Annotated in this window: 59 protein-coding genes and 1 pseudogene (1 of these 60 running past the window's edge); 51 read left to right on the forward strand and 9 right to left on the reverse strand. The window is 35.9% G+C overall.

Going from position 1 to position 57,671, the window contains the following annotated elements:
- The first annotated feature begins 158 nt into the window (after nt 1-158).
- The 6 genes from RUH74_RS10310 to RUH74_RS10335 all read left to right on the forward strand — a co-directional run bounded on the left by RUH74_RS10310 (nt 159) and on the right by RUH74_RS10335 (nt 5,507).
- The gene (locus RUH74_RS10310) at nt 159-944 is read left to right on the forward strand and encodes a class I SAM-dependent methyltransferase (protein ID WP_313800221.1); all 786 of its coding nucleotides are present in this window, start codon (nt 159-161) and stop codon (nt 942-944) included.
- Nucleotides 945-1,208: 264 nt separating this feature from the next.
- Entirely contained in the window at nt 1,209-1,394 is a 186-nt protein-coding gene (locus tag RUH74_RS10315) for a hypothetical protein (protein ID WP_313800222.1), read from the forward strand.
- A gap of 13 nt (nt 1,395-1,407) precedes the next feature.
- Complete coding sequence (locus RUH74_RS10320; protein WP_313800223.1) at nt 1,408-1,662, forward strand: spore coat protein; 255 nt, start codon at nt 1,408-1,410, stop codon at nt 1,660-1,662.
- A gap of 152 nt (nt 1,663-1,814) precedes the next feature.
- Nucleotides 1,815-2,813, forward strand: coding sequence for a glycosyltransferase (locus tag RUH74_RS10325; protein ID WP_313800224.1), 999 nt, complete (start codon nt 1,815-1,817; stop codon nt 2,811-2,813).
- 74 nt (nt 2,814-2,887) lie between these two features.
- Nucleotides 2,888-4,138 (forward strand): CYP152 family fatty-acid peroxygenase CypC, encoded by a 1,251-nt coding sequence (cypC, locus tag RUH74_RS10330; RefSeq protein ID WP_313800225.1) that lies wholly within the window; start codon nt 2,888-2,890, stop codon nt 4,136-4,138.
- Between the two features lie 349 nt (nt 4,139-4,487).
- A complete protein-coding gene (locus tag RUH74_RS10335; protein WP_313800226.1) occupies nt 4,488-5,507 on the forward strand; it encodes a DUF3231 family protein in 1,020 nt (339 codons plus the stop codon).
- A 159-nt stretch (nt 5,508-5,666) separates the two neighbouring features.
- On the opposite strand, the gene RUH74_RS10340 is transcribed toward RUH74_RS10335, so the two are convergent.
- From RUH74_RS10340 to RUH74_RS10350, 3 genes are read right to left on the reverse strand one after another with little or no spacing between them, the layout of a single operon-like run.
- Entirely contained in the window at nt 5,667-6,995 is a 1,329-nt protein-coding gene (locus tag RUH74_RS10340) for an FtsW/RodA/SpoVE family cell cycle protein (RefSeq protein ID WP_313800227.1), read from the reverse strand.
- Nucleotides 6,992-7,426 carry a PadR family transcriptional regulator gene (locus tag RUH74_RS10345; RefSeq protein ID WP_313800228.1) on the reverse strand — a complete coding sequence of 145 codons (435 nt, stop codon included), beginning with the start codon at nt 7,424-7,426 and terminating at the stop codon, nt 6,992-6,994. The genes RUH74_RS10340 and RUH74_RS10345 overlap by 4 nt, the downstream gene beginning before the upstream one ends.
- 3 nt (nt 7,427-7,429) lie before the next feature.
- Nucleotides 7,430-7,978, reverse strand: coding sequence for a sigma-70 family RNA polymerase sigma factor (locus RUH74_RS10350; protein ID WP_313800230.1), 549 nt, complete (start codon nt 7,976-7,978; stop codon nt 7,430-7,432).
- A gap of 168 nt (nt 7,979-8,146) precedes the next feature.
- Here RUH74_RS10350 and RUH74_RS10355 point away from each other — a divergent pair, with 168 nt between their 5' ends.
- Entirely contained in the window at nt 8,147-8,278 is a 132-nt protein-coding gene (locus RUH74_RS10355) for a hypothetical protein (protein WP_313800231.1), read from the forward strand.
- A 52-nt stretch (nt 8,279-8,330) separates the two neighbouring features.
- Nucleotides 8,331-9,122, forward strand: a complete 792-nt coding sequence (locus RUH74_RS10360) for a hypothetical protein (protein ID WP_313800232.1) — start codon at nt 8,331-8,333, stop codon at nt 9,120-9,122.
- A gap of 201 nt (nt 9,123-9,323) precedes the next feature.
- Here RUH74_RS10360 and RUH74_RS10365 read toward each other — a convergent pair whose 3' ends face one another.
- The gene (locus RUH74_RS10365; RefSeq protein ID WP_313800343.1) at nt 9,324-10,064 is read right to left on the reverse strand and encodes a cytochrome c oxidase assembly protein; all 741 of its coding nucleotides are present in this window, start codon (nt 10,062-10,064) and stop codon (nt 9,324-9,326) included.
- Nucleotides 10,065-10,128: 64 nt separating this feature from the next.
- Nucleotides 10,129-10,647 carry a DUF2243 domain-containing protein gene (locus tag RUH74_RS10370; RefSeq protein WP_396229993.1) on the reverse strand — a complete coding sequence of 173 codons (519 nt, stop codon included), beginning with the start codon at nt 10,645-10,647 and terminating at the stop codon, nt 10,129-10,131.
- A gap of 178 nt (nt 10,648-10,825) precedes the next feature.
- Between RUH74_RS10370 and RUH74_RS10375 the strand changes: the two genes are divergently transcribed.
- The 5 genes from RUH74_RS10375 (at nt 10,826) to RUH74_RS10395 (ending at nt 13,947) form a co-directional block, all read left to right on the forward strand.
- Nucleotides 10,826-11,038 carry a DUF6366 family protein gene (locus tag RUH74_RS10375; protein ID WP_313800234.1) on the forward strand — a complete coding sequence of 71 codons (213 nt, stop codon included), beginning with the start codon at nt 10,826-10,828 and terminating at the stop codon, nt 11,036-11,038.
- Between the two features lie 221 nt (nt 11,039-11,259).
- On the forward strand, nt 11,260-11,634 hold the full coding sequence (locus RUH74_RS10380) for a GntR family transcriptional regulator (RefSeq protein ID WP_313800235.1): 375 nt from the start codon (nt 11,260-11,262) through the stop codon (nt 11,632-11,634).
- Between the two features lie 11 nt (nt 11,635-11,645).
- Nucleotides 11,646-12,515, forward strand: coding sequence for an ABC transporter ATP-binding protein (locus tag RUH74_RS10385; RefSeq protein WP_313800344.1), 870 nt, complete (start codon nt 11,646-11,648; stop codon nt 12,513-12,515).
- Nucleotides 12,499-13,155, forward strand: coding sequence for an ABC-2 transporter permease (locus RUH74_RS10390; RefSeq protein ID WP_313800236.1), 657 nt, complete (start codon nt 12,499-12,501; stop codon nt 13,153-13,155). The genes RUH74_RS10385 and RUH74_RS10390 overlap by 17 nt, the downstream gene beginning before the upstream one ends.
- 210 nt (nt 13,156-13,365) lie before the next feature.
- Nucleotides 13,366-13,947, forward strand: coding sequence for a DUF4256 domain-containing protein (locus RUH74_RS10395; RefSeq protein ID WP_313800237.1), 582 nt, complete (start codon nt 13,366-13,368; stop codon nt 13,945-13,947).
- A 147-nt stretch (nt 13,948-14,094) separates the two neighbouring features.
- Here the strand turns inward: RUH74_RS10395 and RUH74_RS10400 are convergent, their stop codons facing one another.
- Nucleotides 14,095-14,529 (reverse strand): Rrf2 family transcriptional regulator, encoded by a 435-nt coding sequence (locus RUH74_RS10400; protein ID WP_313800238.1) that lies wholly within the window; start codon nt 14,527-14,529, stop codon nt 14,095-14,097.
- A 205-nt stretch (nt 14,530-14,734) separates the two neighbouring features.
- Here RUH74_RS10400 and RUH74_RS10405 point away from each other — a divergent pair, with 205 nt between their 5' ends.
- The 30 genes and pseudogenes from RUH74_RS10405 (at nt 14,735) to RUH74_RS10550 (ending at nt 48,031) form a co-directional block, all read left to right on the forward strand.
- On the forward strand, nt 14,735-15,373 hold the full coding sequence (locus RUH74_RS10405; protein WP_313800239.1) for an NAD(P)-dependent oxidoreductase: 639 nt from the start codon (nt 14,735-14,737) through the stop codon (nt 15,371-15,373).
- A 288-nt stretch (nt 15,374-15,661) separates the two neighbouring features.
- Nucleotides 15,662-16,187 (forward strand): annotated as a pseudogene (locus tag RUH74_RS10410) (YceI family protein).
- Between the two features lie 72 nt (nt 16,188-16,259).
- Nucleotides 16,260-16,691 (forward strand): MarR family winged helix-turn-helix transcriptional regulator, encoded by a 432-nt coding sequence (locus tag RUH74_RS10415; protein ID WP_313800240.1) that lies wholly within the window; start codon nt 16,260-16,262, stop codon nt 16,689-16,691.
- A 169-nt stretch (nt 16,692-16,860) separates the two neighbouring features.
- The gene (locus RUH74_RS10420; protein ID WP_313800241.1) at nt 16,861-17,454 is read left to right on the forward strand and encodes an NADPH-dependent FMN reductase; all 594 of its coding nucleotides are present in this window, start codon (nt 16,861-16,863) and stop codon (nt 17,452-17,454) included.
- 293 nt (nt 17,455-17,747) lie between these two features.
- Nucleotides 17,748-18,686, forward strand: coding sequence for a ring-cleaving dioxygenase (locus RUH74_RS10425; RefSeq protein WP_313800242.1), 939 nt, complete (start codon nt 17,748-17,750; stop codon nt 18,684-18,686).
- A gap of 27 nt (nt 18,687-18,713) precedes the next feature.
- On the forward strand, nt 18,714-19,322 hold the full coding sequence (locus tag RUH74_RS10430) for a flavin reductase family protein (RefSeq protein ID WP_313800243.1): 609 nt from the start codon (nt 18,714-18,716) through the stop codon (nt 19,320-19,322).
- A 35-nt stretch (nt 19,323-19,357) separates the two neighbouring features.
- Nucleotides 19,358-20,302: a ring-cleaving dioxygenase gene (locus tag RUH74_RS10435; protein WP_313800345.1), complete on the forward strand. Its 945-nt coding sequence runs from the start codon at nt 19,358-19,360 to the stop codon at nt 20,300-20,302.
- Nucleotides 20,302-20,907 (forward strand): alpha/beta hydrolase, encoded by a 606-nt coding sequence (locus RUH74_RS10440; protein WP_313800244.1) that lies wholly within the window; start codon nt 20,302-20,304, stop codon nt 20,905-20,907. The genes RUH74_RS10435 and RUH74_RS10440 overlap by 1 nt, the downstream gene beginning before the upstream one ends.
- A 222-nt stretch (nt 20,908-21,129) precedes the next feature.
- Nucleotides 21,130-21,453, forward strand: a complete 324-nt coding sequence (locus RUH74_RS10445) for a 2Fe-2S iron-sulfur cluster-binding protein (protein WP_313800245.1) — start codon at nt 21,130-21,132, stop codon at nt 21,451-21,453.
- A gap of 381 nt (nt 21,454-21,834) precedes the next feature.
- Nucleotides 21,835-22,461: a sporulation-specific diadenylate cyclase CdaS gene (gene cdaS, locus RUH74_RS10450; RefSeq protein ID WP_313800246.1), complete on the forward strand. Its 627-nt coding sequence runs from the start codon at nt 21,835-21,837 to the stop codon at nt 22,459-22,461.
- 175 nt (nt 22,462-22,636) lie between these two features.
- Entirely contained in the window at nt 22,637-23,125 is a 489-nt protein-coding gene (locus RUH74_RS10455; protein WP_313800247.1) for a CBO0543 family protein, read from the forward strand.
- An 863-nt stretch (nt 23,126-23,988) separates the two neighbouring features.
- Nucleotides 23,989-25,506 carry an NADH dehydrogenase subunit 5 gene (locus RUH74_RS10460; RefSeq protein WP_313800248.1) on the forward strand — a complete coding sequence of 506 codons (1,518 nt, stop codon included), beginning with the start codon at nt 23,989-23,991 and terminating at the stop codon, nt 25,504-25,506.
- Nucleotides 25,507-25,520: 14 nt separating this feature from the next.
- On the forward strand, nt 25,521-28,145 hold the full coding sequence (locus tag RUH74_RS10465) for a DUF2309 domain-containing protein (RefSeq protein ID WP_313800249.1): 2,625 nt from the start codon (nt 25,521-25,523) through the stop codon (nt 28,143-28,145).
- A gap of 60 nt (nt 28,146-28,205) precedes the next feature.
- Complete coding sequence (locus RUH74_RS10470; protein WP_313800250.1) at nt 28,206-28,718, forward strand: carbonic anhydrase; 513 nt, start codon at nt 28,206-28,208, stop codon at nt 28,716-28,718.
- Nucleotides 28,719-28,879: 161 nt separating this feature from the next.
- On the forward strand, nt 28,880-29,251 hold the full coding sequence (locus RUH74_RS10475; RefSeq protein WP_313800251.1) for a Na-translocating system protein MpsC family protein: 372 nt from the start codon (nt 28,880-28,882) through the stop codon (nt 29,249-29,251).
- Between the two features lie 235 nt (nt 29,252-29,486).
- Entirely contained in the window at nt 29,487-30,296 is an 810-nt protein-coding gene (locus RUH74_RS10480; RefSeq protein ID WP_313800252.1) for a hypothetical protein, read from the forward strand.
- A 240-nt stretch (nt 30,297-30,536) separates the two neighbouring features.
- Nucleotides 30,537-30,875: an ArsR/SmtB family transcription factor gene (locus tag RUH74_RS10485; protein ID WP_313800253.1), complete on the forward strand. Its 339-nt coding sequence runs from the start codon at nt 30,537-30,539 to the stop codon at nt 30,873-30,875.
- A 269-nt stretch (nt 30,876-31,144) separates the two neighbouring features.
- Nucleotides 31,145-33,499 carry a heavy metal translocating P-type ATPase gene (locus RUH74_RS10490; protein WP_313800346.1) on the forward strand — a complete coding sequence of 785 codons (2,355 nt, stop codon included), beginning with the start codon at nt 31,145-31,147 and terminating at the stop codon, nt 33,497-33,499.
- Between the two features lie 177 nt (nt 33,500-33,676).
- Nucleotides 33,677-34,411 carry a polysaccharide deacetylase family protein gene (locus tag RUH74_RS10495; protein WP_313800254.1) on the forward strand — a complete coding sequence of 245 codons (735 nt, stop codon included), beginning with the start codon at nt 33,677-33,679 and terminating at the stop codon, nt 34,409-34,411.
- Nucleotides 34,412-34,661: 250 nt separating this feature from the next.
- Nucleotides 34,662-34,991: a PadR family transcriptional regulator gene (locus RUH74_RS10500; protein ID WP_313800255.1), complete on the forward strand. Its 330-nt coding sequence runs from the start codon at nt 34,662-34,664 to the stop codon at nt 34,989-34,991.
- Nucleotides 34,988-36,181: a chromate transporter gene (locus tag RUH74_RS10505; protein WP_313800256.1), complete on the forward strand. Its 1,194-nt coding sequence runs from the start codon at nt 34,988-34,990 to the stop codon at nt 36,179-36,181. Before RUH74_RS10500 ends, RUH74_RS10505 begins: the two co-directional genes overlap by 4 nt.
- A gap of 342 nt (nt 36,182-36,523) precedes the next feature.
- Nucleotides 36,524-37,546 (forward strand): Gfo/Idh/MocA family protein, encoded by a 1,023-nt coding sequence (locus RUH74_RS10510; protein WP_313800257.1) that lies wholly within the window; start codon nt 36,524-36,526, stop codon nt 37,544-37,546.
- 382 nt (nt 37,547-37,928) lie between these two features.
- Nucleotides 37,929-38,819, forward strand: coding sequence for an alpha/beta hydrolase (locus RUH74_RS10515; RefSeq protein ID WP_313800258.1), 891 nt, complete (start codon nt 37,929-37,931; stop codon nt 38,817-38,819).
- A 344-nt stretch (nt 38,820-39,163) separates the two neighbouring features.
- The gene (locus RUH74_RS10520) at nt 39,164-39,973 is read left to right on the forward strand and encodes a CPBP family intramembrane glutamic endopeptidase (protein ID WP_313800259.1); all 810 of its coding nucleotides are present in this window, start codon (nt 39,164-39,166) and stop codon (nt 39,971-39,973) included.
- Between the two features lie 422 nt (nt 39,974-40,395).
- Nucleotides 40,396-42,312, forward strand: coding sequence for a sensor histidine kinase (locus tag RUH74_RS10525; RefSeq protein WP_313800260.1), 1,917 nt, complete (start codon nt 40,396-40,398; stop codon nt 42,310-42,312).
- The gene (locus RUH74_RS10530) at nt 42,278-42,901 is read left to right on the forward strand and encodes a response regulator transcription factor (RefSeq protein ID WP_313800261.1); all 624 of its coding nucleotides are present in this window, start codon (nt 42,278-42,280) and stop codon (nt 42,899-42,901) included. Before RUH74_RS10525 ends, RUH74_RS10530 begins: the two co-directional genes overlap by 35 nt.
- Nucleotides 42,902-43,173: 272 nt before the next feature.
- On the forward strand, nt 43,174-43,887 hold the full coding sequence (locus RUH74_RS10535; RefSeq protein WP_313800262.1) for a response regulator transcription factor: 714 nt from the start codon (nt 43,174-43,176) through the stop codon (nt 43,885-43,887).
- Nucleotides 43,884-45,041 (forward strand): sensor histidine kinase, encoded by a 1,158-nt coding sequence (locus tag RUH74_RS10540; RefSeq protein ID WP_313800263.1) that lies wholly within the window; start codon nt 43,884-43,886, stop codon nt 45,039-45,041. The genes RUH74_RS10535 and RUH74_RS10540 overlap by 4 nt, the downstream gene beginning before the upstream one ends.
- A 129-nt stretch (nt 45,042-45,170) precedes the next feature.
- Nucleotides 45,171-47,414, forward strand: a complete 2,244-nt coding sequence (locus tag RUH74_RS10545; protein WP_313800264.1) for a poly(ethylene terephthalate) hydrolase family protein — start codon at nt 45,171-45,173, stop codon at nt 47,412-47,414.
- A gap of 179 nt (nt 47,415-47,593) precedes the next feature.
- A complete protein-coding gene (locus RUH74_RS10550) occupies nt 47,594-48,031 on the forward strand; it encodes a GNAT family N-acetyltransferase (protein WP_313800265.1) in 438 nt (145 codons plus the stop codon).
- 129 nt (nt 48,032-48,160) lie between these two features.
- Here the strand turns inward: RUH74_RS10550 and RUH74_RS10555 are convergent, their stop codons facing one another.
- Nucleotides 48,161-48,589: a disulfide oxidoreductase gene (locus tag RUH74_RS10555; RefSeq protein ID WP_313800266.1), complete on the reverse strand. Its 429-nt coding sequence runs from the start codon at nt 48,587-48,589 to the stop codon at nt 48,161-48,163.
- Nucleotides 48,586-49,272: a DsbA family protein gene (locus RUH74_RS10560; protein ID WP_313800267.1), complete on the reverse strand. Its 687-nt coding sequence runs from the start codon at nt 49,270-49,272 to the stop codon at nt 48,586-48,588. The genes RUH74_RS10555 and RUH74_RS10560 overlap by 4 nt, the downstream gene beginning before the upstream one ends.
- Before the next feature lie 1,226 nt (nt 49,273-50,498).
- Here RUH74_RS10560 and RUH74_RS10570 point away from each other — a divergent pair.
- From RUH74_RS10570 to arsC, 8 genes are all read left to right on the forward strand, one after another.
- Nucleotides 50,499-50,990: an arsinothricin resistance N-acetyltransferase ArsN1 family A gene (locus RUH74_RS10570; protein ID WP_313800269.1), complete on the forward strand. Its 492-nt coding sequence runs from the start codon at nt 50,499-50,501 to the stop codon at nt 50,988-50,990.
- 428 nt (nt 50,991-51,418) lie between these two features.
- Entirely contained in the window at nt 51,419-51,868 is a 450-nt protein-coding gene (locus RUH74_RS10575) for a MarR family winged helix-turn-helix transcriptional regulator (RefSeq protein WP_313800270.1), read from the forward strand.
- Nucleotides 51,869-51,921: 53 nt separating this feature from the next.
- Entirely contained in the window at nt 51,922-52,095 is a 174-nt protein-coding gene (locus RUH74_RS10580) for a hypothetical protein (protein ID WP_313800271.1), read from the forward strand.
- Between the two features lie 136 nt (nt 52,096-52,231).
- On the forward strand, nt 52,232-53,617 hold the full coding sequence (locus RUH74_RS10585; RefSeq protein ID WP_313800272.1) for an NAD(P)-binding domain-containing protein: 1,386 nt from the start codon (nt 52,232-52,234) through the stop codon (nt 53,615-53,617).
- Between the two features lie 34 nt (nt 53,618-53,651).
- Entirely contained in the window at nt 53,652-53,849 is a 198-nt protein-coding gene (locus RUH74_RS10590; RefSeq protein WP_313800273.1) for a hypothetical protein, read from the forward strand.
- 229 nt (nt 53,850-54,078) lie between these two features.
- Nucleotides 54,079-54,423: an ArsR/SmtB family transcription factor gene (locus tag RUH74_RS10595; RefSeq protein WP_313800274.1), complete on the forward strand. Its 345-nt coding sequence runs from the start codon at nt 54,079-54,081 to the stop codon at nt 54,421-54,423.
- A gap of 15 nt (nt 54,424-54,438) precedes the next feature.
- Nucleotides 54,439-55,737 (forward strand): arsenic transporter, encoded by a 1,299-nt coding sequence (locus RUH74_RS10600; protein WP_313800275.1) that lies wholly within the window; start codon nt 54,439-54,441, stop codon nt 55,735-55,737.
- Nucleotides 55,738-55,758: 21 nt separating this feature from the next.
- A complete protein-coding gene (gene arsC / locus RUH74_RS10605) occupies nt 55,759-56,178 on the forward strand; it encodes an arsenate reductase (thioredoxin) (RefSeq protein ID WP_313800276.1) in 420 nt (139 codons plus the stop codon).
- A 1,099-nt stretch (nt 56,179-57,277) separates the two neighbouring features.
- Here arsC and RUH74_RS10610 read toward each other — a convergent pair.
- A protein-coding gene (locus tag RUH74_RS10610) for a redoxin domain-containing protein (protein ID WP_313800347.1) crosses the window boundary here: on the reverse strand, nt 57,278-57,671 show its 3' end. It continues 458 nt past the right edge of the window; only the last 394 of its 852 coding nucleotides appear in the window; its start codon lies beyond the right edge, outside the window; the stop codon is at nt 57,278-57,280.

Genomic DNA, 57,671 nt, shown 5'->3' on the forward strand with positions numbered 1-57,671 from the left:
TAAAATTTCAAAGGCTTTTTCATTTCAGAGGTGGGTTTTGTCCCAGCCTCTTTTTTAACAAAAACTACCGCAAGATTCACTTGACATAAAGTTTAGGATATACATATAATATTAATTGATAACAATTATCATTATCAATAAGTGAAGGGAGTGTTTTTTTGACTTCAATTATACAAACGGATTTTTCCAAAATGCCTGGTCATTGGGTACTCGCAAAAATGGGTAAACGCGTCCTGCGTCCTGGTGGGATTGAACTAACAAAAAAGATGCTCGAGCACTTACATATAACAGAAGAAGATGATGTAGCGGAATTTGCTCCTGGTTTGGGAGTAACTGCAAAAATCGTCCTAGAGAAAAAGCCAAAATCTTATATTGCCATTGAACAAAATGATGATGCTGCTAAACAGGTAATTAAGTACCTGCCTCCAAAAAATGCTACTTGTATTATTGGTGATGCTCAATATACAAAACTGCCGAGTCAATCGGTTGATGTCTTATACGGAGAAGCAATGCTGACAATGCAATCAACTAAGCAAAAAGAGGAGATTATCGAAGAAGCAAATCGAATCTTACGAAAGGGTGGAAGGTATGGGATTCATGAGCTCTGTTTAAATCCAAATCACATTGATGAAAAATTAAAATCGACGCTTCGCCGTGATTTAGCAAATGCTATTCGTGTAAATGCTAAACCGCTGACTGTATTTGAATGGAAATCTCTTTTTGAAAATAAAGGCTTTAATGTCATCATCATCGAAATGCGGCCCATGCATTTATTAGAAAAGAAGCGGATGATTCAGGATGAAGGACTAAGGGGATTTGCAACGATCGTAAAAAATATTGCGGTGAATCCTGATGCTAGAAAAAGAATAGAAGATATGCATGGTACTTTTAAGAAATATGAGAAGTACCTGGGAGCGATTAGTATGATCATGGAGAAGCAATAATCAGCAGATAGAAAAAGAGACTGGGACAAAACTTAATTATCCACTTCTAAATCCGAATAATATACTTTACTAAACACGTGAAAAATAACAAAAACCGAACTACTCTGAAGCTCTAAAAGAGAGTCTCAAATAATAGTTCGGTTTTTTCATTTACTGAAAACCTTTTGTCTCAGCCTCTTTTTCATTTATTAATTAAATGAAGAATTACATTTATTTACATGGAGAAACTAAATTTGAATACTTTCGAAAGGGGAGTAAAACATAATGCAATCGTTAACTCAAACAGAAGTGGAAAATTTGCGCAAAATGATTGGCGAACATGGGATGATCGCTAACAAATTAGAAGCATATGCTCAATCAGCTATGGATCCAGAGTTAAAAACGATCCTGCAAAGAGATGCTCAGGCAGCAAAAACAGCACAGCAGCAGCTTTTAACATTTTTACAATAAGGAGGAATTTAATGTGCTTCAGGATAAAGATATCGTAAATGATTATTTAAATGGATTAAATGCGAGTTTAAAAAGCTATGCAGGTTATATTAGTGATGCCAATAATGCAGAGTTAAGACAAACATTGGTTCAATTAAGAAATGCCGATGAGTCTAGGCAGCGAACTGTTTATAATTATGCTCTGCAAAAAGGAGATTATAAGCCACCACAGACAGCCACGCAAGAGGAAATTCAACAAGTACTAACAGAGTTAACTTCTGGTCAATAATAGTAAAAACAGCAAAAATCCACTTGTTTCCTATTTCAAGCAAGTGGATTTTTGCTGTTAATGAAGAAGGTAAATATAATCTATTTATTATTATGGTAAAATAACACTATTCAATGACAACATATGTTTAATAACTGATAAGGGGTAAAGCAATGACAAAAGTAGGGTTAGTAATGAGGAAAATACAATTTACGGAGGCACAAGGTCCACGAATCTTTGCTGAACGTCTCAAAGCGATTGGAGAAGAGCTTGGTATTGAAATTATTTTTATTTCGCCGGAACGGCATGTGAGTGGCTATGACTGGCTTCCAGGATACGAGCATGAAAAAGGAGATCTCGTTAACTATGACATCGTACTAGATCAAATATATTCACAAAAAATTGAGCATGTAATTTACACTGTATCGGGTTTTACCTATTTAAAAATGTTTTTAAAAAATAGCGTGCTTTTTCCACATAGTTTTCCGGATCCCGCTTTAACAGGGTATGAGATGATGAAGCCATTTTATCAAATTGTTGACAAAGCAATCGTTCAAACGGAATTTTTGAAAAGGGAAATGGCACGTCATTTTGGTATACATGATGTGACAGTTATTCCGATTGGATTCAATGAAACACTTGCCAATAAGTACTATGATCCATCTCAAGTTGTAGATAACCGAATCCTTTGGATTGGCAGGGATGAAGAAAACAGAAGACCAGATATAGTGATTGAGTACGCTCGGAGAAACCCTGATAAAGAAGTATTTATGGTTTTTGGCGGCGAGCGCTATCGAGAAAGCATGAAAAAATATCACATTCCAAGCAATGTCAAACTACAATTTGCACTATCTCAAGATGAAATTTTCACCTTGATGAATTCTGCCAAGGTATATTGGAGCTGCTCAAAGTTTGACACATTTGCAATGCCATTAACTGAAAGCTTGGCTATGGGAAAAATTGTCGTTAAACCCGAGCATCCCTGCTATGATCATATCAGTGCACAGCATTCCTTCTCCGGCAACGAAAAGAACTGGTTTGAGCTAGTAAATATGGCTGCTTCAGTTCCAATTAAAGCATCTAAGCAAAATCGTGATTATGCATTTGATGCCTTTTCAAATACGGTGATGAAAGACGGCTACCGCAAATTCTTTAATGAGTGGATTAAGTAGTTCTTTTTGTGAGTAAACGAGTAAGAATGACAAAGAATAATCGTATTACTCAAAACAAAATGGAGTTGAATTCTATGTCAAATAGGAATTACATCCCTCGTGAAGAGGGGATAGATCATAGCTTGAGCCTTATGAGAGAAGGATATATGTATATTTTGAACAGGCGGCGCAGCTTTCATTCTGATATATTTGAGACCCGTTTATTTGGAAAAAAAGTAATTTGTATGGGAGGGAAGGAAGCTGCAGAGATTTTTTATGACTCTGAAAAGTTCAAAAGAAAAAATGCAGCACCTAATCGGGCAGTACAAACATTGTTTGGAAAAAATGGGGTTCAAAGTTTAGATGATAAAGAGCATAAGCTGCGTAAGGAAATGTTTATGTCAATCATGACTCATGATCAATTAAAAAAACTGATTAACGTCACAAAGGAACAATGGCAGTTTGCGGTAAATAAATGGAGGCAAATGGATGCAGTAATCCTTTATGATGAAGTACAAGAAATTTTGAGCCGAACAGCCTGCCAATGGGCAGGCGTACCTCTTCCAGAAGAAGAAGTAACTGAGTTATCCAAAGATTTAGGAGCAATGTTCGAGTCGGTTACTAAAGTTGGACCCAATCATTGGAAAGGGAGAAACGCACGAAATCAAGTAGAAAAGTGGGTTGGAGAGCTCGTTGATAAGGTTCGTAGCGGAAAAGTGCATCCTCCGAAAAATTCTGTACTAGATAAATTTATATGGCACCGTAATCTCGATGGAACTCTTCTTGACACAGAGACTGTAGCTGTTGAGATTATCAATATTTTGCGGCCGATAGTGGCGATCGCCATTTACATTAATTTTCTAGCATTGGCCTTGCATCATTATCCGGAAGAGAGAAAAAAACTGAAATCCGATAATGAAAATTATCCTGAATTGTTTATACAAGAAGTACGGCGATATTATCCTTTTTTTCCTTTTGTATCTGCTTTAGTAAAAAAGGATTTTACATGGAAGGGCTATACATTTGAAGAAGACACATTAACCTTGCTAGATCTCTACGGTACAAATCATGATCCAAGCACTTGGGATAACCCTGATCAATTTAATCCTGAACGATTCGCAAACAAGGAACTAACTCTTTATGATTTTATTCCCCAAGGGGGCGGTGATTACTTTATGGGTCATCGCTGTGCCGGCGAATGGCTAACTATTGAAGTCATGAAAGTCAGTCTTGACTATTTGGTAAACCAAATGGATTATGAGCTTCCTGAACAAGACTTAAGCTACAGTTTGGTCAGCATGCCAAGTATTCCGCATAGTAGAATAGTGATTAATCATGTCATATAATCATTATTAGCAAACGTTTAGTTTTCGATTTTATTCTAACAGATTGCTCAAATGAATCAGTAACATTATCGATTATCAGGGTGAACCGCCTTACTTTTTTGTATGGCGGTTTTTTTACCTCGCACTCGATTTTTTTGATACAAAATAATATTGGCCCTGAACTTTAGTGACGAAATTGGTAATTTCATTGATTGAAATCGCACAGATCATTCATGTTTTGCACATGACAAAACACAGAAACTATGGGTGAAACGTGGCTTTTTGTATAAACAAAATCTTAAAGGGAAATTTATATATATTAAGAAGAGAAAAGGCGGATATTAAAGATGGAGGAGGGAGGATTAACCCAATGGAATCTAAAAAAAAGAAAGTAAATATAGAACTGTCTTGTACAGAAATTGGTGGTCTTTGGGGTGTTTATTTACAAGAAAGCATGAGTTCCTGTTTTCTCAAATATTTTTTACATCACCTTCAAGACGAGGAAATTATTCCATTAGCAAAAGAGGCACTACAAATTTCACAAGTCCGATTAGAGGAAATAAAAAAAATATTCCTTGCAGAAAATTTTCCATTGCCTGCTGCTTTTTCAGAAAGCGATGTGAATTTATCTGCCCCTCCTTTATTTAATGATGTGTTTACTCTAAGTTATATTTATATGATGAATCGGTTGGGTATGATTAATTATAGCTATACTGCATCAAACAATGTTCGGCTTGATGTGCTTGATTTTTTTACCGAGTGTATTCATACGTCTACTGAAATGTTCGGTAAAGCAGTCAAGATGATGTTGTCCAAAGGCATTTATGATCGACCACCTAAAATGAACTATCCTAAAGAAATAGAATTTGTCCAGAAGGATTCCTTTATATCTGGAATAATAGGCAGAAAACGTCCCTTAAATGCCATTGAATTATCCGAAATTTTTTTTAATATTGAACGAAATTACTTTTCAATACTTATTATGCTTGCATTTGCTCAGGTCGTAAAAGAAAAGGATTTAAAAAAACAAATTATGAAGGGAAAAGCGATTAGTGAAAAGCAAATTTCCTTCTTCAATAATTTACTAATGGAGGAGGAGCTTCTTGGGACAGTGACCGTTGGCATGGAAGTAACTGATTCTACATTATCACCATTCTCAGATAAGCTTATTTTTTCTATGATCAATGTATTGAATTCCGTAGATATTAGCTTAATATCTCATGCAATGTCAGTTAGCATGAGAACCGATCTTACGGCTCAATATAGTAAAATCATTGCAGAGGTTATGTTGTACGCAAAGGAAATTTTTGATGTAGTAGTGGAGAAGAAGTGGCTGGAACAGCCCCCTTTAGTGACAAATAGAAACAAACTGATAAATAACAAAAAATAACGAAACATTTTCCAAGCTATGACAAATAACAATAGGGAAACCATGATGTTACTATGGTTTCCCTTCATTATTTTTATGTTTGATTCATAAATGAATGACAGTCTTTCATTCCACATACCGATTTTCATATCATGCTTTTCCATTCAAAAAAGCCAAGGTTTATTTTAATGATGTGATTGTCGGCAGGATAATATCCTTTCTACGGTACACACTCAGAATAAGACCTAGTATAGCAGAGTAAAACAGTAACATGCTTCCTCCATAGCTAATAAAGGGGAGGGAAACCCCCATAATTGGAACAGCCCCAATGCCCATAAGGATATTCCAGCAAGCAGGAATTGCGAATAATGTTGCACCGCCGATCACTAACAACCTCCCAAATTTATCCTTTGTTTTAAATGTGTTGATTGATACTCTTAGAATAAATATCATTAAGATTAAACAAAGAATCATTCCAAATAACCAGCCGAGTGAATAAACGAGATAAGGGAATACAAAATCTGTATGTGCTCCTGGGAGGAATTTTTGGATATTTATGTCATTGTATAGCCCATGACCGAACCATCCAGATTTAGAAAAGATTTCTTTAACCAAAATGTACATATATCCTGATCCATTTGGATCTGCATCTGGGTTAATAAAAGCAGAAAGTCTAGTAAAAAAAATGTCTTTGCGAGGGGATATGATCATCGTGCTTAAAAAAAATACACCTGCTGCCATATTAACCAGTCCTATCCTAATAGCTAACTTTTTCTGAACTTGAGAAAACGCAAACATAGTTGCAATACAAAAAATGTATATGATACTAAACATAATATTAGGAAGCATCATGTAGAAAAGACTAGGGATCCAAATTAGAAAAAATAGGAATACTTGTTTCTTCAAACTAGTAAACGTATTTACTTTGTTAATGATGCCAGCCCATGCAAGGTAAAATAGAAATAAGGAAAGGGCTGTTACATTCATTCTAAAATCCAAAAAAGAAATCCACGTTTTTGCCCCATTAGTTGTATAACCAAATAAATTTGTATATACAAGTAGAACTAAACCGCTCACATATATAAGCATCCACCAGTTCATAAGTTTCCTGTAATCAAAGAATATCATTCCTGCCATTACTATTACTCCAAGTGTGAACAAGATCGCTTGCCGTCCAATAAAGAAAGTATTGAAGATTGCCATTTCAGGGACACCGCCAATAAGTGGAAGAAAGCTAATACCTGCAATTATCATAAATAAAACAATCAGAACCCAATCCATTTTTGGTCTATGTAGGCGGTTTAAATGGTCTCCGATTGTAAAGGGATTTCCCATATCCTTTATCGCCTTTTCCTCTGCCTCTTCCTTTGAAAATTCCCGTTTTTGATAGGATTGGCTTAACTCTTCTAGGTGAGTAGTAAGCTCTTGCTTTATTAAGGCATGAGCTTCTTTGGATTTCACTTTAGATGTAACTTTACTTAAAAATTCTTCAAATCTTGAAGAGCTCATAAGGACGCCTCCTCCATTAAATGTTTTAGCGATAAAAGTTTCTTTGTGCTCCCTTGTTTATAAGCAGCAACATATTTTTTTCCTCTAGTAGTCAAAGAATAATATTTTTTTTCATTTATCCACTTTGAAGAAAGAATTTCTTTGTTTTCTAGCAGATGTAAAAGAGTATAGAGCTGTCCTTCATTATTTTGGAAACAAAATTCATTTTTTTGAAAAAGAAGAGTAGATATAGCGTACCCATGCTTTGATTCACGTTGAACTGTTTCTAAAACAGCTATAATGGTTGACTCTTTCCATGAATGGAGATTTAGCTGAGACTGTTTTCCTTTTATAGCTTCCTTCACAGCATCTTTCCGCTCACTTGAAAACGTAAGATCGTTAAAGGCAGTTTGTTTCATAGCTTTCTTTAGATTATTGAATCGGTTGTCCATTGATTAACCCTCCTTTATCAGCATGTCCTTAAGTAACTCTTTCGCTCGCTTTAGTCTAGTTTTTACAGTATTTATATTTACGGAAGTCACCTTACTGATTTCTGCTAATGGCAGCTCCTCATAATAATGGAGAAAAACGGCTTCCCTATACTTAACAGGTAAATTCATGACAGCTTGAGTCAAACTTTCTTCTTCATTTTTCGCGATAATCTCCTCTTCAACATGAACGGATTTGGATGGGAAATAATCCAAGATCTTCTCGTTTAGCGTGATTTTACGATAATGCCAGCTCCTTAAATAGTCCTTGCAATGATTACAAGCGATTCGATATGCCCAGGTTTTTATCGCAGACCTGCGGGTGAATTGATCTAATTTTTCATAGCACTTTATAAATATTTCTTGTGTCAAATCCTCTGCAACCACTCGATTTTTTACATATGTATAGACAAGATGCAGAATATCGTCGCTATATTCGTGCATTAATTGATCAATGATCTGTTCCTTATCATCCAAATCTTCCTCTGTCACCAACAAATGCTCTAGCTCACTCATCTAGTATCACCTCTTCCTACATTTTAGACGAAGCTGCCATCATTTGGGTTTGAAAAAAGATAAATTCTTTTTCAGAAGGATCGTGAGAAATCGGAACTTCCTATCATTCTTTTGTAATTTTTCTGTATAATAAAAGAAAGAAAATTTCGATATCTAGAGGAAAATATTATGATTAATGAAATTTATGGGGACACAAACAGCGATGCTACACTCTTAGCTATTCCAGCTTTAGGGGAGCGGAAAGAATTTTATTTACCATTAACTCAAACTGTGGAAATTAAAAAATACATGTTAATCTAATTATTCCTTCATCAAGTAAAGAAAAGCGAAGGTCATAGGAGGATTATTTAATTTGAAAAGAACATTTTACAGCAATGTGGCAACGTACATAATTAATAAAATTGCAGCGCTTGGGCTGTTAGTATTTATTATGTGTATATATTTAATATTGAGTTCTGAATTTGATTTATATGAGTTTACGGAATATATATCAAATATAAATATTTGGGGATTAATATGCGGGTATGCGCTAGTAGCGACCGTACTAATCGATTTAGTTGGGTATAAATGGATAGAATTCACATTCAAGACGAGCATTCTTTTACATTGTTTAGCTGGTTTCATTGTGTTTTTCCCATTTATGGGTATTCATTTGTTCTCGTTGATTGCCGGAGGTGTTGGTGCATTATGTGCGTTTATTTATACAATCAGCTACTATTTTATTAAGAAAAAAAAGTCACTCGTTTGGATTGCACTGTTAGTTTTCCCTTTACTATTAAGTATAGGATTAATTGATTTTACTACAAAAAAAGAATGGATCGAGGAAAAGACCATATCATCATTTTCAGCAGAGTTTGAGCGTTTCAATGGAAAGCACGGGATTCCGATAGATTTGGAAAAGGGAGACGTAGTAACATGTCATATATCCTTTGACCAATTGAATGAGGGCGGGTATGGGTATCATATTTCAGATAGTAATGGGGAATTGGTAAGCATGAACGAATTAGAAAAGACAGATAATGAATATGATAATAAGGATACGAACACCATCCAATTTACGGCAAAAAAAAGAGGCGTATATAAGTTAATAGTCACAGGAGATCATTTGAAAGGGAAATTTGATGTTAAATGGAAAATAAACTAGTCCTTAATGTGAATATTTTTTAATCTACTATTTATATTAATTGATTAGTATATTCCTAAAAAAGCCTGATGTCTCTTTAAAAAGTACCCTATAGGTAGATATTTTTGGTGTCTACTCTATAGGGTGCACTTTACTTTTCTTACAATGGGAAAATGAGGCTTTCATCTTCAAGATAAAAAATACCGAGTTCGTTTCATGCCTTCACTTCAGACTTATACCAAGACCTGTATGAGGTCGAGTTGCTTTAAACCAATGCAAACAAAGGATGAAGATTAGAACAATATCAATGACATCTCCGCCGTAATACATAAGCATGCCTCCAATTTCTGCTTGTTTTAACAGGACTCCTTCAGGAGGGTGAGCGTAAATGTATTTTGATAGAATTCCATGTCCAGCTATAGCAGCAACTAATACAATTGCACGATTCAAAAAAGGAATCCGGTGGGGAATCGGATCAATATAGATTATTGACACTGTAAATAAATAACCAGCTAAAAAGAAGTGGAAATGCACAACAAGATGCAAAAAAATATTCTTATGCATAAGTGAGTATAGGCTAGTAGTGTAAAATAACCAAAGACCTCCTATATTTAGGCAGGTTGCAACAAGTGGATGGGTAAATATACGCGATGGCCAACTTCTTAGAACTTTTGTAAGCCGTCTCGCTAAGGGAACGCTTAGCGTTCGGAGTACAAGTGTGATTGGCGCACCCAATGCCATAAGCAATGGAGCAAGCATTCCCAAAAGCAAATGACCAAACATGTGTGCTGTGAAATCTGTATAACCACGGTTAGCCAGGGGACCAGCAACTGTAAAAATAGCAAAGATAACGCCGAAAGCCCAGCAAATAGTACGGTATATCGGCCACGACTTGTATTGCCTATTTGTATGCAGTACTGCAAGAAGATACATTACCAAAGCCAATATAAATGGCAGAGCCATGAAAAGCTGAGAAATGAAACCAAATGCATGATCAAAACTGGGACCATCCGGAGGATGAATAGGTCTATTCGTGATCATGTGCAGCAGCCTTTCTAAAGTGCTGTCCACTTCGTCTACTAGCAACAAAGATCAGACCAATAATGATCATAAAAACAGCCAGTATATTCCATATTAGATCGTAGACGAAAACATTTTCAACATACCGAATCTGGTGAATTCGCATAAGTTTATGCTGGATTGTCCCATCGTACAACTGAAACCCACCTGTACCAAGGAAAATGCCTCCCCACCATCTTTTATGACACATTGCATTTCGTCTGCGGATATCAGCAAAAATAAACAATCCACCAATGGTTGCAAACCAACTAAAAGCATGAAACAGCCCATCGGAGATAAGTCCAATATCGGTTGTGGATTTATCATAAAAATGATGCCAGCGCAATAGTTGATGAAAAATAGTCTCATCTATAAAAGCTGCTAGACCAACTCCAAACAAAAAACCTGACCATATAACGCGTTTTCTGTACTTAGAGCTGTTAATATAAGCTGAATTGTTTTTTTTGTTCCCTTTTTCAGTAGCCATCAGCTTCTCCTTCGCACAAATCATACATATGGCTTATTTTTTCCATTTATTTCTCATCATAAACGGGTCGAAAAAAAGGAAATAATGATTCTGCGATTTGGGGACGTTATCCAGTTGTACTTAAGAATGAAGGAAATAATAATCAATGGAGAATAGGGTATTCATTAGGGGGATTCGCTTGAATAATCGACATGAAACACCTGAAAAAGAGAGAGAGCAATTAAGACAAGAAGAACTTAAAAAAAATCGGATTGGTGCATTAAAAGATGGAATTAATAGAGGTGAACATACTAATTTAGCAGATATGGTTGGTGGTTTGGGATGGAAAGGCACAGGAGTACTTATTATTATTTTAGTCATTGGATATATTTTATTTAAACTGATTTTCTAAAGAATGTAGACAAACTAATGCGCAATAGGCATTTGACTATAATATAAGCTTAAAATCAACAATAAATTAAGACCTTCGAACAAACGAAGGTCTTAATTTATTGCTGTAAAATCAGTATTAAATGGTTTACAAGCTAAATACACTTGAGTGAATTTGACAACAGTGTTATATCTGTATATACTGAGTATATACAGATATAACGAATTGAGGGATGTTATGCAGTGAATATTATTATCTCAAATTCTTCAGATGAACCAATTTATTTACAAATAGTAAATCAATTAAAGGAGCAAATTGTTAAAGGAGAACTAGAAGAATCTCAGCCGCTCCCATCCATTAGGAATTTATCTAAGGAATTAAAAGTCAGTGTTATTACAACAAAAAGAGCCTATGATGAGCTAGAAAATGAAGGATTTATCGTTACAGTGGCAGGAAAGGGTTCATATGTTGCAGCAATTAACAAGAATATGTTTCGTGAAGCCAAAGTAAAAATGATTGAAGAAAAAATGACAGAAGCAATTGATACAGCAAAGATGGTTGGATTAACTTTAGAAGAGCTTCAAGATATGGTCAAAATCATATATAAGGGATGGTAAAAGTGAATAATATAATGGAAATTACCGATTTATCGAAAAGCTATAAAGACTTTTCTTTAAAAGGTATTAATATTACTCTTGAAAAAGGGTATATAATGGGCTTTATTGGTCCTAATGGTTCCGGAAAAAGTACTACTATAAAACTTATTATGAATTTAATAAAGAAAGATAGCGGTGACATAAAAATTTTCGGTTTAGATAACGAATCAAATAATCTCTCGATTAAAGAAAGAATCGGTTTTGTTTATGATGAAAATTACTTTTACGAAGAATTAACTGTAAAAGAAATGAAAGAAATGGTACGTCCATTTTATAGTAGATGGGATGAAAAAATTTTTAAAAGATATGCTAAAGACTTTGAACTTCCTTTAAATAAAGAAATTAAGCATTTGTCAAAAGGAATGAAGATGAAGTTCTCTTTAGCCATTGCTCTTTCCCATCATGCGGAACTTTTAATCATGGATGAACCAACTTCAGGATTAGATCCGCTTATCCGATCTGAACTATTAGATGTTCTGCAATCATTATTACAGGATGAAAATAAATCCATATTCTTTTCAACACATATAACTTCTGACTTAGACAAAATTGCCGATTTTATTACATTAATTAACAATGGAGAAATCATATTAAGTAAAACAAAGGATGAGCTTTTAGAGGAACACTGTATCGTAAAAGGCAGTAAAAAACAATTGAATATAGATAATCCATTAAACTTTATAGGAATAAAACAAAACGATTTTGGATTTGAAGCGTTATGTAGAGATAAAAAAGCAGTGATTAAACAATACGGCGATTCCGTAATAATAGAAAAACCGACACTAGAAGATATTACGGTGTTTTACACGAGAAGGAGTGATCATCATGTATCATCTAATTAAAAAAGACATTTTGATGCAAAAGAAAGCATTAAAATTATCTGTTCTATTGATCATCTTTTTTACTATCACCCTTTCAAATATGGGCCCTGCTGGACTGACAGTAGGTGTCTTGGCTATAAGCTATCAATTAGTGTTAGGAGCAAGTGCATTAGAAGATAAGAATAAAAGTGATGTCATTCTTATTAGTCTGCCAATCAAGAGAACTACGATTGTTTTATCTAAATACGTGTCAATTTATATTTATGCAGCATATGCCGCTCTTGGGTTTTATCTAATTTATTTGATTACAAGCTTACTAAACCTTCCACTTGATATTCCTTTTAATTTTTCTGGATTTATTGGAGCTATTATTGCTGTTACCTTGTTTTGCTCGATAGCGTTTCCTTTAATTTTTAAATACGGCTTTTTAAAAGCGAAAATGGCAAACCTATTTATTTTCTTTGTATTTGTTTTTGGAGGAACAGGGCTGGTAAGTTATTTAAATAAAAACAATAAACTGTTGATGAGCCAGGACATAATCTCTTTCTTTAGGAATAGCTCAGATATTGAACTATTGCTGATATTAGCAGTTCCACTTGTTCTAATTCTAATTTGCTCGTATAATATTTCACTAGCTTTTTATAAAAAAAGAGAATTTTGAAGCGAAAAGAGGGGACTATGAAATATACATTTGGATTAAGAACCGACTCCTTCAGAAAAATAAAAAGTTTTCAAAAATTATTTGCTTAAGGTAAAATTAAAATAGGATTACTTGAAGATTGCTACTAGAAAATAATTACGTGATTTCTTCCAAGACGCTTTTAGAAAACGAATTATTTGTATGTGAAAATACAGTAAGGAGGAAACACCCATGTCAGTGGAAAATAAAGCCGGCAGTAAAGAAGAGTTGTCACTAGAACAACAGGAGGAATTGCTCAGGTTGTTGAAAGCACGTTTTGAGAAAAACATGAACCGCCATGAAGGTCTTGATTGGGCTAAAATCCAAGCAAAGCTGGAAGCGAATACAGAAAAACTGTGGTCGCTCCATGAAATGGAAAGAACTGGCGGTGAGCCGGATGTTGTTGGACATGATGAAAAGCAGGATGAATACATTTTTTATGATTGTTCAAAGGAAAGCCCTACAGGCCGCAGAAGTGTTTGTTACGACCGTGAGGCGTTAGAGTCAAGGAAAAAACATAAACCAGAAAATAGCGCAATTGATATGGCAACTGCCATGGGCATTGATCTCTTAACGGAGGAACAATATCGAGCATTGCAGAAACTTGGAAATTTCGATATGAAAACATCAAGTTGGGTACAAACCCCCAACGATATTAGAAAACTCGGCGGTGCCCTTTTTTGCGATTATCGTTTTGGGCACGTCTTCGTGTACCACAATGGGGCAGACTCGTACTATGGTGCCAGGGGCTTCCGTGGCTCGTTAAGGGTATAATTTTCGCATAGCAATTGAATAAACCAACAAGCGTTAATCTTCCAATGATTAACGCTTATTGGTTTATCTAATATTTTTTGGAGGGCGTATTATTTTTTAGGCAAAAGTTAAAACAAAGAAAAAGACATTACTTTTTGAATGCCTTTTTTAACAGATCTTTTCTTTAGTAGCAATATCCTTCACAACATCTTCTAAAGTAAGGCTTCTTAAAACCTTCTCCATTGCCAATTGGGCTGCTGTGAATATTGGTTCAATTGTATTTTGGATGTGCCTGCCTACTGGGCATTCAGGATTGGGATTATCATGTACAGTAAATAACTCTTTTTCCTGTACAACATTCACTGCCTTATAGACATCAAATAGGGTTATATCAGATAATTCTTTTGCGAGTTCAGCTCCCGCAATGCCAGGTCGAACTTTTACCAATTTGGCATTTTTAAGCATTCCAATAATTTTCCTGATGACAGCTGGATTTGTATTTACACTTCCGGCTAAAAACTCTGAGGTGCTAATTCCACTTTTATTTATCTCAATAAGAGCTAATATATGAATACCTACAGAAAATCGACTACTAATTGACATGTTTCTCACCTTTCATTAATCCATGTATCTTAATCATACACCTGTAATTTATTTTATTACAAGTATTTATTCATGGTAATAGCTATGAATGAAAAATAAACAAAATAGAGATTATAAAAAAGTGTTGACAAATGCTTAACTTGTAATTATCATGATTACATGTAATCGAAGTGATTACAATTCAAGTTTATTGGAGGACTATAAAATGAAAATAGCCATTATTGGAGCAAGTGGAAAAGCAGGAAGTCTTATTCTGAATGAAGCAGTTAGTCGTGGACATGAAGTAACAGCTATTGTAAGAGATGCTTCAAAACTTAAAGATAAAAACGTTGCGGTTATAGAAAAAAGTATATTTGACCTAACAGCTGATGATGTGAAAAAGTTTGACATAGTAGTTAATGCCTTCGGTGCCCCTCTTGGTGAAGAGCAAGCACACGTTGATGCTGGTCATGCTTTAATTGAAGCACTAAAAGGAACCAGAACAAGAGCCATTATTGTAGGTGGAGCTGGAAGCCTTTATGTAGATGAGAACAAAACGGTTACGGTAATGGAAACACCTGATTTTCCTGAAATCTTTCTCCCGACTGCTAAAGGACAAGGACGCAATTTACGAGAATTACAGGAAACTTCTACGATTACATGGACATTTATAAGTCCTTCTGCGTTGTTTGATGCAGATGGAAAAAGAACAGGATCATACCAATCTGGAAAAGACCATCTTTTGGTTAATTCAAATGGTGAAAGTTATATCAGCTATGCAGACTTTGCAATTGCTGTATTGGATGAAATTGAAAATCCACAACATATAAATGAACGTTTTACAGTTGTCGGTGAAGCAGAATAAGTTTTTGTAAAGTGAAATATTTAAACGAAATGCCATTGGGTGTGAACGCTAATGGCATTTTGCTATTTCTTGAAAAGCCATTTTCCAAGGAAAAAAGGAAAAACAATTAGAAGATTTTGAAAGGTATTAAGAAAACATATAAAAGAGTTGACAATGATTTAGATTATGTGTTAAATTTATCTCGAAATAAAGATAAATGAATTCAAAGTAAAAAAAGAAGCATTTATTTTTTTCGCTATATATCTCGAATTCGAGATGAAAAATAAAAACAAATTGGAGGAGTTTAAAATGGCAAAATGGACAGTAGATCAATCACATTCATCTGTAGGATTTGAAGTAAAACATATGATGGTTTCAAAAGTAAAAGGTCAGTTTGATTCTTATAAATCAGATGTAAAAGCAGATGATATAACAGATTTAACAACAGCTACAATCGAATTCAAATTTGATGTAGCGAGGCATTAACACAAAAAATGAAGATCGTGATAATCACTTAAAATCAGCAGATTTTTTTGATGTAGAAAATTACCCGTCCATTGATTTTACATCTAAAAACATTACAAAAAATGGTGATGATTACAAAGTAACTGGTGACTTAACTATAAAAGATGTAACACAATCAGTAACGTTTGATGTTGAATTCGGTGGGAAAGGAACAAACCCATGGGGAGTAGAAGTCTATGGTTTCGAAGCAGTGGCAAAAATTAACCGTGAGGATTTTGGTCTAACATGGAATGCTGCACTTGAAACAGGCGGGGTTTTAGTAGGAAAAGATATTAAAATTAAAGTTGAATTTGAAGTCAATCCAGCATAATTGCTTAAGAGGCAATGCTGAATTTCCATATATAAATTCAGCATTATCAACTAGTCTTAAGGAGGGATACGAATGGATCTAGCTAGTGAGGAATTAAAAGCCGTAACTATCATACTTCGTGCCTCCCAAGCCATTCAAGAAGTCATTCGAAAAGATGTAGCCAATTATGGATTAAATCCCACGGAATTCTCCGTCTTAGAACTGCTGTATAAAGGTGACCAACCCATTCAAAAGATTGGAAAGAAGATCCTTATTTCCAGTGGAAGCATCACCTATGTAGTAGATAAACTTGAGCAGAAAAAATATGTAAAACGCCAGGGGTGTCCGGGGGACCGCCGAGTTATCTATGCAGTGTTAACAAGTGAGGGGAAAGCATTAATGGATGAGATTTTCCCACAACATGTTATAAAAATAGGGCAAATATTCACTGATCTAAATTTAGATGGGATTAATCAAACAATCAAATTATTAAAAAAAGTTGGTTATAGAGCAAAAAGCATCTGATTTTTTATGAAAGTATCTTGTATAAGAGATACTTATAATAGAGAGATCTTTCACAAACATTGCATTATTTATTCACTTTGAACTAGTAACAAATGGGGCAGGATTTATAGTAGATGAAGTATATAAAACTCTGGGTGAAAAATTACTTGTAAGGAGGTGAAAAAGGAAAATGGGCTTTTTAAATAAACTATTTGGGGTTAAACAAAAGGAGGAAGAAACTATGACAAAATTAAACATTGGGATTATTATAGGATCTACACGTGAAGGACGTGTGAGTCCACAAGTAGCTGCATGGGTAAAAGAAGTAGCAGATAAACGTGGTGATGCAAACTATACAATTATTGATATTGCTGATTACAAACTACCACTACTTGGTGAACCTGGCGGAGACGCTTCAGGAGCTGCAGCTTGGTCAGAAATTATCGCAAAACAAGATGGATTCGTATTTGTTGTTCAAGAATACAATCACTCGATTACAGGAGCGCTTAAAAATGCACTAGATTATCTTCGTGATGAGTGGAACAATAAAGCAGCTGGAATCGTTTCTTACTGTTCAGTAGGTGGAGCACGTGCTGCTGAACATTTGCGAGGCATTCTAGGTGAATTATTAGTGGCTGATGTACGTGTACACCCAGCACTATCGCTATTTACTGATTTTGAAAATGGAACGGACTTTAAACCAAAGGCAGTGCAAGAGGATTCAGTTAACCAAATGTTAGATCAATTAATTCCTTGGTCAAAAGCTTTATTCACCATTCGATAAATTTTAAGCACGATAGCGAAAATTAATTCATGTACATGTGCACGGTTAATGCACATGTACATTTAAATAACTTGATTACAAGAGTATGAGGGCTGAGCAGATCATTAGTAAACAAAATTAATAATGATCTGCTCAGTACTTATACGAAAGACGCTATGAGTTGTAGTTATTACTGTAAGCAAATACAGTTTACTAATGATGTGGCATATTAAGCGAAAGGTAAAGGAAAAATGAAGGAAGCCTGTAAGTGAATTGTCACGATAATTTAATAAAGATAATTAGGAGTGAAAAAAATGAGTAAAAAAACAATGGGGATTCACCATATTACAGCTATTGTTGGTCACCCACAGGAAAATGTTGATTTTTACGCTGGAGTATTAGGTTTACGTTTAGTGAAACAAACAGTCAATTTCGATGATCCAGGAACCTATCACCTTTATTTTGGAAATGAAGGAGGAAAGCCAGGCACCATCATTACATTTTTCCCATGGGCAGGAGCTAGCCAGGGAGTGATTGGAGATGGGCAAGTAGGGGTTACTTCCTATGTAATTCCGAAGGGTTCAATGGATTTTTGGAAAAAGAGATTAGAAAAATTTCAAGTATCTTATACAGTGACGAAACGTTTTGGAGAAGAGTTTTTATATTTCGATGATCCTCATGGTCTTCACTTGGAGATCGTGGAAAGAGAAGCAGGAGAGAATAATACTTGGACATTCGGAGAGATAGTACCCCAAGTGGCGATAAAAGGTTTTGGAGGAGCTACATTATTGTCCACTCAGCCGAGCAAAACAGCCGAGCTGCTAGAAAAAGTTATGGGGCTGGAAGTAGTGGGGCAAGATGGAGACTTTATACGTTTTCGTTCCACGGCTGATATAGGAAATATCATTGACCTTAAATTGACAACGACTGGCAGGGGAGAAATGGGAGTTGGAACGGTTCATCACATTGCTTGGCGTGCCATTGATGATAAGGATCAATTAAGCTGGCAGCAATATGTAGCTGAAAATGGCTATGCTGTTACTCCTGTTCGAGATAGAAATTATTTTCATGCGATTTACTTTAGAGAGCATGGAGAGATTCTTTTTGAAATTGCAACCGATCCTCCAGGATTTGCTCATGATGAATCCCATGAAACGATGGGTGAAAGCTTAATGTTGCCTACTCAGTATGAACAGCATAGAGAACAGCTTGAACGAGTATTGATACCAATTGAAGTGAGAGAGCTGGATTAATTTATTATATGTAAAGGAATGATCACTTTGCTAACGATTGACCCAGGTTCTATGTCTGAAAGAGAAAATTATAAATTTTTGATAGGAAGTATAATCCCCAGACCGATTGCATTTGTTACAACGATGTCGAAAAATGGAGTTTTAAACGGGGCACCTTTTAGCTACTTTAATATCGTTTCATCAAACCCCCCAATGATATCCTTATCCATTCAACGCTCAAACGGAAAAATGAAGGATACTGCCAGAAATATCAAGGAATCCAACGAATTTGTTATCCATGTGGTTGATGAACAAAATGTTGAAACAATCAATCAAACTGCAGCTAGCCTTCCATCTGATCAAAGTGAAGTAGAGTTGGCAAAATTAACGCCTGTTCAAAGTGTGAGGGTATCTGTTCCAGGAGTAAAAGAAGCGAAAATACGAATGGAATGTATTGTAGAGCAATTCTTGGAGTTAGGTGGTAAAGATTCTCCTGGATGTGATCTGTTTATTGGAAAAGTCGTTTTATTTCATATTGAAGATGCGATTTATGAAAAAGGAAGAATTGATCCAAGGGGACTAGCAGCTATAAGCAGATTGGCCGGACATGCATACGCAAAAGTTGGAGAGATTTTCGAAATAGATAGACCTAAATAGGATGTTTTCAAATGGAGGAAATGGAGCAAAGTAATATGCTTAATACACTAGGGATTCATCATATATCAGCGATGGTTAATGATGCACAAAGGAATATTGATTTTTATGCAGGTGTACTTGGGCTAAGGCTTATCAAAAAAACGATTAATTTTGATCGCCCAGAAGTTTATCATCTTTATTTTGGAAATGAAACCGGGGAACCAGGTACAGCTATTACTTTTTTTCCATGGGCCAAGCAGCTAAAAGGGAGAATAGGTACAGGACAGGTAGGAGTTACTAGCTATTCAATACCCAAAGGATCTTCTTTGTTTTGGGAACAGCGATTGAAAAAGTTTCATATAGAATACACCATCACTAACCGCTTCGATGAAACCTATTTAAGATTTGATGACCCCGATGGACTCCATCTTGAATTGGTAGAACGGGAGGAAGGTCCCTTCAATCCTTGGAGTTTTGGAGAGATCCACTCTGAAAATGCCATAAAAGGGTTTAATGGAGCAGTATTGTATTCTGCGCAACCACATAAGACAGCAGATGTTTTAGAAAATGTACTAGGATTGGATTGTATCGGGCAAAAACAAGAATTTCTCAGATTTAAGTCTAAAGCACATATTGGAAATACTATCGACATACATTTGAAACCTTCTGTTAGAGGTTTGATGGGGGCTGGTACGGTTCACCATATTGCATGGAGAGCAAAAGATGAACAAGAACACCAAAGATGGAGAGCGCTGCTCCTTGAAAAAGGATTCTATCCAACAGAGATACTTGACCGTAATTACTTCAAAGCGCTGTATTTTCATGAAGGCGGTGGCATTCTTTTTGAAATCGCAACAGACTCTCCTGGATTTACGATAGATGAACCAGTTGACGATCTTGGAAGAAAATTGATGCTGCCATCCTGGTTAGAACCAAAAAGGGAAGAATTAGAGGAAGTGTTACCTGATGTGAAGGTACGTATACTAGAGGGGGATGAATAATGAAACACATATTCAACAAAGGACAAAATCCAACAAAACCTACATTTTTGATGCTGCATGGTACTGGAGGAAACGAATTAGATCTGTTGCCATTAGCGGGAAGAATAGACGATGAGGCAAGTGTGTTAAGTGTAAGGGGAAATGTATTAGAAAATGGCATGCCGAGATTCTTTCGCAGATTAGCTGAAGGTGTATTTGACGAAGAGGATTTAATTTTTCGAACGAAAGAATTGAATGATTTCCTTAATGATGCAGCAGAAAAGTATGAATTTGATCGGGATAATTTAATCGCTATCGGATACTCAAATGGAGCAAATATAGCAGCAAGCCTGCTATTTCATTTCCAAAACGCTTTAAAAGGCGCGATACTCCATCACCCAATGGTGCCACGAAGAGGAATTGAACTTCCAGACCTATCTGGGAAGTCCGTCTTTATCGCGGCAGGAACAAACGATCCAATCTGTTCACCAGAGGAATCAGTGGAATTACAAAATTTACTAGTAAAAGCGAATGCGAACGTAGAACTTCATTGGGAAAATAGAGGCCATCAATTGACCATGAACGAAATAGAAAAAGCTCGAGAGTGGTATTTAAAAATGAATTGAAATTTTTTCATATAGTAACCTGGGGATTCCCCAATTAAAGACCTGAATAATTTGGTGATACTTACCTTTTATATTATTATGTTGATTCACTTACACTAAATGTATTGATTCACTTACAAGTAGCAAATTCAAAAGGAGCCATTCTATGTTCAAACCAAATTCCTAACGCAGTATTGTATAACTGAGAATAATAAGTTCTATTTATGTTTTGGAGGGAACAGGATGCCGAAAATCACTGTCTTAGGTCATGGTACATTTGAAGTAGAGTCAGGGAAAAAGTTAGTGTTAGCGTTAGAGGATATTGGTGTGAGTATATTGCACCGTTGTGGAGGTAATGCTAAGTGTACAACTTGCAGAGTAGAGGTCCTAGAAGGCGACATTTTTGATATAACAAAAATAGAAAAGAATGCTTTTTTTGAGAAGGATATAGTCGATGATTATTTACGTTTATCTTGTCAAATTCGTGTAAACAGTGATTTAACTATTCGTCCGGTTATGACTAAGCAGAATTCCGGCTTAGATCCGGGTCCTAGACCAGCTGAATAAAACATGAAAATATATAATCTATTTATAGTTTCTGTAAAACAGTTCTTTTTTTAGTTAACAAATTATTAAGTGAAAATTTTTAAACTTATATAAAAAAGTTGGACACACTTTTAATAGAATAAAGCAAAAAACAACCCTTTTTAGAGAGGTGTTCGTTTATTGTTATAATATAATTTATACCCAGCCCAATTTGAAAGCTAATCGGAAACAAACGATTAGCTTTTTATTTGTTTTGAAAATAAAAATAAGGAAATGAAATTATTTTAAAAAAACGCAATGTACATGTCATGTATTAAACAAACCGAGGGAACACTTTAAAATAACATAGTCATTTAACTTTACTTTTAAGGATTTTACTAATCATGAGATGGAGGGACATTCATGGATAACAAAAATTGTGATTTTTCACCCATGAAAGAGAATTTAGAAAATGGAATTAAACACCTCATTCATCTACTGGAATCAAATTTAAAAATACTAAGTAATGAAAGCTATTGTGTATTGGGAAGTTTAGAAGATGTTAAAGATGAGCTTAATTCACTAGAATCTACAGCAGCCTCCTATTATTTAGATTGTTATTTATCCGCTTTTACTGACACACATAATATTTTGTCTTCTACTGTTCAGCACCTTTCAAATCTAAAACATGGGGCATTGATAGTAGTGGAGCGCGGTGATTCTATTGAATCTATTATCCAAAAAGGTACAGCAATTGGAGCAACAGTAACACCCAAGTTATTGGGATCGATTTTTTACCCTGGGAATCCGCTCCATGATGGGGCTGTTTTAATCCGAGGAAACGCTGTTGTTTCGGCCTCAAATGTTCTGCCCTTAACTAATAAAGTATTTGGGGAAAAAAAACTTGGAACACGCCACCGTGCTGCTATTGGAATATCTGAACAAAGTGATGCCCTCGCTCTTGTTGTTTCCGAGGAAACAGGAAAAATTTCTTTTGCCTTAAACGGGAAACTATATCCAATTAACACTACTCAGCCCATTGTTTTCTAAGTCCACAAAAGCCCTTTTTGAAAATAATATGAAAAAGACAACGGAATTGAATTTATTTGCAAGGGAACATTATTGGTAGGGGTTTTATAATTTCTAACCTAAAGTTACTTTGCTAAAAAAATTTATGGAGTTAGGAATTTGTAATAGTATCAATTTCTTTTGGAGGATGTTATTTATGGAGAAAAAACTGTTAAATTTACTTACATTTCTATGCTTTATTTCATTGCCATTTTTATTTAAGGGATCAAAAGTGAGAGAGAATCTCGTGATTTTTTTCTCAAAAGGAGTCATTGCAACTCTTATTGATGCTTATGTTGTTGGAACTAACAGAGTTGAATATCCGGTACGTCCATTTTCAAGAATTTTCAAAACAAATATTATTTATGATATCTTATTTTTCCCAATTTTAAGTGTTGTTTGGGTGAAAATTTCATACAATGACAAGTTTTTGAAGATATTGCTTAAAAGTTTGATTTTTAGTGTTCCTATGAGTATTGGTCAATGGTTTATGGAAAGGAATACAAGATTATTTAAATGGAAAAAATGGTCATCTATTCATACCTTTGCTAGTGTCAGTTTTACTTTATTTACGATTAGAGGGTTAGTTGGGTTTTTAAAGATAATTGATAAATTCAAAGCTAAGCAAACTGTAAATGAAAATTAAAGGCTGATTTTATCAAAAAAACTTATAAGTTAGAAGCTATTTTCTTTTTGTATAGTTTTTCCGGGCTTTGGTCACTGGTTAAAAGGTCAACTTAATAAAGAAATATTGTTTGTTTAACTTTTCGTTACAATCAATCTTATGTGCTCACCTATAATAATTGGTGTATATCGTTTTTTCCTAATTGGCATCCAATGAAGTTTCTAATTCCATGACTAGGAATTGTTTTTTTCTGCGGTATGGCATATTTTATAATGGCTATCATAAGGAGTATTCCTAGTATTAAAGGCAATAACAGTTATTCTTTTTATTTTTGCATTTTTTACTTTAATTCATTTTTCCATCAGAAAAATATCAATTTCACTTTCATAATCTTCACGATTAACTCCCCAGTATGTTGAGCTTAAAATATAAAGTTGAATACAATTGAAATCGGATATAAAGGTAATCTTGTTGACAATTTTTTAAATCTGGCATATCTTATACTTATCTTAATAATCGGCAGATGTTTACTATCCGCTTTCTAGTTAATTAATACTTTAGCATTCTTTTAATATGTGATATTGATTGGATGAAAAAGTATCCTAATTAAAAAAAGGAAGAGTAACGTAAATCGATTGATTTCATAAGCAAGGAACTAAATTAAAATTTACCGATGTTTTGCATAAATGGAAGTTAAAACAGTAAGTAAAATAACTTATAAAAGGTAGCTCTTCAAAAAACTTCGCTGAAGTTAGTTGAAGTGAAGCCGACAATTTTCAAGGTTCAATGATTTAAGATCATCATTGAATAATTGAAAGTTGTCGGTTTTTTTATTGATAAGGATTTTTTGTCCGTTATGTATTTTGAAAAAGGGAGAATTTTAAATGTTAGTTTCACTGAGTTTGTCATCATTGTTAACTTTATTTTTTATTATGCTTTTTGCTTCTGGGTTAAGTGGACTATTGTTTTTACACCCGCGAATACCCTTAAGTTTTGTTCGAATTCATATTTGGATCGTAGCTTTACCTCCTTTGGTTTCTTTAATAGCCTTTCTTAATTCCAATGTAAATGGAAATATTGGTCCATGGCACTTAGACTCCTTAGCTTGGTTAATCGTTTTCTTTGTTCTTGCAATTGGTTTAATCATTCAGCGTTTTTCTGTCCGTTATTTATTGGGAGATCGTTCGTATCGAAAATACTTTATACTTTTCACCTTCACTACAGGTGCTGCTTCAATGGCATGGTTAAGTGATGATCTCCGCTTGTTGATTATATTTTGGGGAGCAACTCTCACCGGTTTAGCCTTACTATTAAGAATAAACCGCGGATGGAAACCTGCACGTGAGGCATCCAAGGTTTCTGCTCGCCTATTTACATTAAGTTGGTTTTCATTATTACTCGTGGTGATTTGGCTTTTTCAAGTCACAGGTCAATGGCAGTTATCATTCGCTCTAACAAATGAATATTTAGTTCAACTTGGATCATGGGAAAGAACAGGGATAAATTTATTGATTGTATTAGCAGTGATCATTCCAGCTGCTCAATGGCCTTTCCAAAGATGGTTAATTGAATCTGTTGTTGCTCCGACCCCTGTTTCTGCGATTATGCATGCAGGTTTAGTAAATGCAGGAGGGATAATGCTGGCACGGTTTTCACCACTTTTTAATGGTGATATCGCATCGATTATCTTACTTATTCTTGCAAGCATTTCAGTATTGCTTGGGACTGGGATTGGTTTAGTCCACGTTGACTACAAGCGTCAGTTAGTAGGCTCCACGATTGGACAAATGGGGTTTATGCTAATCCAATGTGCATTAGGCGCGTACGCAGCAGCTATCATTCATCTTATTTTACATGGCTTGTTCAAAGCTACGCTGTTTTTACAGGCTGGTTCCGCAGTTCGTCGTTTCGAAGTTTCTACTCGCGTTAATGAAAGGTCATCCTTTTTGTGGATCGTGACTGGCAGGATGTTAGGTCTAGTCGTAGGTGCCGCTTTTTGGCTCAAAGCTCCTGGAGAGGGGTATCAATTGATTAGTGCGTTAATTTTAGGATGGTCATTGTCCGTTTCTTGGACACAGCTCATCGCTTTTGGGGAAGGGAGAATTGGTCGAATGGCTGGCTTATTGTTTCTAGGAGGAGCCGCAATCGTTTACTTTATTGTTCATAACCTTTTCTTTGAGTGGTTGCATACAAGCTTAAATCAGAGTGTTCAGCCTCCAACGTCAATTGTCATCATTGTCGTAGGTCTCTTACTATTTGGTAGTGCTATAGGTACGTGGGCTGCTCGTAATCGTTCTTCTGTTTCGTTCGCAGTACTCTATCTTTGGTTAGTACGATTAGGCGAAGCTAAATCAAAATCCGTTGAGAGTCATCCAAACTACCTTAAACAATATAATTCATAAGGAGGTAATTAGTGATGAGCGTAACATCCGTATTAACAAAAGAAAAATTAAAAGAGAAAGATACAAATGTCGATTTTCTGGAAAGTGATATTGATGCTTTAATTGAATCTGCTAGCCAAGTGATTGCACCACTATGGCCAATTTCTACATTTGCTGCACGTAATCCGTGGATGGGGCTTGAAAAGCAATCTTTTGACCAGGTTGCAGGTTGGTTAAAGGATACTCATGATGTTGATATTTATCCTAGTGCTTCTATCATCCTTTCAGCAAAGAATAAAGGGGAGATTGATTATACATTCGTAAAAATGAGTTTACAGCGTTGGCTTGATACACATGCCTTTAGCATCCCTCGGGACGTGGCAGAGCGTTTTTGTCATGCTGCATTAGAATTAGATCCATTACCAACTACCCTTTTATCATCACGTAAACTGAAGAAATTGGCAGATGAATATCGTGGACTGAACACCGATCGTATTGAGAATTCTTCCATGCAACCAATAAGTTCACATATAGCAAATCAAGAGGGTGAAAGGCTAATCAATCTTCTCAATCATCATGTCATCAAGTGGTGTAAATTATATCTTGATGACTCTCAGGCAGGTTGGACCATGCCAAATCGAGAAAAAGGCTTCTATCAAGCTTGGCAGCGACTCATTCAATTTGATCCGGCACTAAGTAAAAAACAGCGTGAAAGTTTAAAAGGCTGGCCAAAAGAGGCACATATGGCTTTAAAAGAAGCGTTATTCTTACTAGAAATCCCTGAATCAGAAATACAGGCTTATTTTGAAGGTCATTTACTTTCCTTACCTGGGTGGGCAGGCATGATGCTTTGGCGTTCCAGACATTCGAGTCATGAGCATGCTCTCCTAACAGAATACTTAGCAGTTCGTATTTCTATGGAGTGGGCTTTTATAAAGCCATATGTCCCTTTGACTAAGAAATGGTCTGGGAAAAAGGTTTCGATTTCATCACTTTTAGCATCTTGGATCCATTGGGGGGACCTTACAATCGGTGAATGGTCACAGATGTCAGCTGCTGAACAAAACGAGTATTTATCATTTGCCTACAGATTTGATGAAATGCTTCGCAGGAAACTTTGGTTAGAAGCATGGGAACAAACACACACACATCGATTAAGTCAGAAGATTATCTCTAAACAATCTAAGCTCCAGGAAAGAAAAACTGTTTTAGCTCAATTAGCATTCTGCATTGATGTAAGATCGGAGCCCTTTCGTCGCCAACTTGAAAAAGAAGGTCCGTTTGAAACGATAGGTGTAGCCGGTTTCTTTGGCTTACCGATTGCAACTAGTGAACTCGGTAGTACTCATAGTCATTGTTCGTTGCCGATTATGCTAAAACCTCAGCACAAAATAAAAGAGACTGCTGATGAAAATAAACGCAAATCATTTCAACAACGTAAGCAGGCAGTCAAATCTTTAAGCTATACATTTAAAATGATGAAACAGAATGTACTTGCAAGTTTACTTTTACCTGAGATAAGTGGACCTTGGCTAAGTCTCCATATGGTCGCACGCAGCTTTGTACCAAGAGGAACAAATCGTTTTATTCATAACCTTCGTGAAACTTGGTTACGTAAACCTACTACAAAGCTCTTACTAAATCATGATCATTCCAAGGAAGAGATGATACCTGTTGGATTTTCTGATAAAGAAAAAGCGGATTATGCCCGCACAGCTCTAAAGTTGATGGGAATAACAGAGAATTTCGCACCTTTAGTCGTAATATGCGGACATGGCAGTCAAAGTACAAATAATCCTTATGCTGCTGCTCTCGACTGCGGTGCTTGCGGTGGTGCAGCTGGTGGATTCAATGCACGAGTTTTGGCAGCATTATGTAACCTTCCAGAAGTACGGGAACAGCTTTCTTCTGAAGGAATTGATATTCCTGAGGGCACCGTTTTCGTAGCTGCTGAGCATAACACAACGGTAGATGAATTACACTGGATTTATGTTCCTGAACTTTCCGAAGCTGCACAAGAAGCGCTTGACCGTATCGAAGCCATTATGCCTAGAGTGAGCCATAACACATGTGCACAGCGTCTAGCCCATTTACCGAATATCCGATCAAAATTTAATAAACCGAAGGCTGAGGCACACCGATTTGCGGAAGATTGGAGTGAAATACGTCCGGAATGGGGATTAGCTCGCAATGCCTCTTTTATTATCGGCAAACGTGAACTAACGCAAGATTGTGACTTGGAAGGTAGAGCCTTCCTTCATAATTATGATTGGAGGCAAGATGAAAGTGGGGGGCTCCTAGCTAATATTATTGCAGGGCCAGGTACGGTGACCCAATGGATTAATTTACAATATTATGCTTCAACGGTAGCGCCCCATTATTATGGTAGTGGAAATAAAGCAACTCAAACCGTTACAGCAGGTCTCGGTGTTATGCAGGGGAATGCTAGTGACTTGTTAGCGGGACTCCCATGGCAATCCGTTATGGAGTCAGATCACGAGGCTTATCATTCCCCGCTTCGATTACTGATTGTCATCCAAGCACCCAGCGAATATATAGAACGGTTATTAAATAATGATTCTGCTTTTCGAGATAAAGTTCAAAATGGATGGGTACGTCTTGCTAGTGTGGATCCACAAGGACATTGGATAAACTGGTAATGTTATTAATAATATGCTGCTTAAACAACAAGTTATAAATATAAAGAAGGAGTGTACATTATGAATGTTGATACTAATCAAAAAGCATTATTTCTAATGGACATGGATAATGAGTTAGAGTCTATTTTACAAAAAGTGACGAGTATTCGACCAGAGAACATGCTGACTATACAATGCTATGGTCCTGTAATCTCGCATCCATATGGTGATATAATGAGAGCTATTATCATTGCTATTTATCAGGAAAATGTTGAAGAGATTTTTGTTGTAGGCACAGAGAACAAGGGGGCTGCCTCAGTTAATCTATTTAATCAGCTCGATTCAATGAAAGAAAAAATACAAACATTGGATTATCTTTTTCAAAATAATAGACCTGAATTTTCAAATGATACGGTCATTGAATGGTTAAATGGAAAAGAAAATGATCCTATCGAAAAATGTGTGCATACTATTCATCATCATCCATTAGTGCCCTCAAATGTTAATGTTCGAGGACTAATCGTTAATAAAAAGGATGGCTCTCCTTCAATTATTGAGGTTCCTGCTATTAAAACAGCTTCAAACCTTAGTTGATGATCATTTCTTTCTTGGATCTTAAAACTTAAATATAAATGAAAAAAGCCTCATATTGTATAAACAAAATTTTCACTAGAAAAACTGATGAATATCGTTTTAGAAATATACAAAAACATAAGAAATGATCTATTTTTTTGTTTTATAGGAGATGTATATATATGAAAATATCTAAAGGTTCTTATGAATCTGAGATAAGTAAGGCAATTACTCAATGGGAAAAGGACTTTCTTGGGCGGGGGTCTATATCTGTTAAAACAGATATACTACGCGATATGATCATTGTAAATTTACAAGGGATTTTAACACCAGCTGAATATACCGTTTGTGAAACAAAAGAGGGACTACTAACTATAAAGAAAACTCGTTCGGAATTAGTTGAGTCAGGAATAGAAGATCTTAAGAAAATTGTTTTAACTATAACTGGAGAAAAAGTAAAGAGTTTTCATACTGATATTAGCTCTCGTACGGGAGAACGAGTGATGGTATTTAAATTATTCAATGATATTGAGAAATCTCTTTTTTTGACATAATACAAATTAGTATAAATACACATAAATAAAGATTTGGAAATGCAAGGAAATGTTTATCAAAATTCTCTATAGTAAAAGGGTAAGTTAGTGTCTAGAAGAAACGACACAACTTACCCTTTTACTGAATTGAAGAAACAAAATGAATTAATTTTACTATGTTCCTTTACTAGGTGCTATTCTTTAAGGAGGAGAATAGCCTTTTCTTATTGAAGTAAAGAGGAGAGGAGTTGAATAAGTGTCAGATACACATTATGGGGGAATTTTAATGATAAGAGAAGAGCTTTTAAAAAATGTAAAATTATTGATAAATATGCATTCTGTCGGATTGCTTGGCGGAGAAGTAATGCCAGAAGATATTCTGATGGGTGTTGTTAAAGAAGATGATTTAATGGATGTTTTAACATTGGGTATGGCTTTAAACTATCAAAGAAATTCCTATAAATTGTGGGAAGCAGTACTAAAAGCCTATCAAGATAAAGAAACAAAGTGGATTTTCAACACGAAAGTTGCTGCTAATAGTGAAATACATATTTTACGAGAGACATTACTTCTGCATCGTGTAGGATTACAACCTAATCGACATCCAGAAATTTGGCAACGAGTAGCAAGAGGAGTAGTGAATTCTTCAAAAAAAGGAAATGTACAAGGTCTTATTGAATCTGTTCAATATGATATTTTCCCTTTAAAAGAAATAATACAAGTTACTCGAAAAGCAGAATTCCCTTATTTATCTGGACCAAAAATTTTTAATTACTGGCTCTATGTTTTAGAAAGTTATACCAATATTTCTTGGAGTTCTCGTGAACTTATCACAATAGCACCAGATACTCATATCTTGAAGGCAACGGTTAGATTAGGTTTATGTTCTGAAGAAGTATTAAACGGTGGAGCAGAGGATAGAAAAGTTGTCGCAAGTGCTTGGGAGACTGCACTTAAAGGAACAGGATTAGCACCAATTGATGTCCATACACCGTTATGGCTTTGGTCCCGTGCAGGATTTCCTCCACTGTTAGAAATTCAAAGAAAAACATTCATATCTACTTAAAGTAATGGCTGCTATTCTTCAAGAAGGAGAATAGTCTTTGCTTATTTTGAAGTAAAGAAGCGGATTTATGCAATAAGAGGATATATATATTTATATGAAGGGCAAAAATACTGAGGATGAGACATTTAAAGAATTGTGGTATCCTTGGTTAAACAAATTGGAACCGACCTTGTTGCCAAGTAGCGGCCAGATTATCCGTGTTATAATAAAGAATGAGATGGATTTAATTCGAGGTGACATATGGAAAATAAAGAAGAACAAGATGTAAGCAATTTAAATGAACAAGAGAGTTCTTTGGACGAAGAAACACTATTCATTGTGTCGCAAACCTTTAAGGCATTATCAGACCCAACAAGGATTAGAATTCTCTATTTATTATCTCAAAAACAGCATTCTGTAAATGAAATCGCTGAAAACTTGCACCTGCTCCAATCTACTGTTTCACATCAATTGAGATTTTTAAAAAACTTGAGGTTAGTTAAATATCGCCGTGAAGGAACGACCATGATCTATTCATGTGATGATGACCATGTTATGGATATTCTAAAGCAAACGATAGACCATGCAAGACATCATTAATATTTTTGTAGGAGCTTATACTCACAAGCTTCTTTTTTATGGTTATTTTTTTAAAAGGTAATAAGAAATAAAATTTGAAATTGACAGAAATCTAGGTGGAGTTTATAATTCTTATATGAGCATATATTCATATTTAAATGAAAGTACTTATACCTAAGGCACACATCATGGTGGTGAGCATATTAATACTATATATATGTATAAATGTTCATATGTATATACTTATACGTGTTTGGGAAGTGAAAAATACCAAGAATCCAGGTGATGAGATGGGAGTAAAAGCAGCAAGAAAAGAACTTGTACTTGAAGGTCTTGATTGTGCCTCATGTGCAGCTAAAATTGAAAACAATGTCAAGAGAATTAACGGAGTTGAGGCATGTTCAGTTAATTTTGTAACAAAAACATTGATAATGGAAACGGCAAGTACAAAAAACGAGTCAATTGTTGATGAGGCAAAGCAGCTAATTAATAAATTAGAACCAGATATCCGGATTAATGATAAAGCAAATAGTTCCGGTGCAAAACAGATAGTATATTTAAAAGGTCTTGATTGCGCTAACTGTGCGGCAAAAGTTGAAAAGCACGTAAATAACATGGACGGAGTGACAGCAGCATCTGTAGATTTTGTTTCAAAAAAGCTTATGATTGAAGCGCCAAGTTCCAATACACTTCAAAAAATCATAAGTGAAGTATCTACTAGTATTCCAAAGATTGAACCAAATATTGAAGTTGTACTAGAGCAAATTTCGATTGCTGACGAAAAACAAGGCTTAGGCTTGAAGAAGTTGATTGCTAGGCTTTCAGCAGGTTTCATTTTAGGAGCGATCGCATTAATTTTTAATCTGGGCACGGCTATTGAAATTCCGATCTTTTTAATTTCTTACTTATTAGTTGGTGGTGATATTTTACTAAGAGCAGCGAAAAATATTGCTCGCGGTCAATTATTTGATGAAAATTTCTTAATGTCTATTGCAACAATTGGGGCATTTGCTATCGGGCAATATCCTGAAGGCATTGCAGTGATGCTATTTTATCAGGTTGGTGAATTATTTCAAAGCATTGCCGTTAATCGTTCACGAAAATCAATTAGCGAATTAATGGATATCCGCCCAGCGTATGCTACCTTAAAAGTTGGGAATGAAACGAAGAAAGTATCACCAGAGGAAGTTCATGTCGGCGATCTTATTATTGTAAAACCTGGGGAGAAAATACCGCTTGATGGGATAGTTATTGAAGGAAATTCTATGGTTGATACTTCGGCTTTAACAGGTGAATCAGTTCCAAGAGAAGTGGAAGCAGGCAGCGATGTTTTAAGCGGCTTTGTGAATTCAAACGGTGTTTTATCTATTCAAGTTACTAAGGCGTATAGTGAATCAACCGTTGCCAAAATTCTTGACTTAGTGCAAAACGCCAGCAGCCGGAAAGCCCCAACAGAAAACTTTATTACCAAATTTGCCCGCTACTACACTCCTGTTGTGGTTATGATTGCGGCTTTGCTTGCTATCATTCCGCCACTAGTAATGGAGGGGGCATTATTTTCTGACTGGATCTATCGAGCGCTTGTATTCTTAGTTATCTCATGTCCGTGTGCACTAGTTGTTTCTATTCCGCTTGGATTTTTTGGCGGAATTGGCGGTGCGTCAAAAAGCGGAATTCTTGTAAAAGGCAGCAATTATTTAGAAGCTTTAAATAGTGTGAAATATGTTGTATTTGATAAAACAGGAACATTAACAAAAGGTGTTTTTAAAGTGACAGATATTTCTCCAGAAGGGGATATAACAAAGGAAAGTTTGTTGGAATATGCAGCGCTTGCTGAAAGCTATTCAAACCATCCCATTGCTCAATCTATTTTAGCTGCATATGGCAAAGAGGTTAATAAGGAAGAAATTGACCAATATGATGAAATCGCCGGTCATGGAATAAAAATTAAAGTTAACGGAAGAACCATTCTAGCCGGAAACAAAAAGTTAATGAAAAAAGAAGGTATTTCTTTTAACGATGAAGATGTCATCGGAACCATGGTTCATCTGGCAGTAGACGAAAAATATGCTGGTTTTATTGTTATTGCAGATGAGGTAAAGGAAGATTCTAAAAAGGCGATTGATGGATTAAAAGCATTAGGAATAAAAAAGACAGTCATGCTAACTGGTGATGCGAAACGGGTAGGAGAGAGAGTCGGCCACACATTAGGTCTAGATGAAGTTTGTGCCGAATTGCTCCCGCATGAAAAAGTGGAGCAAGTTGAACGGCTTGATCGCTATAAACTGAAAAATGAGAAGTTTATATTTGTCGGTGATGGGATTAACGATACACCAGTTTTGGCAAGAGCGGATATTGGTATAGCAATGGGGGGGCTAGGTTCAGATGCAGCCATTGAAGCTGCAGATGTTGTCATTATGACTGATGAGCCTTCAAAAATTGTCACAGCTATTAAAATCGCAAAACGTACCCGTAGAATTGTTTGGCAAAATATACTATTTTCCCTTTGTATCAAAGGGGTCGTCTTAGTATTAGGTGCATATGGTCTTGCAACCATGTGGGAAGCCATTATTTCCGATGTCGGTGTAACCTTAATCGCAGTACTAAATGCCATGCGTGTACTAAAAGTTGATCGTTTATCTTAAAACATGACAGTTCTTAGTAGAAAAAGGCAGCTATGCAGCTGCCTTTTTCTACTATATTAGAGATTATCAAGTTACAATTGATCAATGGTAAATGGAATATACTATTGAAGAAATCATAATAATCCTATGCTTTTTGAGGAACAATATATTGCAAAATAATTAAAAGCGAGGAGTTTTATGAAAAGAGCTGCAATGTTTTACCTATGTCTTCTTATTTTATTTCTTCCATCACAAGCTTTCGCTCAACGTAAAATACCTATTTTAATCTATCATTCGATTGACGAATTTAAAGGGCAGGGTTCGAGGGAATTATACGTAACACCAAAGAATTTCGAGAAACAAATGATTTATCTAAGAGACCAAGGCTATACATTATTAACTTTTGATCGGTGGCAAGACATATATCAAGTAAACAAACCCATTTTTATTACCTTTGATGATGGGTACAAAAACAATTTAAATGCATTTAGCATCTTTCAAAAGCTGAAAAACGAACATTTTAAACCAACTGGTACTATTTTTATTATTTCTGATTTTATTGGTCGCTCAAACCGTTTATCGAAATCGGATATAAAAATCATGGCTGATTCGGGGATTATCTCCATTCAGTCTCATACTGCTACACATCCTGATTTGACAAAAATAAAAAATTTTGAATATGAGCTGAAAGGGTCTAAAGATAAAATTCAAAAAATAACAGGAAAACCAGTAAATGCTCTTGCATATCCATACGGAAATGTTAATAGCAAGGTCATAGCAGAAACAAAAAAATACTACATATTTGGTCTTACGACAACTCCCGAACTATTTACTGAGAAGGGCATCAAGGACGAGTTCTATCTTTTACCACGCATCTATATCAAGTATTCAACTACTCTTGATGAATTTGCAAAGATCGTTAATGGGGAATGATGGCGGTTACTTTTCTAGGTAATCGTTTTTTCTTTTAGGTCCTACGGAAAGTGGTTAATCAGGATTAAGTTAAGGATCCTTAGAGGTTGTCAGATTATTGTCTTGGGGGAAGTACTATTAATTTCACTATAAGGAATGTAAAGATATTGTAAAGTTTAAAAGGTACTTATTGAAAACATAAATTTTTTATTATAGACTTTCGTTATCGAATTTCGATATCAAATGCGATTTTATATTGGAGATGATTATTTTGGAAGATAAAGTACTTAGGAAGCTGTTTCTAGGGTTTATTCACATTCATATCCTACATCATGCTAAGGAACATCCAATTTACGGTGTATGGATGGTCAATGAGCTTAAGGAACATGGTTACAATATTAGTTCGGGTACTTTATATCCTATCTTACATTCGATGGAGACCGATGGACTATTGATAAGAAAAGATTGCAAAGTAGAAGGGAAAGTCAGAAAATACTACAGCATTACTGAAAAAGGGGATGAGATACTAGTTGAAGCTAGAAAAAAAGCTTATGAGCTTTTTAAAGAAATAACAGACGAACCAAGAGGAGGATACAAGTGAAAAAAAATAAAGATATTAGAGGATTTAGTGCTCTTTTAGAACTCCTGCTTGTTTCTACAAGACTAGGATTAGCTTCATTTGGTGGGCCAGTTGCCCATTTAGGCTACTTTCATAATGAATATATCCGTAGAAGGAAATGGATGGATGAAAAAAGCTATGCTGATTTAGTTGCTCTATGTCAATTCCTGCCTGGGCCAGCAAGTAGTCAAGTTGGAATAGGGATTGGAGTTATGCGCGCAGGAGTTTTAGGGGGAATAATTTCATTCATTGGATTTACACTTCCATCGGTTATAGCACTTATCATTTTCGCCTTGCTTCTTAAGGGCTTAGACGTAGCAGATTCAGGGTGGATACATGGACTAAAAATAGTAGCAGTTGTTGTAGTTGCACATGCTATTTTAGGAATGGCACAAAAGCTAACTCCTGACTTAAAGAGAAAAACATTAGCTTTACTAGCCTTAGTAGCTACTCTTTTATGGCAAACAGCATTCACTCAGGTTAGTATTATTCTTATTGCTGCGTTCTTAGGTTATCTTTTATATAGACAACAGAATGATATAGAAGAGTCAGAAATACATGTTCCTATTTCAAAAACCTTTGCAGTAATATGTTTAGCCTTATTTTTTGGCTTATTGATATTTTTGCCAATAGTCAGAGAGATGACTGCACTAAACTGGATTGCAATGTTTGATAGTTTTTATCGTTCTGGTTCTCTTGTCTTTGGTGGAGGTCATGTCGTATTGCCATTACTAGAACGTGAATTTGTACCAACAGGCTGGCTAAGTGAAGAAGCTTTCTTAGCTGGTTATGGAGCTGCACAAGCAGTGCCCGGACCATTATTTACATTTGCTGCTTATCTTGGTGCAGTAATGAACGGCTGGCAAGGTGGACTTTTAGCTACAGTAGCTATATTTTTACCCGCATTTTTACTTATTTACGGCACACTTCCATTTTGGAGCTTATTACGCCGAAATCCAAAAATTAATGGAGCATTGATGGGTGTAAATGCAGCTGTAATAGGGATATTAATTTCTGCCTTCTATCATCCTATTTGGACTAGCTCTATCCTAGCACCTATTGATTTTGCATTTGCCGCAATATTATTCAGTATGCTGGTATATTGGAAACTTCCTCCTTGGATTATTGTGTTAGTTGGTGCAATTGGAGGATTACTCCTATCATTCATTTAAACGGAAACTACTCTTATGGTAATCTTTTATTTAATATAATTTCGTAAAGTTTCATACGATTTCTTTGATCGATCCTCACGTCAAAAGGAAACATTGAAGCTTTAATGATCCAGCAAAAAGCAGATTCTTCCAACATGTTCGTTATGAAGGCGGCGAAAGAATTAAGCTTTGCTGAAACTCGTGAATAATAAATAAAATTGACCAAGGGGGCAATCCCTTGGTTGTATTTTTTAGTCATCATAAGATCATACCTATATTATAATATGTTTCTAATATCATAACCTTATTACTGTAAAAAATAAAAAAATGAGTTATTATAGAGTTATTACAGAGGTGATAAAAATGTCGAAAATAAAATTCGCAATTGTAGGCTGCGGAAGAATTTCTTATAAGCATGTGGAAGCGTTAATAAATAACGAACATGATGCGATATTGGTAGCCACATGTGATATCGTAGAGGAAAAAGCTATAGAAAGAAAAAATCAATATGAAAGGGTTTTTCCAAATGCGAATGTGAAGATTTACACAGACTATATGAAAATGCTAGAGAACGAAGACATTGATGTAGTTACGATCGCAACAGAAAGCGGTTACCATGCAAAGCATGCTATAGATTGCATGAATTACGGAACACATGTATTGATTGAAAAGCCAATGGCACTCTCTGTAGAAGATGCTGATCATATGATCGCATTAGGTAGAGAGAAGGGTCTAAAAATTTGTGTATCTCACCAAAATAGATTTAATCCTCCAATTCAAAAGCTAAGAAGAGCGATCGAAGAAGGTCGTTTCGGAAGAATTATGAATGGAACAGCTCGGATACTTTGGACTCGAGATAACAATTATTACAAGCAGGCTCCATGGCGTGGAACTACTGAACTAGATGGCGGAACACTTATGAACCAGTGTATACATAACATTGACCTTCTTCAATGGATGATGGGTTCTGAGGTAGAGCGTATTCATGCTGAAAGGGAAACCTTCCTGCGAGACATCGAGATGGAGGACTTTGGTGCGATTTTAATCCGGTTTAAAAATGGATCGATCGGTATCATCGAAGGTAGTGCAGTTGTCTATCCGAAAAACTTAGAAGAAACATTAAGTATCTTCGGCGAAACTGGAACAGTAGTTATCGGTGGACTTGCTGTTAACGAAATTAAAACATGGCAGTTTGCAGATGAAAGAGACTATGACAAAGAGGAAGAAGAAGCGGAAATTGAAAATGTTTATGGTAAAGGCCATACTCCGCTTTATAAAGATTTCATTGATGCCATTAACAACAACACTGAGCCTTTAATCAATGGGGAAGAAGGAAAAAAATCAATGGAAATTATCTTGAAAGCATATGAAGTAAGTCCAAAATAATACGAACGTAAAATCATTTAAATCAATTTTTATTTATGTTGAGAAATAATTTATACAACGCTCATTTTTCCATTAATTTAATAAATCATAAATTAGGAAATTTGAAAGAGAAATACGAATAGTGATTCTTCAAAGATGAAGGATCACTTTTTTTATTAATTTATCGTAACACAAGCCAATGGGCAAAACGTTCGATCTTGAGTTCAGTAATCATATATCGATATAAAAAATGCTTAACCTGTACTATGCTTAACCTGTACTATCTGGTTGATAAGAGGGAAGGTTGAAGAGGAAATATAAGTGTTTAACAAAGATAGTAAATTATGGTATTTTAATTTTGTAGATTCATAAATAATTAAACTATCCTGGGAGAGTGGTATAAGTGTTTGAGTATGAGCGATCTTTGCCTTTGGGATTCAAAGAATTTTCAATTAGTAGGAAGGATGGTTATACAGTCAGGGATATATCCTATTTAAGCCCACTTGGTGGGAGCATACCTGCTTATTTAGTTGTTCCAAATAAAGAAGGACAGTCTTTTCCAGCAGTTGTTTTTTTGCACCCTGGTCAAGGGAATCGAACGACGTTTTTATCGGAAGCTGAAGATTTGGCTTCGAAAGGGATCATTTCTCTTTTAATTGATGCACCTTCTATGCGAAAATCTCCTCCCAAGGATTTGTCTCAAGAACAGGAACTAACCCTTATTGTAGAGGGGGTAGTTGACATTCAGGGATACATTCAGACTGTAATAGACCTTCAAAGGGGTATAGACCTACTTTCAAGTTTTGAAAATGTTGACTCTGAACGACTTGTATATGTAGGGCATAGCCTGGGAGCCACTTGGGGTGGAGTGCTAGCTGGAGTTGATGAACGAATTAAAGCATACGTTCTTATGGCTGGGTTCTCTAGTGTGTCCAAGTGGCATAAAACAAGTGAACACCCATTAGCTGTTTTGATTCGTAATCAGTTATCGGGAGAACAATTTAATACTTTTATTACTGAGTTGGAGCCATTGGATGCAGTTCATTACATTAAAAAAGCTGCACCTGCATCACTGTTTTTTCAATTTAGTCTTAATGACGAATTTATATCGAAAGAACAAGCGAAAACATATTACACGGTTGCAAGTTCACCGAAGGAAGTTGCTTGGTATGAAACAGACCATCTTTTTACAGGGTGTGATACTGCTTATAGAGAGCGAATGCAATGGATTATGGGACAATTAGGGCTAGATTCTTATAATCATTTACAGCTGGAAGGAAATAAGAATGATTAAATGATACAAAAATGAACAAAAATCTCAACAAGAGGATGAAGAAAACTTCATCCTTTTTTCTTGAACTATCCAGTCCGTTCGTTCAACAAGGAGTAATCTAATTTTTATTATATATAACTAATGAAGAGTGACTTGTAGTAACCTTGGTAGCAATTTATTGAACGAGGTTTGAGCATTACAACAATAGAGCGATACAGTTTTTTGCGTGAACACGCAAAAATAATGCGTGGAAAAACTAAAAGTTGACGGCCAATACGGATTCTGTTGACAGCAATCTCCGCTATGATCAATGAGTGTACTAAAGAATTAACACTCATTTTAAGTTTGTATGGAGGAATGTTGTCATGTCCAAGGTCTACCATAAATTTGTTAATTTTTTCAATTTGTCCGATCCGAACTATGTCCGTTTTGTGCGTAAGTTTGAAGCCAAGACAAGGAAAGAAATCTCCTTCTATTTGTTTCTTGGCTTATTACCCGGTCTGATTGCATATTTGTTCATCTATCCGCTTCGAGAGTTGATGATGGCTTGGACCGGCTTATCAGCTCACTATATGCAGTTATATGTTCTCGTTCTAATGAGTGCGGGCTGGCATATGCTTGTTCCTTTCCTGATGCTTCGTTATAAGGACGGACTTTCATTCAAGGAATCGCTCGTATACTTAGGTTTTGCCAGACTTGATTTGAAAGGGCTGCTGATTGTCTTTCCGATTCTAACAATTCTATTCACGTTTTTAGCGTTGCCTTATGTAAAATACGTTTATCCTCCGTTGTTTGAATGGTTGAATGGCTTCCCAGCTTTCCATATGGGGGAATGGCATGTATTTTATCAAGGGTATTACGACCCGGACTTTCCCTTGCTGTTGTTACTAATTGGCTTGATTGGCAACTTTATTGGCGAGGAAATTTATTTTCGAGGTTATTTACTGCGTAAAGTTGGACGCCTTAAACTTGACTGGCTATGGATCGCGATTATTTTTCAGTTCTATCATATGTGGCAAGCCCCAATCAACTGGGCGTACGTTCCTTTAGCTGTAATTATTCCGGAAGAAATTTTAGTCAAGTTGCGGAAAAATATTTATGGAGCTATTTTGCTGCATCTGTTCGTCAATTTTATATGGGGAATGATTAATATGTATTTGGTTGGTGTGCGATAAGCTCTCGTTTGTTATGTACCTTGGCTTTTATGAACGACTTTTTGATTTTTTAGAGTAATAGATTCGAAGAGAGGTGATGCAATTTGCCAGAAATTGCACGCAAATATAATATGGCAGTATACGGCTCAGCCTTATTATTCCTGCTTGTTGCGGTCTATATTCATGCCATCACATTAAAAAACCCATATACTGGTTTAATGTTCCGCGAAGACGGGGGCACCTGGGTCGTTGCTTCCATCGATCCGGCTGGTAAAGCGAGAGAGAATGTCCATATTGGTGACAGACTTCTGTCAGTTGACGGCCAAAAACCAGAAGTAATGAAGCTCGGTGATCGTGCTTATTTGAAGCGATTGGGAGTACTTGAATTTGAACGTGAGGGTTTGAGTCGCTTCGAAATAAGAATCGACACAGGAATGCCAGATTTGTATAAGAGTTTGTTTGCAGCCTTTGCGGAACTGTCGCTACTCGTTATCGGACTGGCTGCTTATCGGAACAAGCCTGAGTCCTATATGGTGCGACGCTTTTATGCACTGAACATATTCATGGCGGCGACGCTGCTATCGGTCTATTCGACAGAGGTCGTGCTAACTGGACTGATGTTGCCTGTCGTTGCAAGTTGGTTGCCTTACCTGCTGTTTGCCTTCTTCGTTGCCTTCGTGTTTCGTACGGTCCCAGGGTGGATTGGTTTAATGATGGCTGCCTACAGGGGATTGGCTGCCTTGTTCGCCGTATACGCATTACTGGTTTTCTCGCTAGGAGACATCCCAGGGTGGACCCGAAGCGCCCTTAATACAGCTCTGATTGGTACATTACTTTCCATATTAGTAATTGCTATCGTATATTGGCGCGGGATGGATCGAGCTGAAAAAAACCGGTTGCTGACATTTGTTACTGCGTTGACATTTGGCCTGCTTCCCTACTTGTTTCTGTATGCACTCCCTGACCTGCTATGGGGAGAATACATAGCGTTGCCAGATATGACATTAGCAGGTCTCGTTATTCTTCCAGCTTCGATTCTATGGCTGTGGGCAAGACAAAAGCTGCTTGACATCCGCTTCTATCTTCCCAGTTTAGTTATTCATGGCTTGTATGTTGGGCTTGCAACAATCCTAATTGCAGCGCTTATTCGTTCTAGTGCATCTTTAGAAACACTTACACTGTGCAGCGTGTTCGTTTGCCTGACATGGCTGCATCGAATCGGACTTGATAACTTCAAACGGCAGCGGGAAAAACGGATAAATCGACTGGATCGACAGCGCTTGGAGATGTCGATAAGATTCGCTGAGCATCGCAATAGCCGTGACCTATTACGAATGCCTACAGAACTTGTCCATAGCGTGACAGACATTGAGGGACTTTGCTTCGTTTGGAAGCGGGGAAGTGAACCTATTTTCTATGGAACAGGGCCTTTTGTCGAGATACGGGAGTTAACCCATTTCCTTCAACCCGACCTGAGTGTTTTCGCAAAAGTGATGGATCTTGTGCAGCCTGACGGATTGGTCATTGGCTATTTAGGACTTGGTTCAAAAAAGAATCATACATCCTTTACACCAGAAGAGATCGGCTTAATCGACAAAGTAAGGATGGAAACCGTCCGTCTACTAATGGGCGCTGCCCTACTCGGATTTGCGAGAAGAAAAAATGGGTTCCCAAAGGAAAACACAGAATACAAAATGTTAGAGGCACAGCAGGCTGAGCGGATTCGAATGTCCTATTACTTGCATGATCATGTTTTGCAAAACCTAATCTTTCTTGCACGCGATTTAGAAGAATTACACGATACCGAACAAAGTGACAAGCAGTTGACTGCCGTCTGGTTGAAATGTTTGTACGATACGCAACGCGATATTCGAATGCTGTGTGATCATTTATACCCACACATTATTGATCAAGCAGGGCTAGATGCAGCGCTTCTTTGGCTTGCCCGCACAGTAAAGGAGAATGGCGGCCCAACTATCAAATTGGAAAACAACCTGCCAGTTACGTTGCCTTCGTTATACAAGATGACGCTATTCCGTATTGTGCGTGAACTTGCTACTAATACGGTCAAGCACGCGAGAGCACAAAAGCTAGAAATTCGGCTATGGGAAATGGATGATGGGTTCTGCGGACAAATTAGCGATGACGGCATTGGATTCGATCCAGCAAATGTGAGCGGAATTCGGTCGGATTCCCAAGGATTCGGACTTGTCACGATCAGCAGTCAAATCGCCCAATTTGGTGGCGATTTCGAGATTGACTCAGGACTTAAAAGTGGAACGACTGTCCGCATTAGGCTGCCAAAACAGGGAGGTGAAACAAAATATGAAGCAACCAATCAAGGTGCTACTGCTAGATGATCATCCGCTTGTCATGGAAGGTTTGAAGAATCGGCTGGAGCGTGAGCAGGATATGCTGGTCGTAGGGACCTTCAATGAACCGCACATGCTGCTTGAACGGATTGGTGCACTGAAGCCGGACGTCGCCATTATCGATATTTCAATGCCAGGTATGACGGGATTCGACTTGGCGGTAGAAATAAAGAGGACTTACGATAGAGCAATCAAGGTGATCGTACTGTCAGGTTATGTTTACGATGAGTATGTGCATAAAGCGTATGAGATAGGCATTCATGCTTATTTATCTAAACAGGCAACCTATCCGCAAATTATAAATGCCATCCGGCAGAGTATGCTTGGGCTGCGGCTTGTACCGGAGAAAATGACTATATTACCGAAAGCTGACCAATTGACACCGACAGAGAAGAAGGTACTAAAACAAATCGCACTGGAAAAGACAAATAAGGAAATTGCCAGGGAGTTAGCGATGAGCCAGCGCACGGTAGAGTATCATATGGCTGCCATTAACCGAAAGCTTGATGTAAAGACGAGGGTTGGAGCCGTAGCAAAAGGTTATGAGATGGGATTGCTAGAACGCTTGTATGACTAAAACAAGCATCTGATGTTGGTGTAATTATCCAGTGTTATTATCTGATTACAAAATATTTTTACCTTCTTGTGAAAAACACAATAAAACAAACGGACCTAAAATGCCCTCTTTCTAGCTTCTTCTAAATATCAATCAAATAACACAACAAACGATGCAGAAAAAAGTAATTATGATATACGAATCTTTCATTTACCTTACAATACACACATCTAAAAGGTATTGAAGATTGAGATTTAGAATACTTTAAAGGGAAATGTGAAGGAGGATAGACTATGGTCAAAACAATCATGATAGTTGATGATGATCCTGATATTGTAGACTTATTAAAACTTTATTTAAATGCGGAAGGGTATATGACAATAGGAGCGTTTGATGGCAAAACAGCTTTCGATCAGTTGAAAAATCATGCGATTGATCTTGCCATTATTGATATAATGATGCCAATCATCGATGGGTACCAATTGCTGCAAATGATTCGTCAAGAATATAAAATCCCAGTTATTATACTATCAGCCAAAAGCCAAGACTTTGATAAAATTACAGGCCTGAAATTAGGAGCAGATGATTATATTTCTAAACCATTTAGTCCTTTAGAAGTGACTGCTAGAATTCAAGCTCAGTTAAGAAGGTTTTATGAATTTAATGATTCATTTTCTGCTCAACAGTCTTCTCATCTGAAGTTGGGGCATCTACTTTTGTCCCACCACGAATGTATGTTATATATCAAAGACAAACCGATTCCACTCAGCGCTCGAGAATATGAACTGTTAAAACTCTTAATGAGTGAACCAGGACGCGTCTTTACAAAAAAACAAATTTTTGAACGTGCATGGAATGAGTATTATATTGCAGATGACAATGCAATCATGGTTCAAATTAGCAGAATTCGTGAAAAGATTGAAGAGTGTCCAAAGAAACCAGTGTATATAAAAACCATTCGCGGCCTCGGTTACCGGTTTGCCAAGAAAGATGAGCTGATTCTATGAAATCAAAGAATCGACTTCAGCGTATGTTAATTATTACATATAGTTATTTCTTTATTACCATTGCACTTATTGCTGCTTTTTCATTGTTTTTATTAAATGAGCAGATTCTTAATTATTTTGCGGACATAACCCATGAAAACGATACAGTCCTATCAGAAACGGTTAGCATCATGGATAGTCAGGTCAATCAAAACCACGAACAGGTCTTTTACAAAATGCTCTTACAAACTCTTCTTCTCTTTCTCTCTTTATTGACGATTGCTGTATATATTTTTGGAAAATGGACGGCATCCAGGCTTACAACGCCACTCCGTTCCATTGCAGATGGCATTCAAGATATTGCTCGCGGTCAATACAATAAGAGACTAAAATTTAAAGCAAGTTATGAACTTGCCCAGATCCAAGACGATTTTAACACCATGGCAGAAAAACTTGAACGAATGAAAAAAGAAAAACAACACCTAGAGGCGAACAAGCAACGTATGCTTGTGGACCTCTCTCATGATTTAAAGACACCGATTACCACAATTAGAGGTTATATCGAAGCGATGGAACTAGGGCTAATTACTGAAGAAGAGCGACGGCAGCGAATTTTACGTTTAATCTCTGGTAAAGTAGAGCTTGTTTCAATACTCATTGACGACATTTTTGCTTTATCTAAACTGGATAGCCCTCAGTATCCTTTTAACTTTCGAATAGCTGATATAGCCGAATTCACAAGAGAAATCGCTGCAGAATATTACGAAGTATTTGCAGAAAAAAATTTTATCTTTCAATTTGATATCCCTAAAGGCGAAATCAATTTTCCCTTTAACTATACATGGTTATACCGAGCTATATCTAACATTCTCTCGAATGCATTAAAATATAATCCACCAGGTACAACCGTTCGATTGCAGCTTTGGACAACGCTAACAGGCGTTAAAATTCATATTCAAGATGACGGGGTCGGCATTCCACAAGCAATTATAGAAAACATATTTGATGCTTTTGTTCGCGGAGATCAATCGCGCAAGAGCGATGGGGGTACAGGGTTAGGACTTGCAATTGCGAAACAAGTTATCGAAAAACATGGTGGAAATATTAAGCTGACATCGAATGGCGGGACGAGTTTCATCATCTTCTTGCCCAAAAATGTTCTAACAACCAACTGATTTATTTTTCTAAATATACATGCATAAATGTAAGATTATTGAAAGACAGATGAAAGTAGTTGGAAAGAGTCATCCTGTAACCTACAATAGAGTATTTTTGAAATAGATTGTAGGTAGGAGGATGAAAAATTGGTAGAAATAAAAAAAAGGAAACTCACCTATTTTGTTAGAAAGTTAAATGAAAAACGAAAGTGTATAGAGCCATTATCATTTGGCTGGAAAGGTGCAGCTATTGCTTTAAGTACATTGGCAATTCTTTTAATTTTGATTCAAGGAAAGTTTTTATTAGATCAGCGTAGCTTATTAGACTACACTATTGGAATGCTTATATTTATTTTATTCGTAGCACTTTTAAGCGGGGTTATTACTCTTTTATTGCATGGAGTCAAAAAAATTCCTAGTCGTTATATATGGGTACTGTTTAGTTCACTTATATTTCTCTTGATGTGCTTTATCGGCCCTTTGAATGTAACAATCCCATTTATTCTATTTGTAGCGGTTGCCGTTTCCTCATGGGGTGCACTACTATACAAATGGTTAAAGGGCAGTTATAGAAATACAAAAAGAAGTAAAAAAGTTAGCGTCCTCACTAGTTTAATTATGTTGACTATTGGGATAGGCGTATGGAGTTATTGGCTGATTGATCCTGGGAATGCAACCACTCCAGAGGTTGTATTAAAGCAGCTGAAAACATCGAATCGGTATGACAATGCGTTGCTTAAAAATCCAGCGAAACCAGGCAGCTATCCAGTTAAGAAGCTCACTTACGGTAGTCCAAATACTTATCGGGAAGAGTTTAACAAAAAAAATTCTTTATCAACTAAAACAGTAGATGCTAGCGATTATGTAGAAAAGTGGTCTTCTATCCGCACGAGAACACTCGGTTTTGGACCTGATGCAATGCCGTTAAATGGACATGTATGGTACCCAGAAGGAAAAGGAGACTTTCCTTTAGTAATGATTGTTCATGGAAACCATTTAATGACTGATTACTCTGATACAGGTTACGAATATTTAGGGAACCTTCTTGCGAGCAGAGGCTATATAGTCGTATCTATAGATGAGAATTTTCTAAACGCTTCACCTTACAATGATTTGTTTTTGGTCAGTCCACTAGTGAATGAGAGTCCAGCGAGAGGTTTATTATTACTAGAACATTTACAGACATGGAAAGAATGGAACAGTACTAAAAATAATCTATTTTATCAAAAGGTGGATATGGAACAAATTGCATTGATCGGGCATTCCAGAGGTGGAGAAGCGATTGCGATTGCAGCTGCTTTTAACGAAATGCAACATCCACCTAATAATGGAAATATTCGATTTGATTATAACTTCTCTATACGCTCACTCATTTCAATTGCTGGAACAGATGGTCAATATTTACCTGCGGGAAAACCCATTCCGTTAAAAAACGTAAATTATTTGGCACTGCAAGGGGCGCATGATATGGACGTCAACAGCTTCGACAGCACGAATCAGCAAAACCGGATTTCCTACACGAATAAGGAAGATTATATGAATGCTTCCGTCTATATCTATGGAGCTAATCATGGACAATTTAATGAAGAATGGGAACGAGGCGATGGAGCTGGCACGGCTAACCAACTCTTTAATCTAAAACAAATTATGCCGCGCGATCAGCAAGAAACCATCGCTAAAGTATTAATATCGGCTTTTCTAGATAGTACATTGAAAGAAAAGAATCAGTACAAAGACATATTTAAAGATTTAGGTTATGCAAAAGAATGGCTTCCTGACACGCTGTATATCAATAATTACTACGATTCGCAAACAACTTTAATTGCTACGTATAATGAAGATATTGATCTAAACACAACCACAATCCCAGGCGGCAAACTATCAGGGGAAAATTTAAAGGAATGGAAAGAAGAAAAAGTCAAAATGAAATTAAAAGAGGCTGAATACAGTGCTGTGCACTTAGGTTGGGAATCAAATGACTTCCCCTCAGCTTCTTACACAGTGACACTTCCTAACAAAGGGATTGAGTTACAGAAAAATGATTCTATAGTATTTTCTCTTGCAAATGATGAAAAGGCAATGAAAAAAGAAAAGCTGATTGATTTTACAATCACTTTAGAAGATAGCGACGGTAATAAAGCGAGTCTGCCTCTTCATCATATTTCCAAATTACCGCCAGCAGTAAAAGGGAGATTACTAAAATGGCCATTTTCTAATATAGGCAATATTACAGAGCCGGTTTTTCAGCATTACGCTTTTTTATTAAATGATTTTAAGGACATGAATCCTCAGTTTGATTCTTTGAAATTAGAAAAAATACATTTTCAATTTAATTTAACAAAACAGGGGAAGGTTTTAATAAATAATATTGGCATTAGGAATGAAAGATGAAAAGATGATGTGTATATGAGGTTATTTATTAAGTTAGATAAAATATTGTTTCCTAAAGTTAGCATGTTAATTGGGTTAAATTTACAATTAGTAATGTATTATATGAGATGATATGGCATAAATAAGCAGAGAATTTTGTAGTATAAAGTTTTTTTGCTAAGAAAAGGGGAATTTTAAATTTGATTAGTCTAAGATTGATTGACCAAAATAATTGGGAAGAGTGTATTAACCTGAAGGTAAAGCCGGAGCAGCAAGGTTTTATCGCTTCAAATTTATATTCAATTGCAGAAAGTAAATTTTCTCCACAGCTAGAGATTAAATCAATTTATTGTGAAGAAAAGCTAATAGGTTTCGCTATGTATGGGATCGATTCAGACGATCAAAACTACTGGATATATAGATTTATGATTGATGAGCGTTTTCAAGGACAGGGATATGGAAAGATCGCAATGAAGCTAATTATAGAAGACATTAGGAGAAGAGATGATTGCACGGACGTCGTATGGCTTGGCTATCAACCTGAAAATGAACAGGGGAGTAGACTATATGCAAGTGTGGGATTTGAAGAAGTAGGAATGGCTTCATGGGGAGAAATGTTAGCAAAATATAGGTTTTAGTTTGAAAAAAGTAGCTAGTAAAAGGAACAATTTAAAAACGGCAGTGGACTAATAACTGCCGTTTTTTTGTTCAATTAGTTGTCTGGTTGTCATTGTAGGGTCTGAACATGGTATTTAAACAAGAAAAATTTATTTACTCATACTTTCAGATGGCTTTTTTAATAAGAACATTAGTACAATTATTATCGAGAATGCCATAAGAGCTAAAAAGGGGATGGTAATAAAGCCAAACCAATTAATATACTGTGCACTGCAAGGAACACCATTAGCACATGGCTTTATTTCAGCTAAACCAGGTACTTTTTGTAGGAGATAATGATAAAAGGAAATAAACCAGCCAATTAGTGCCATGGGTAAAACAAACTTTTTCACTGAAAAGTCATTTTGGAATGTTCCAATTCCAAGTATTAGTACTAACGGATACATAAGTATTCGTTGGTACCAGCAGAATTCACATGGAATAAAACCTCTGATTTCACTAAAATAAAGACTTCCAAGAGTCGCAATAATAGAAGCTAACCAAGATACATATAAATAAATTTGATTTTTATTTATCATTTGTCTTTACCTTTTAATGCTTGGTCAATTAATTCCTTGATTTTTTCGTAATCAAACGGATCTTCAAGCATCGTACCATTTACCATTATACTTGGCGTTAACTGAACCTTAAATTCTTCTACTAGCTTTGAATCTTTATTTACTTCGTCAAGTACTGATTGATCCTGCATATCTTTCTGAAACTGTTCTAGGTTAATATCAGGAATAGAACCAGCGATTTCATTAATTTTATCCATTGTTATCCATAAAGAATCGTGATCTGCATTGGGCTGTGCTTTAAATAGTTCCTTATTAAAGACCCAGTAACTTTCTGGACTTTGTCTATAGATCGCTTCTGCAGCTATAGCACCTAGTTTTGACTCCTCACCGTGAAATAGGACGTGTACATACGAAAATTTAACGTCACCTTTATCAATATAGTCTTTCATTAACTGCGGAAAAAACTGCTCACTCCATACTTTGCAAGCTGGGCATTTAAAATCCCCAAATTCAACAACTGTCACAGGAGCATTGGGTTCTCCCAATGTTGGCTGTCCTTCAATGGATGGTTGTTTATCATAACTTATATCCTTATTTGTTTCTGTATTTTTATTCTTTAACATGACAAATGCAGCCAAGGCTACAAAAATAAGAAGAGTGATTATTACTACAAATTTAAATGAAGAATTACCTTTTTTGGTCATTTTAATCTTCTCCCTTAATTTTCTCTATTTATACAACTCTTTTTTCTACTAAAATCATGCCAGAAGCCGGTTGTTAAAGTTATTGAATACTATACATTAAAGACAAATAACCTGAAAATACAAATAGTACTTCTAATTTTTTTATCATTTCCGACCTCCAATTTTATTCCGGTTTCATTTTACCAAATATAGATAATTATTCAAACGGATATTTGAATATATTTTTGACAATCTATCGCTCTTGGTATGGACGAAAATATTAACAATAAACTATCATTTGAATGTAGGTTAATAATGAATCAAAAGAATCAAAATATATACACACAAGACAAGTGTGAAACATTTTGTTTGATGAAGAAGTAATTCAAATCAAGCCAACGAGAAAGTATTAGATGTTGGATGTGGTCACGGAGAGTTTACAAATAGATGTGGTTTGGTTGCACAAGAAATAATAGGGTTATAAAAGACTTAATATAAGTAACTATTCTTATGGTAAGATTGATATAATTAATAGTACATAGTATATGAAGTCCCCATTAGATAATTAAAATATTAGAAAGGACGTACCAAAATGCCTACAGAAGTTATTACAATTGTAGCTGTATTCTCTACCGTTATATGGATTGCGGTGTCCCGAGAGGCTGTAAAACCTGCAAAAAAAATAAACAGACAAAAAATGATAACATTACTATCTGCAGGGTCCTTATCAACATTAATTCTAACCATTTCGCTATTTCAAAACCTCTTGTTTTAAAATAGAAAGTATAACGAGTTTTTTTATTTAATTTATTTATGCTCTACAATCGGGCGCCGTTTAACAGAGGGTGGGTTAAAGTCATAACGTTCCCCAAAGCATCCTGTTAAAGGAAAGATGAAAAAAATCCGATAAGAATTTTCCAAAATTTGTTCATATAAGTTTCACCTCCATACACTTTTTACTAAAAAATCCTTTTTATGAATTGAATTATAAAACTATTATTTGCCTATACCGCTAATTTATATTTTATCATAGATGATTATTGGCTAAAAATAACAAGTTCAACATTAAAATGCAGGGAACTTCAAGACATAATAAATGAAATACAGTTTAATTTATAAGAAGGCATCAAATGATGAGAAATTTTATACGGCATCCAGTTATCAACAATCCAAAATAAATACTTGCAAATTGCAAATTATAATTATATATTTTTTATAAGCAAAAGAAATTTAGTTAGGGGGATTGGATGATTTTAATCAGGGAGGCGCTTTCAAAGGATATAAGTTCTATTCTAAGCATTTATAACGAAGGCATTGAAGACAGAGTAGCTACTTTAGAAACGGAAACAAAGGATTTATCATACATGCAAGAATGGTTCAACAACCATAAAGGCCGCTTCAAAGTCCTTGTTGCTGAACAAGAGGGGAATATTATCGGTTGGTCATCGCTAAACCAATATAATAACAGGTGTGCATATGCAGGAGTGGCAGATTTGTCTGTCTATATTGCTAGAGAGTACAGGGGAAAAGGCATTGGAAAATTACTACTTACTGCAATTGAGGATTGTGCTAGAGAAAATGATTTTCATAAAATAGTGCTCTTCACGTTTTCTTTTAACCAGTTGGGGCAAGGATTGTATCATAAAAAAGGGTATCGTGAAGTTGGTATATTTAAAAACCAAGGAATACTAGATGGGAAATATGTTGATGTAATGGCAATGGAAAAGTTAATATTATAACCGATAGTTGCAACGAGTTTTTACTGAAGCATATCGTGTATTACAGGAAGGTGGCCGATTGGCAATTTCTGATGTTGTTATGACAGCTTCGTTACCAGAAAAACTACAAGCTGATATTCAGGATGCATCTCAGGAGCATCTTCAATTGATAATCTTGCTGAATTGAAGAAACAGACTGGCTTCAAGAATATATCAATTATTCCAATAGATGAACCCAAAGAGTTTATTAAAGAATGGGCCACAGAACATAATGTGGAAGAGTATGTTGTTTCTGCAATAGTAACTGCAGTTAAGTAAGTTTTGATAATTAAATAAATAGATTACCCTGGCTCGAGTGGAAATGGGGTAACTTTCTGAATTTGCTCGTGTTTTTCTTTTCAGTAGAATTTGAAATCATCAATTGTTTAATGTAATAGAGGTGAAGAATAGTGGAAAATCTACGTGAAATGTTTCAGATCATGACACGACGGTTTGGCTTGTTAGATAAAAATTGTTGCAGTGTTGGGGGTAGGGATATTTCTATCATCCATAGTCATATTCTTTATGAGATCGATAATCAGCATAATCCATCTATGCAGCAAGTTGCAGATGCATTAGGAACGGATATTACTACCTTTAGCCGCCAAGTCCAATCATTAGTTAAAATGAATTTAGTAAAAAAGTCACCACTCCCAGAAGATAAAAGGGTCTATATCCTATCACTTACAACTGAAGGGAAATTGGTTGCGACAACGATTGATCAGCAAATGAATACTTACTTGAATGATGTTTTTTCTCATATGAATGAGTTTGAGAAAGAGACAGTAATTCGGTCCATAAAGTTATTAAATGAGGCTATGGCAAAAACAAGCAATTGTTGCACCATACCAATGAGGTGAAAACCTCATAATAAATACTTGCATATTGCAAATAAACTTCAAAGTAGGATCAAATGAATAGAATTTGGGATGCGATTGTAATTGGTGGAGGCCAGGCTGGTCTTGCTGCGGGATATCATTTGCAACTGGATACCATAGTAATTTCCCGTATTTATTGGAAGTGGGTGCTGAAACCCAATACATGCTGGAGGTGTAAGTACCTCTATACATTGGAATGTATTATGTAGGTTTAGAAGGTCAACGATCGTTTGCTTCTGCAACATTAAGAGGAGTGGGTTCAGATGCACGATATGTTGTTAGAAAACTTTTAGCTTATTTAGAACCTTTTAAATAAAAAGTATCAAAAGAAAAGAGGAGAATGAAATGACAAATTCAAATAATCTATTAGTAAATGTACAAGGATGTTGTGCTCCACAAGAAAGACCCCTTAACTTTAAGACAATAAGTAATAACGCAAAGGATCATCTACCAGTAGCTATTATTGGTGCCGGTCCAATTGGTTTGGCTGCAGCAGCTCATTTAGTTAGTCGTGGGAAGACGTTTATTTTATTAGAAGGTGGCAGTCAAGTAGGTGCAAACATATTAACTTGGGGGCATATCCGATTATTTTCACCATGGCGTTATAACGTTGATAAAGTGGCAAAGAGTCTGCTTGAACAGAATAATTGGACACATCCAGAATTAGAAAAATTGCCAACAGGAAAAGAACTTGTAGAACAATATTTAGAACCGCTTTCAAATCTTAGCGAAATTCAACCATATATAAGATTAAATACAAAGGTAGTATCTATTGGTAAAAAAGATATGGATAAAATGAAATCAATGAGCCGTGAAAATATCCCATTCATCATTCATACAGAATCAAATGGAACGTATAAAACATTTGAGGCAAGAGCTGTAATTGATGCAACAGGAACATGGGGAAATCCAAACCCAGCTGCTTCAAGTGGGGTATGGCTAAATGAGGAGAAATCACTCCATGAACAAGTATTTTACGGTATTCCCAATATATTAGGAAATGAAAAGGAACGTTATGCTAATAAACGAGTTGCAGTTGTTGGCGGGGGACATTCAGCAATTAATACACTATTGGATTTAGTCAAACTTAAGGAGACATATAATAAAACGGAAATTATATGGATAATGAGAAGGCAACGTGTTGAAGATGCGTATGGTGGGGAAGAAAAGGATGCACTAGCTGCACGAGGTGAACTAGGAAGTCGTATCCATAGTTTAGTAGATGAACAGAAGATTAAGGTAGTTACACCTTTTAGAATCCAAGAGGTGCGAAAAGCGAAAGAAGGAATAATGATTAAAGGCAATAAGAATAATGAGGAAAGCCTTCTTAAGGGGATTGAAGAGGTAATTGTAAATACAGGGAGCCGACCAGATTTAACTATTTTAAGGGAAATTAGAATAGCAATTGACTCAGCTACAGAAAGTGTTGAAGCATTAGCTCCGCTTATCGACCCGAATATCCACAGTTGCGGAACCGTTCGGCCACATGGAGAAAAGGAGTTGCGCCAGCCCGAAAAAGATCTATATATTGTTGGTGCGAAAAGCTATGGGCGTGCTCCAACATTTCTTATGGCGACAGGATACGAACAGGTAAGATCAGTTGTAGCCTATCTCAGTGGAGATGTTGAATCCGCAGAAAAAGTGGAATTGGATTTACCTGAAACTGGTGTGTGTAGCGTAAACTTAAACGTGAAAAAATCTGGCTGTGATAATACTACTTCATGTAATTAAATAGATAAATTATCAAGTGATGGGGGAAAATAATATGACCATTAATCATGCGGGAACTCTGGGTAAAGAATACTTTATTTCATATATAAAACTAATTATGAATGCTTGTGGATGTTCTGTGGATGAAGCGAAAGAACAAACATTCAAACGATTGTTTAATTTCAAAGAAGACAGCATGGGAAAAGATACGTACAAGCAATTTTTGAATGCCTGCAAAGAATTACAAAAGTGACCATTATAAAATCTCGATTTTCCAATACATCACAAAGGGAAATTGGGATTTATTTTTTTAGAAGTAAATTACTTCTCTTTAGCAGGCATTTGTCATTTACTTCTACAAATATTGCTTCAATAATTCCTAAATAATTTTCTTATGTAAAAAGTAATTGCACCAAACATATAAGTGATTTATTATATAAGTGAGTTATTATGTGTTTATAATAAAAGGGGAGGTGCTTTTTATGCATCAAACACTTATCGATATTACTAATGCTACAGCCATCCTAAAATTATTGGGTGATAAAACCCGGCTAACAATGGTTAAAATATTAAATTCTCATGATTGTTGTGTTTGTGAATTTGTTGAAATATTTAAAACGAGTCAGCCGGCAATTAGTCAACATTTAAGAAAGTTAAAAGACTTTGGAATCGTGAAAGAAACGAGAAGAGGACAATGGATTATATATTCCTTAAATAAAGAAAGTGAGTATTATCCATTGGTGCAAACTATTCTTCAGTACCTTCCTAATCAGGATTATAATTTAAAAGAACTAGAAAAACAGGGTTTACGTATCTCGTGTGAGTAATAGGGGGTTAACGCATTGACATCAGTCATTTTAGCATCAGTGATTTTTTTGATTACACTTATTTTAGTGATATGGCAACCTAAAGGTTTATCCATTGGTTGGTCTGCTTGTGGAGGAGCGATTCTCGCTTTAATTATCGGAGTTGTTGATTTTAAAGATGTAATCGATGTGACATCTATTGTATGGAATGCAACGTTGGCCTTTATAGCTATCATTATTATTTCATTAATTCTTGATGAAATTGGGTTCTTTGAGTGGGCAGCTCTTCATATGGCAAGAGCAGCTAAAGGAAATGGAGTTCGGATGTTTGTTTATGTTTCTATACTTGGAGCATTGGTGGCAGCATTCTTTGCGAATGATGGTGCAGCACTGATTTTGACTCCTATTGTGTTAGCAATGGTACGAAATCTAAAGTTCAATGAAAAAATGGTGTTTCCATTTATTATCGCAAGTGGTTTTATTGCTGATACTACCTCGCTTCCACTTGTAGTAAGTAACTTAGTAAATATTGTATCAGCAGACTTCTTTGGAATAGGATTTGCTGAGTTTGCTTCTAGAATGATAATCCCTAATTTCTTTTCGTTGGCAGCAAGTATTTTGGTTCTTTTTCTCTATTTCCGTAAAAGCATACCCAAAAATTACGATATGTCACAGTTGAAAAAACCTGTGGAGACCATTCGGGATAAAAAAATGTTTCGATTATCTTGGATCGTGTTAGCGATTCTGCTTGTTGGCTATTTTGCTAGTGAATTTACCGGTATACCGGTATCTATTATCGCCAGCATTGTCGCAATTTTTTTCCTTATCATGGCAAGTAAAAGTCATGCAGTGAATACGCGTACCGTTATTAAAGGTGCACCTTGGGCGATCGTCTTTTTCTCAATTGGTATGTATGTTGTTGTTTACGGATTAAGAAACGTTGGGCTGACTACCATCTTAGCCAACCTGATTCAAGTAACTGCCGACCAAGGATTATTTGTTGCAACAGTAGGAATGGGATTCATCTCAGCTATTCTTTCTTCGATTATGAACAATTTGCCAACTGTCATGATTGATGCTTTGGCAATTGCTGATACAAGTACAACTGGGGTCATTCGTGAGGCTCTTATTTATGCGAATGTTATTGGTTCAGATTTAGGTCCTAAGATTACACCAATTGGTTCCCTAGCAACATTATTATGGCTACATGTTTTATCCCAAAAAGGGGTTAAGATATCATGGGGAACCTACTTCAAAACAGGTATTGTTCTAACCATTCCAACGCTGCTTATTACATTAATCGGACTATATATATGCTTGTTGATTATTCAGTAACTTATTAAGGAGAAATAATAAATGTCTAAAAAAACTATCTATTTTTTATGTACAGGAAACTCTTGCAGAAGCCAAATGGCAGAAGGATGGGCTAAGGAATATTTAGGTAACAATTGGAATGTATTTAGTGCAGGAATTGAAGCGCATGGTTTAAACCTGAATGCAGTTAAAGCAATGAAGGAAGTTGATATTGATATTTCTAATCAAACATCCGACCTAATAGATCCTGAAATATTAAATAATGCTGATTTAGTGGTTACACTCTGTGGGGACGCAGCTGATAAGTGTCCGATTACACCACCTCACGTAAAAAGGGAACACTGGGCCTTTGATGATCCAGCAAAAGCAGATGGCTCAGAAGGAGAAAAATGGGCTTTCTTCCAACGTGTTCGTGATGAAGTCGGCGAAAGAATTAAGCGTTTTGCTGATACTGGAGAATAAAATAAAATAAGAAGAATCGGCCAAGGGAGCAATCCCTTGGTTTTATTTTTTACTTTTGTAGAGTACAACTTACTTTAAAAAACAGTATTATTAAGGAACAGTTAATATACATCAAAAAAAGAGTGTCAACCGTCAGAAACAAAATGAAAAAGAAAGACTAATACTTATCTCATTTTTCTAGTTTACATAATATATATTATAGGAAGTTGCAAGTTGGATAAAGCATTCTGTCTCAATATCTAAGTATACTTAAGATATTGAGACAGAATGAAAATTTGTTTGTTGAGCCCCAATTATATGTAAATAAATAATCTGGACAGTCAACATTTTCTGTCTGTTACTCTGAAACAAATCGCTATTGATAAATAACATCGAATTTGAAGTAATGTTGTATTATTAACTTACTTATTCTATTTATTTATCATTTCCTAAAATTATCCAAAATCATGATAATAATAAACTCAGATTATTATATTGCTTCTGTATAGTTCTGTATAGCCTAGTGAATCTTTGTTCTGGAGAATTCTATGTCTATATACAAAAAAGGATCATCCCTCCATATTATTCGAGGAATCATCCCTTTTTTTACTATCTTCGTTTTGCTTTCTTGCCATTTTTCTTCCATTAATTAATTAATGCATAATTAATGCACTATTTGAATAACCTGTACTAATATTGTCCTTCATCTACATGTGAAGAACGGTAAACTGCCCGCAACCGAATAATGACTTTACATAGTCAATCTTTACATTATCAAAATAAACCTGATCTCTTTCATTTACTAAAAAGCCGATCCCATCCTGCTCAGTGATTTCATCATTTTCTAAAGCCGACTCTTCCAGAGTCAGACGAAGCTGGGGCCCTCCTCAGCCAATGCCCATGGAAAAGCGGATCAGCGGTTTCTTGCCCTGATCAATGACATCTTGCACTTCACTGGCAATGGCTGCAATAGCTGCATGTGTTACTTTGAGCATTTTTGTCCCTCCATTATCCATCATCTTTTAAATTTTAAACAGCATTTCCAGAACATTATAATGCCCCTATAGGTATAGGTTAAAGAATAATATTAACTCTGTCAAAGGTTTTGCTTCCTACTTTTTCACTCCATATTTTCTATTAATTGGTTCATCATCTCTTTATCCATTGGCCCAATTATTTTCTTGCGAACAATCCCTTTAGAATCAATCAGATAACTTGTTGGAATGGTCATGCCTCGATATTGGTCGCCTACATTCCCCTCTTGATCAAGTAAAACAGGAAAAGTTATCTTTCTTTCACTCAGAAATCCCTTTATATTTTCCAGATTTTTCTCAGATGTCGTTAAATTAACGGCAAGTATTTCTACTTCTGTTTGGTTCCTTGATTCATAAAAATCCTGCATATGCGGGATTTCTGCTTTACAAGGCGGGCACCAGGTTGCCCAGAAATTTAAAATAACCTTTGTCCCTTGCAAATCAGACAGTTTTACATCAATCCCATTTAATTTTTTTAAT

This window comes from Cytobacillus sp. (genome assembly GCF_032154635.1).
Taxonomy (GTDB): Bacteria; Bacillota; Bacilli; order Bacillales; family Cytobacillaceae; genus Cytobacillus.

Coding starts and splice junctions, on each gene's coding strand:
- RUH74_RS10315 (WP_313800222.1), top strand. CDS start 1,209: ATGCAATCGTTAACTCAAACAGAAGTGGAAAATTTGCGCAAAATGATT.
- RUH74_RS10325 (WP_313800224.1), top strand. CDS start 1,815: ATGACAAAAGTAGGGTTAGTAATGAGGAAAATACAATTTACGGAGGCA.
- cypC (WP_313800225.1), top strand. CDS start 2,888: ATGTCAAATAGGAATTACATCCCTCGTGAAGAGGGGATAGATCATAGC.
- RUH74_RS10335 (WP_313800226.1), top strand. CDS start 4,488: ATGGAATCTAAAAAAAAGAAAGTAAATATAGAACTGTCTTGTACAGAA.
- RUH74_RS10340 (WP_313800227.1), bottom strand. CDS start 6,995: ATGAGCTCTTCAAGATTTGAAGAATTTTTAAGTAAAGTTACATCTAAA.
- RUH74_RS10345 (WP_313800228.1), bottom strand. CDS start 7,426: ATGGACAACCGATTCAATAATCTAAAGAAAGCTATGAAACAAACTGCC.
- RUH74_RS10350 (WP_313800230.1), bottom strand. CDS start 7,978: ATGAGTGAGCTAGAGCATTTGTTGGTGACAGAGGAAGATTTGGATGAT.
- RUH74_RS10355 (WP_313800231.1), top strand. CDS start 8,147: ATGATTAATGAAATTTATGGGGACACAAACAGCGATGCTACACTCTTA.
- RUH74_RS10365 (WP_313800343.1), bottom strand. CDS start 10,064: ATGGCTCTGCCATTTATATTGGCTTTGGTAATGTATCTTCTTGCAGTA.
- RUH74_RS10370 (WP_396229993.1), bottom strand. CDS start 10,647: ATGGCTACTGAAAAAGGGAACAAAAAAAACAATTCAGCTTATATTAAC.
- RUH74_RS10390 (WP_313800236.1), top strand. CDS start 12,499: ATGTATCATCTAATTAAAAAAGACATTTTGATGCAAAAGAAAGCATTA.
- RUH74_RS10395 (WP_313800237.1), top strand. CDS start 13,366: ATGTCAGTGGAAAATAAAGCCGGCAGTAAAGAAGAGTTGTCACTAGAA.
- RUH74_RS10400 (WP_313800238.1), bottom strand. CDS start 14,529: ATGTCAATTAGTAGTCGATTTTCTGTAGGTATTCATATATTAGCTCTT.
- RUH74_RS10405 (WP_313800239.1), top strand. CDS start 14,735: ATGAAAATAGCCATTATTGGAGCAAGTGGAAAAGCAGGAAGTCTTATT.
- RUH74_RS10415 (WP_313800240.1), top strand. CDS start 16,260: ATGGATCTAGCTAGTGAGGAATTAAAAGCCGTAACTATCATACTTCGT.
- RUH74_RS10420 (WP_313800241.1), top strand. CDS start 16,861: ATGGGCTTTTTAAATAAACTATTTGGGGTTAAACAAAAGGAGGAAGAA.
- RUH74_RS10425 (WP_313800242.1), top strand. CDS start 17,748: ATGAGTAAAAAAACAATGGGGATTCACCATATTACAGCTATTGTTGGT.
- RUH74_RS10435 (WP_313800345.1), top strand. CDS start 19,358: ATGCTTAATACACTAGGGATTCATCATATATCAGCGATGGTTAATGAT.
- RUH74_RS10440 (WP_313800244.1), top strand. CDS start 20,302: ATGAAACACATATTCAACAAAGGACAAAATCCAACAAAACCTACATTT.
- RUH74_RS10445 (WP_313800245.1), top strand. CDS start 21,130: ATGCCGAAAATCACTGTCTTAGGTCATGGTACATTTGAAGTAGAGTCA.
- cdaS (WP_313800246.1), top strand. CDS start 21,835: ATGGATAACAAAAATTGTGATTTTTCACCCATGAAAGAGAATTTAGAA.
- RUH74_RS10455 (WP_313800247.1), top strand. CDS start 22,637: ATGGAGAAAAAACTGTTAAATTTACTTACATTTCTATGCTTTATTTCA.
- RUH74_RS10460 (WP_313800248.1), top strand. CDS start 23,989: ATGTTAGTTTCACTGAGTTTGTCATCATTGTTAACTTTATTTTTTATT.
- RUH74_RS10465 (WP_313800249.1), top strand. CDS start 25,521: ATGAGCGTAACATCCGTATTAACAAAAGAAAAATTAAAAGAGAAAGAT.
- RUH74_RS10470 (WP_313800250.1), top strand. CDS start 28,206: ATGAATGTTGATACTAATCAAAAAGCATTATTTCTAATGGACATGGAT.
- RUH74_RS10475 (WP_313800251.1), top strand. CDS start 28,880: ATGAAAATATCTAAAGGTTCTTATGAATCTGAGATAAGTAAGGCAATT.
- RUH74_RS10485 (WP_313800253.1), top strand. CDS start 30,537: ATGGAAAATAAAGAAGAACAAGATGTAAGCAATTTAAATGAACAAGAG.
- RUH74_RS10490 (WP_313800346.1), top strand. CDS start 31,145: ATGGGAGTAAAAGCAGCAAGAAAAGAACTTGTACTTGAAGGTCTTGAT.
- RUH74_RS10495 (WP_313800254.1), top strand. CDS start 33,677: ATGAAAAGAGCTGCAATGTTTTACCTATGTCTTCTTATTTTATTTCTT.
- RUH74_RS10510 (WP_313800257.1), top strand. CDS start 36,524: ATGTCGAAAATAAAATTCGCAATTGTAGGCTGCGGAAGAATTTCTTAT.
- RUH74_RS10520 (WP_313800259.1), top strand. CDS start 39,164: ATGTCCAAGGTCTACCATAAATTTGTTAATTTTTTCAATTTGTCCGAT.
- RUH74_RS10530 (WP_313800261.1), top strand. CDS start 42,278: ATGAAGCAACCAATCAAGGTGCTACTGCTAGATGATCATCCGCTTGTC.
- RUH74_RS10535 (WP_313800262.1), top strand. CDS start 43,174: ATGGTCAAAACAATCATGATAGTTGATGATGATCCTGATATTGTAGAC.
- RUH74_RS10540 (WP_313800263.1), top strand. CDS start 43,884: ATGAAATCAAAGAATCGACTTCAGCGTATGTTAATTATTACATATAGT.
- RUH74_RS10555 (WP_313800266.1), bottom strand. CDS start 48,589: ATGATAAATAAAAATCAAATTTATTTATATGTATCTTGGTTAGCTTCT.
- RUH74_RS10560 (WP_313800267.1), bottom strand. CDS start 49,272: ATGACCAAAAAAGGTAATTCTTCATTTAAATTTGTAGTAATAATCACT.
- RUH74_RS10570 (WP_313800269.1), top strand. CDS start 50,499: ATGATTTTAATCAGGGAGGCGCTTTCAAAGGATATAAGTTCTATTCTA.
- RUH74_RS10580 (WP_313800271.1), top strand. CDS start 51,922: ATGAATAGAATTTGGGATGCGATTGTAATTGGTGGAGGCCAGGCTGGT.
- RUH74_RS10585 (WP_313800272.1), top strand. CDS start 52,232: ATGACAAATTCAAATAATCTATTAGTAAATGTACAAGGATGTTGTGCT.
- RUH74_RS10590 (WP_313800273.1), top strand. CDS start 53,652: ATGACCATTAATCATGCGGGAACTCTGGGTAAAGAATACTTTATTTCA.
- RUH74_RS10595 (WP_313800274.1), top strand. CDS start 54,079: ATGCATCAAACACTTATCGATATTACTAATGCTACAGCCATCCTAAAA.
- arsC (WP_313800276.1), top strand. CDS start 55,759: ATGTCTAAAAAAACTATCTATTTTTTATGTACAGGAAACTCTTGCAGA.